The organism is Mobiluncus sp. (assembly GCF_985070215.1).
In genome coordinates this window covers 1-57,671 of record NZ_CFKZQR010000001.1, presented here as the reverse complement: position 1 = coordinate 57,671, position 57,671 = coordinate 1, and the positions used below count along the sequence as shown (strand labels likewise).

The following is a 57,671-nucleotide window of genomic DNA, read 5'->3' as shown; positions in this document are numbered from 1 at the left end:
GCGATGAAACCGCACGCCTGACTGCGCAGAAAGCCCTGGCATACATGGATTTGCAGCCGGGCACAAAAATGCGTGACATAAAAGTGGACACGGTGTTTATCGGCTCGTGCACGAACGGACGTTTGGAGGATTTGCGTGCCGCCGCGGAGGTTGTGAAGGGCCGTCACAAGAGCCCGGACGTGCGAGTTTTGGTGGTGCCGGGGTCTGCGCGGGTGCGTTTGGCAGCGGAACGGGAAGGCCTCGATCAGATTTTCCGCGATTTCGGCGCCGAGTGGCGCAACGCCGGGTGTTCCATGTGTCTGGCGATGAACCCGGACAAACTCGCGCCCGGCGAGCGTTCCGCCTCGACATCCAACCGCAACTTTGAGGGCCGCCAAGGCAAGGGCGGGCGTACCCACCTGGTCAGTCCGCTGGTCGCCGCCGCTACCGCGATTCGCGGCACTCTCAGCAGTCCCAATGACCTATAGATTCAGCTTAAGAAAAGGAAAACAAATGGAAAAGTTTACAAAACACACCGGCGTGGGAGTTCCGCTGCAGGTAACGAACGTGGATACCGACCAGATTATCCCCGCGGTTTATTTGAAACGCGTGACAAAGACCGGATTCGATGACGCGCTGTTTGCCGCCTGGCGCACGGACCCGAAGTTCGTACTAAATCAAGAGGCTTACCGGTCGGGTACCGTTTTGGTGGCGGGCAAGGACTTTGGCACCGGATCGAGTCGTGAACACGCGGTGTGGGCGTTGCGCGACTACGGTTTCAAAGTCATTCTCTCCCCGAAATTCGCTGATATTTTCCGGGGTAACGCCGGGAAACAGGGCTTGGTGACCGGGGTCATCAGCCAGGCCGACTGTGACCGACTCTGGGAGATTCTGCAGGCTCACCCGGGGGCGAAAGTTTGCGTGGATTTGGAGGCGCGTACCGCCAGCGTAGAGGATTTCACCTGCAGTTTTGCCATCGATGATTACACGCGCTGGCGTTTAATGGAAGGGTTGGACGATATTTCGTTGACCCTGCGCGATGAGGAGGCCATCGCCGCCTACGAAGCTCGCCGCCCATCTTTCAAACCGAAGACGCTGCCGGCCAAACACTTGCCGCCCCAGCCGGTTCAATCCGCTCGTCCCGTGAACTAGAGCCAGGAGTCTCTACCCTACGCGGTGGGCGAGCGCCGCGGGGTAAAATGGGAGGAACCTATTGAGTTGACGGAAGGAAGCCGATGTCGGTTTTGCAGGTGAATGGCGGGCGACCGCTGCAGGGCGAGATAACCGTGCGGGGAGCCAAGAACCTTGTCCCCAAAGCCATGGTGGCGTCGTTGCTTTCCCCGGAAACATCCCAGCTGGCATCCGTGCCGGACATACGCGATGTTGAAGTAGTCACGAAACTGTTGAACCTGCACGGGGTCGAGGTCGATTTCGACAAAACCGAGGGCGTGCTGACGATGAACCCCGTCAAGGTCGCGGCGGCTTCGGTGCAAGACGTCGACCGACACGCCGGCTCGTCGCGGATCCCCATCCTGCTGTGCGGGCCGCTGCTACACCGGTTGGGACAGGCGATCATTCCGAATCTGGGCGGCTGCAATATCGGCGGGCGGCCCATTGATTTTCACCTGAATACTTTGCGGGCTTTCGGCGCGGAAGTCGAGAAACTCCCCAATGGCATCCATATTTCCGCACCAAACGGGCTGGAAGGCACCAAAGTTGAACTGCCGTATCCGAGCGTGGGGGCCACGGAACAAACCCTGCTGACCGCGGTACGGGCGCGGGGCATCACCGAGTTGCGCGGGGCGGCAGTGGAACCCGAAATCATGGATTTGGTCGCTATCCTGCAAAAGATGGGCGCGATTATCTCCGTGGACACCGACCGGGTGATTCGGATTGAAGGTGTCGATGAACTGCGCGGATTTACCCATACCGCCCTGCCCGATCGGATTGAGGCGGCATCGTGGGCTTCGGCGGCGCTGGTCACCGGGGGGGATATCACGGTCAAGGGCGCTCGTCAGGCTGACATGATGACGTTCCTCAACACGTTCCGCAAGGTCGGCGGGGATTTCGACATCACCGAGGACTCGATTCGGTTCCGGCGCGGCACTCAGGGCGATTTGAAATCGATTGTGCTGGAAACCAATGTTCACCCCGGTTTTATGACCGACTGGCAGCAGCCCCTGGTGGTGGCGTTGACGCAGGCTCAAGGTTTATCGATTGTGCACGAGACCGTGTACGAAAATCGTTTCGGTTTCACTGAGGCCCTGCGCCGGATGGGGGCACATATTCAGGTTTATCGCGAGTGCTTGGGCGGACTGCGGTGTCGTTTCGGGGCACGGAACTTTTATCATTCCGCAGTCGTTTCCGGGCCGACCCCGCTGCACGGCACGGATATCGAGGTTCCGGATTTGCGCGGCGGTTTTTCGCACCTCATTGCGGCTTTGGCGGCGCAGGGCGTATCGAATGTTTCCGGAGTAGACATCATCAACCGCGGCTATGAAAACTTTATGAACAAGCTAAAGGCTTTGGATGCGCAGGTGGAGCTGCACTCATGACGAAATTTTCCGGTCCTGACCGCACCAGGCTGGTCGCGCAGTTTTCCCGTCCTTTTCGGCTGAACCGGGCGGGCCGTCCCGCGATGGGAGGGGTGTATTTTTGGGCTTCGCTACCGGTGCGCGCGGTGCTAATTGCGCTGGTGAAGCGACATTATGCTGGAGCGGAACACCTGCCTGAGAGCGGCGGATTCATCGCCGTGTCCAACCATGTTACGGAACTGGACTCGGTCACGTTTGCTCACTTCCTGGTAACTAACCACTATTCCCCGCGAATGCTCATGAAAGAAGAAATGATGCACTGGCCGGTGGTGGGCTTTTGTGCGCGGCGCTCGCGAATGATTCCGGTGTTTCGAGAAACCTCCCATGCCGCCGATTCCCTGATTGTCGCCAAATCCGCCCTGAAAGTTGGGGAGTGCGTGGGAATGTTTCCGGAAGGGACCCTCACTCGTGACCCCGACCTGTGGCCGATGAAAGCCCACACCGGCGCGGCACGATTGGCGTTGGAAACCCAGGTTCCGGTGGTGCCTGTCGCCCAGTGGGGAGCCCACAAAACCTTGCCACCCTACGGAAAACTGCACTGGCCGCCCCGTGGTCGAGTGTCGCTGGTGGCCGGTCCCCCCGTCGACTTGAGCGACCTCTATGGGAAACAGGACGATCACGAGGCCGTGACGGAGGCGACCCGGAGGATTATGGCTGACCTGACCGAACTTTTGCGGGGCCTGCGACCTGGTGAAGAACCCCCCGCGAAGGTGTGGGACATGAAAGTCGATGGCGACCGCTATGGACGTAAGAAAAACCGTCCCAAAGGCGGGAAAAAGTCGCGTTAGACCTGGTGAATACCCAGAACAGAAAGGGGGCGAGCGTTGCGAGACTTCGACGATGATGCCGAAGACACCGGCATCTGGGACAAGAGAACCAAAAAAACCATGATTGGCGCTTTCATTTTCTTTGCCGCCGGATTGTTCCTGGCGTGGGAATTTGGCAATATCAACGGTAATAATCCAGAGCAGCGTCCCGCCGACGCGGCCGCTCGTGAGGAAACCTATTGGAAACAGATTACTTTCCTGAACCCCGGTTTCCCTGCTGAACTACGCAAAGAAGTCACCAAAATGGGATGGCGGGCGTGCGGAAAGCTGGAATCCGGCTGGGATCCCACTCGGGTGCTGGCATTCATTGCCGAAAGCGACAATGGCTCGGGGTCGGACAAACTGCCGATGCCGGCCACCCAAGTGCAATTCTGGATTGGGGTGGAGCAATCCGCAGCGATGTCCCTGTGTCCCGAACAGGAATCGAAACTGGACGGGTGGCTGGAAAACTTTGCCCCCAAACCGGCTCCTACGCCTACGGTAACCGAGCCAGCCTAAAGGAATTCAAGAAAAACCCCCGAAAGGACTAAAGTTTTACCCATGAGTGAAGGAGAACAAAAGACCCGGGTAGCGGTTATTTTCGGCGGGCGCAGCGGGGAACACTCGATTTCTTGCGCCACGGCAGCGGGTGTGCTCGACCATATCGACCGCACGCGTTTTGAACCGATACCAATCGGAATCACCAAGGCCGGAGCGTGGGTGTTGATGCCTGACGAGTCCGATTCGCTGCGTCTCCAGGACGGCCAGGGTGCCGAGATTGAGGATAACGGGACTTTCGTCGCGTTGGTGCCGCAAAACCAGCATTTATTCTTTTGGGATTCCCGCACCCCCAGCGCTCCGATCAAGGACCTGGGCCGTGTGGACGTGGTGATGCCGCTGCTGCACGGACCTTACGGAGAGGATGGGACGATACAGGGTCTGTGTGAGATGGTTGGCGTGCCCTATACCGGTTGCGGGGTGGGTGCTTCCTCTAACGGTATGGACAAGGGGTGTGCGAAAGTCCTGTTGGAACACGGGGGGATTCCCGTGGGACGCTACCACGTCATCACGGACTTCGATTGGCGCCACCGCGCGGACGAAGTCCCGGCTCCGGTTCTGGCGTGGGGTTTGCCGGTCTTTGTGAAGCCGGCGCGTGCCGGGTCATCCCTCGGGGTCACCAGGGTGGATTCGTGGCAGGACTTTGAGGCTGCGGTCGTCGCCGCTCGCCGCCACGACCCGAAAGTTATCGTGGAGGCCGCGGTGCAGGGCGCTCGTGAAATCGAGTGTGCAGTTTTGGAGGGCCGCGCCGGGGGAGCCCCCCGAACCACCCCGCCGGGGGAAGTCGTGATGGTTTCCACCCCCGGAATGTACGATTTCCAATCCAAGTATTTTGCTAACGAGGCTGTGCGATTGCAGATTCCAGCCCAGATTCCCGCCGGTGTCGCGACGCAGATTCAGAGCTACGCCCGCCAGGCTTTCCAGCTGTTGGGCGGGGAGGGCCTGAGCCGAGTGGACTTTTTCTATGTGCCCGATACCGGGGAAATCATCCTCAACGAGGTCAACACCATGCCCGGAATGACGCCCTATTCCCTGTATCCGGGAATGTGGGAGAACGTGGGACTGTCCTACACCGACCTGGTTACCGAACTCATTGAGCTGGCTTTGGCTCACCCGCAAGGGTTACGGTGAGGCGGACGCAGCTATCGTCCCGCCCGGAGCGGACCCGTCAGCCGAAACTACAGATAGAATGAATGTGAATCGAAAGGACAACGATGTCAGATAATAAAGTCATTTTGGTGATGAGCTCCGAAACTCCGCAAGGATTGGCAGGTGACCAGGACTTATGTGATGCTTTGCGCGACCATGGAATCGAACCGGTCATGCGCAGCTGGGATGATCCCAGCGTGGATTGGTCAGAAGGTCGGTTCGCAGTGTTGCGTTCGACTCCGAACTATGCGCATCGCCGCGAGGAGTTCCTCAAGTGGGCTCGTTCCGTGCCAAAGTTGCTGAACACCCCCGAAATCCTGGAATGGAACACCGATAAGCACTACCTGCGCGAGCTACAAAAGTTGGGGATGCCCATCATTCCGACGACTTGGCTGGAACCCGAACGAAACCTCACTAAACATCAGGTTCACTCCCGTTTCCCTGCCTTCGGCGACTTCGTGGTGAAGCCGACCATCTCCAGCGGGGGGCGTGGCGTGGGACGCTACACTTCGACCTCCGCCAATTCGCGGCGCGAAGCTATAGAACACGCTATGGACCTGCTGTCTGCCGGTTCGGGCGTGATGATTCAGCGCTACTTGGAGGAAGTTGAGACACAAGGCGAGGTCTCGATTGTGTACTACAACGGGGTCATTTCCCATACCGTGCAAAAGGGCGCTATGCTGCACGCTGCCTGCGAGGGCCCGGAACCGGAACAGATCGTCACCGCCCGTTATTCCAGTCAGGAAGAATGGGGCTGGGGCGAGCAGGTTCGCCGCTACATCCACGACTACATTAAGTTAACCTCGGAACACGATACCCAGGTACTTTACGACCGGATTGACATGGTGGCTGACGGCAAAGGCTCGTACTACGTCATGGAAATATCATTGGTAGAAGGCAACCTGTACCTGGATTCCGCCCGGGAGGCGGTGGAACACTTCGCGGACGCCATTATCCAGCGTTATTACTGGTAAGCCGGCTTTTCGTCAGCGGTTGAGGTTCACCGGACGTCGTCGTCGACCCAGTCAAAAGTCCGGGTCACGGCTTTCTTCCACAAGCGCAGGGTGCGGTCCCGTTCGTCAGGTTCCATGGTGGGGTTCCATCGGTGGTTTTCCTGCCAGTTGTTAGTGACGTCCGCGGTGCCGCTCCAAAAACCGACCGCGATTCCGGCGGCGTAGGCTGCGCCCAGAGCGGTCGTTTCGGCCACCATCGGCAGCACGACCGGCACACCCAAAATATCGGACTGGAACTGCATCAGCAGGTTATTTGCTGTCATGCCGCCGTCAACGCGTAACTCACCGAGCTTCACGTGAGAATCGGACTCCATTGCGTCCAAGACTTCCCGGGTCTGGAAAGCGGTGGCTTCTAAAGCGGCGCGAGCCAAGTGTCCTTTCGTGTTGTAGCGGGTCATGCCGACAATTGTTCCGCGCGCGTCCCCTTTCCAGTAGGGTGCGAACAGTCCGGAAAACGCCGGCACGAAATATACCCCGCCGTTATCTTTCACCGAGGAAGCCAAGTCCTCCACGTCCTCGGAGGCCTCGATGATGTTCAGATTGTCCCGTAGCCATTGAATCAGCGAGCCGGTTACCGCGATGGATCCTTCCAACGCATAAACGGTAGGCTCGTTGCCAATCTTGTAACAAACCGTGGTAATCATGCCGTTTTCTGAAGGCATCGGGGTGGTACCGGTATTCATCAGCATGAAACATCCCGTGCCGTAAGTGTTCTTTGCCATGCCTGGCTCAAAACAGGCCTGGCCAAAGGTCGCGGCCTGCTGGTCACCCAAATCCCCAGCCAGCGGCACCCCAGCCAGCAAACCGTCTTGGCGGCACTGACCGTAAACTTCTGACGAGGAACGAATCTCGGGCAACATATTGAGGGGAATCCCCGCCTCCTGACAGATGTCCTCGCGCCACTGCAAAGTGTGAATATCCATCAGCATGGTGCGCGATGCATTCGTCACGTCAGTGACATGCAGACCGCCGTTGATGCCTCCGGTCATGTTCCAGATGACCCAAGTGTCCGGGTTACCGAACAGCAACTCGCCCCGTTCGGCACGTTCGCGCGCTCCCGGCACGTTTTCCAAAATCCACATAATCTTGGTGATGGAGGCATAGGTGGACAGGGTTTCGCCCACTAGCGGACGCCACCGGTCCGGCCCGCCGTTAGCCGCCAACCGGTCCACCAGGTCTTGGGAACGAGTATCCTGCCACACTATTGCGTTATAGATGGGCTGACCAGTGTTTTTATCCCACACGATTGTGGTTTCGCGCTGATTGGTGATGCCCAGGGCGGCGATGTCGTGGTGGTTGAGCCCCATCCCGGTCTGTTTTGTGGCGTTCGCCAGGGCGCGGCCCACGACTTCCCGCACGTTGTACCAGATTTCGGTCGCGTCGTGTTCGACCCATCCGGGAGAGGGAAAAATCTGTTCATGCTCCAACTGACCGACCGAAACTATGCGCCCGTAGTGGTCAAAAATAATGGCCCGAGACGAAGTCGTACCCTGGTCAATCGCCATCACATATTTTTTCTGAGACATCGTTGTCTTCCTTTCACATCGTTTCCTGTCGCCAGACTGAGCCTTTTTAGCGGACTGCGCCGGGAGAATCACCCGCGCCCTGACCCGGCAGCTCCAGTGCGCGAGCGAGAATCTCTATGGGGTGAACGACTTCGGCGCCGGTTCCTTTCCGAATTTGCCAGCGGCACGTTTCGGTGTCGCAAGCCGCCAAGTGGGGGTTCACGGCTTTAATTTTTGCAAACAGAGGCTTGCCGATGGCTTGGGCCACGGCGAATTTTTCTTTCTTTAGTCCGTAGGTCCCGGCGATACCACAGCAGGGTTGGCCCGATTCCACCACGTGCACGCCGGGGATGGTTTCCAGCATTCGAATCGCCGGTTTGCCGATACCCTGGGATTTCACCTGACAGGGCTGGTGATAGGTCAGGGTTAAGTCCAGCGAGCGCAGGTCGCTTTCCGGGAATTCGCCCTCGTCCATCAGACGCGCGATGAATTCGGAAGTCTCGAACAGGCGAGCGCCCACGTCTCGCAGAACAGCATCTTCCAACCCCATGATCTCGCGAGCCTCGTGGCGCAGCATTCCCGCGCAAGACCCGGAAGAGGAAATGATTGGCAGGTTCTTTCCGGCGCGCTGCAGTTGGCGTGCCAGCTGCAAGACATGGCGCGAAGCATCGTTGAACAGCCCGTTTGATTGTGACGCCAGCCCGCAGCAGCCCTGTTTCGGGACGATGACGCGATACCCCAGATGCTCCAGTACCTCGACCGTCGCGATGGACGTGGACACCTCAAAGTACGCTCCCGCGCAGCCGTGGAAGAACACAATCGGGCCGCGGTGCCACTTCGTTTCAGAAGGCAGGTACATGGTCGACTGGGGACGGCGCGGGACGTAGGGGCCGCCATAGACCTCCTTTTCGTGCCTCTTCCACCAGGTCAAGAAGCTGGTGGATTGAGCCACAGGGGTGGGGGCGTCGGCGTGGACTCCGATAACGGCCTGCACAAGTTTGCGAATCGGCCGGTTCCGTATCGCCGCGTTTGCGATGGGGGCCAGCGGGGTCAGCAGTTTACCTTCCAGCTCAGTTTGGGTAATCAGGCGGTCGCGCAAGGGCGTGTTGTCGGCCTTCATGACGGCCCGAGCTTGGGCGTTCAGTTCGGCAATCTTTACTCCGTGGGGGCATACGGTAGTACAGATGGAGCAGCCCGAACAGTAGTCTAGGGACTTATCGACTGACTGACCTTTGCGGAAACGCTCCGCTTGGGGACCTACGAATTTGGGCCCGGAAAAGTTTGGGGTGACCCGCATGACCGGGCATTGGGTCTCGCAGATGGTGCATTTCAGGCACTGATCCAGGGAAGTGCGCGCCAGGTTCGCTTTGGCATAATCGAGTGCGGTGATTTCCGTCATGACCGGCTCCTCTCAAGGGACGCCAACGATTGCACGGCCGCCCAGGCGCTGCCTAAGGCGAGGCCTTCCCCGGAAAGCTCTCGCCACGGCGCGCAGGCTCCCAGCATTTCGCCCAGGCAAAACACATTGTCGTAAAGCCGGTGTCCGGACGCGTCAACGGGACGCATCGTGTTATCGACCGCCACTCCTGACATCAGCACCCGTTCGAGTTCCTGGCGATTTTCCAGGTCTATCTGATGAATGGAATTGAGGTAACCGGTGGCGTTGGGTACGGGAGTGAACACGGGAAGATTAAAGACCTTTTCTTGGATATTTAAGTGTGAGTCACGCTCGAAGTTACCCGAGGTCATTCCGCCCGCCGCGTCTAATACCGCGTCAACTTTCACTTCGTCCACGCCCCCGGCGCGTGCGACCCGCAGCGCGGCTACGGTGCCGTCCAGGCTGGCGGCGGACAAAACCGCGCAGTTGGTGTGGATGTCCACGCGGGCTTCGCGGCAGCTGTTGACCAGGATGTCGTAGGCGCGTCGACCCAAGATAGAGGGGGGAACAGTGGGAACTTCAGCGATCGGGGCGTGAACCAGGGCTTGAAATTCACTAAAAGTTTGCGGGCTCAATCCCAGCAGCGCTGGAATGAGGATGGTTTCCCCGGTTTGCACGGTGTCGTTCAGCAGAGTGGCGAATTTTTGGCGCAGTTTAGCGGCTCGCTGCGGATCCAGGTCAGCGACGTCAAAGTTCCTGGCGTAGTCCGTGGCGGTGACGTCGGCTTCGTTTCCGCGTCCGCTCAAATCCAGGGTCACTGCCCGCGCCGAAAGCGAGAACCGCTCAGAGCGATTGAGGTTGTCGGCGATGAGGGTCGCGGGAAAATCTTTAAATTGTTTGAGGCCCACTACCAGCAATTTCATCTGGTCACGCAGGGCTCCCGCGGCACAGGTTTGGGGCACCAGATGGGTGGGGCGGACGGATCCCAAGGCGGAAGCCAGGAATGTGTTCGTGTTCGTGGCATTGGGTACCCAAAAATCGGGCAAGGCGCGCCGATACCATTCCATTCCGGCGCGTAAGCGTTCGGTCCCAATGAAGCGGTACGGGTGGTTATCTGGCAGGTCGTCGACAGCTTGGTAAGGGTCGCCAACTACCGGGTCAGGACGGTTGGGGAGGTAGCCCAACAAATCGCCGGTGCCGGCGGAAAGTACCAGGCCGCCGAGGCCTTTGGTGTATACCGTAACTTGGTATCCTTTTTCGTGAGCCATGAGGGCAGCGCTTAAACCAGCCAACCCCGCACCGATTACTGCGATTTTCATCGGGCACCTCCTGCTGGTTCGGCATGACCTGTGTCATGATTTAAAGCCAGGTCGCCAGTAGCGCGACTAGAAACCGGGCTGGGGCCGGGCAGATGTTCCAAGTCTAAGGTTCCCATAATCCACCTCTGCAGAGCCATTTCGCGCGCCAATGCTCCGTAGAGAATCGGAGTGATTCCTCCTAGGCGATTGGACAGGAACAGGTTCAGCATGGTGGTGCTGACGTCAGCACGCAGTGCCGCGGGGCAGTCGGTGGCGGTAGGAGTAACGGTATTGGAAGTGGGGGAATCTGGGGGGGCTCCCACCGCAGAAGCGGGCGGCGTCGGAAGATTTTTCAAGCGAAAATCGTGGATAATGCCCGCGGTGCGTGCCCCGCAAAAACTGCCTTGGCAAGGTCCCATGCCGATGCGCAGATGGCGGCGTAAATCGTCGATATTAGCCAAAGGATTTTCAGCCAGAGTCTTCAAAATCATCCGCTGGTTTACCAATTCGCATTCACAAATAATGAGGTCGTCATGGCGGTCTGTTTCGCGGGCCTGCAACCGGTCGGACAAATGACTGAAACGGCGAGCCTGGGCGGAGGGGACGGCCTCTTGTGCGGTGGTACAAACCCTATTGTCGCCCAGCTGGTGACACATAATGTTCACGACCTTTTCCGCCATCAGACGATAAGTCGTGAGTTTGCCGCCCACAATGGTCAGGAAACCGCGAATGTTGTCGCGTTCCAGGTGGTCGAGAATGGCCATGCCACGAGTCATGTGTCGGGTGTCTGTGGCGCTGACGCGCGTATCTCGCATCAACGGGCGAGCTCCAGCCCAGACGTGCAAGGGACGAGCTTGGCGCAAACCGGGAACCAGCTGCTCGCCCTTGTCGAGCATTTGTTGGACTTCTTCCGGCTTGATGGCCAGGAAATCCGGTTTGACGGCAGGTTGGTCGGTGGTGCCGATGATGCAGATGGGATGGGCCGGTACCAGGATGTCGCCGTCGCCGGAGAGGGCACAGCGGTTGATGACGTGGTGAACCAGACGTTGATTAAAACCAATCATAATACCACGACCGGATATAATTTCTATATCGCTGGCACCTGCCATTTCAGCAATCTGACCCGCCCACGGTCCGGCCGCGTTGATGACAAAGCGACAATCAACGTGAACGTCTGTGCCGGTCTTTTCATCCCGAGCTGACACAGCGCGGATTGCACCGTCCTTGACGGTAATCGATTCGACCCGGTGGTAGGGCAGGATTGTCGCGCCGTATTCCTGGGCAGATTCCAAGGCTCCCCAGATGAGTTTCCATCCGTCAACTGCGCCATCATTGACCCGGAAGGCGCGTTTAATCTGTGGATTCAGTCGCGGTTCGGCCTTGAAAGCGGTACTGAGTGGGATTTCTTCGCAGGTAACACCGGCTTTGAGGGCAGCTGGGAGGAAACGGTCCGCATATTCCTCGGGGTCGTCGGGGGTCAGCACGAACAGACCACCGACGTCTTCCAGCGCATCAGCATTGATACGGCGCAAAATAGCATTTTCATCGGCGCACTGAGTCGCAGATTCGGGGTCCGAGATGACGTAGCGCCCACCCGAGTGCAGTAGTCCGTGGTAGCGGGCGGAAGTCCCTTGCCCAATGTCGGCGCGTTCCAACAGAATGACATCGTAGCCGCGCATTGCCGCATCGCGAGCCACCCCGGCACCGGTAGCTCCGCCTCCGATAACGACGAGGTCAGCGTGCAGGCGGGTGAGAGAACTCATATTAAAAGCCTATCTGATGTCCGGTGCGATGGGGGCATTTCGCGCTGGCGGCAGCTGGGCGGGGGGCATTTGGTGGAGTTGGTTGCACGACTGACCGTTTTTAGAAGGTGCAGGCGGGATTGCTCCTGATTGCAAACTGTGTCTGTGCAGATAGGGACATTTTTCTGGTGGTAATTAGTGAAGTCTGGGAAGTGAAATCGGTCGTTCGTGCATTTGCTCAGAATCTTCCCGGCTAATATGCGTCGGGTACGTCGAGCTATGGACAGAATTCCGGGCTGAGGTTACAATGGAATACTTGCCATTGGCAGGGATAACTGAATAGCGGGGGTGATCGGTTTCGACGGTCGGTAGTGTCTTGAGAGAAGCGGGTCGAGGAGGTGTCCTCATCTCGTAAACGATGGATACGAAACAATAAGTGCTGAACGTAACAGTACTGAATCCTTCACCTTGGCTGCTTAACCCAAGGGAACTGATTCCGTCAGCCCGCAGTTGCTCTAGCTGCGGATCCTGGCGTCGTTTTTAGAGCCACTGGAATCGCCTGGGTTACTTAGGTTGATTCGAGATTTTAGGTAACTTTAGCCCGACGTGGCCCGGTCTGTGGGCGGCGTGGGGCCGAGAATCTAATACAGACTGCACCCGGAGAAGAAGCAAGTATTCCCGATCGGACGGGGGTTCAATTCCCCCCACCTCCACAACGTTCAAAACCTCAGCATTTGCTGAGGTTTTGAACGTTTTAGTATGGGGAATTGAACCCCCGTAGCGCGATGGCAGCGGCGGTAAGCCGCGTGAGCCATCGCGCAACAGTGCGGAGGCGATGAAGCGAAGGCAACGATTTGCCTTCGCCGCCGGAGCACCTCTAAGCGCGCTTGCGCGCTAAAAACAGCTAAATGTAAGAGTGAGGAAATTGAACCCCCCGTCGTTGACGCTTGGCGGAAGCGGCGGTAAGCCGCGTGTGCCGCCAAGTGGCAGCGTGGAGGCGTAAAAACGGCACTGGTGTGCCGTTTTAGCCGGAACTTGTGGCACGGTCTGGACACTCTGATGCAGGAGCGGTCATGTTTACCAGCACGCCTTACTGGAAAAAGACCGCGCCCTGAGGGTCAAACTTGGGGTATAATGCCAACCTCGATATTTGCTTAGTTTTTCAGGTGAGCGTCATTCGTGGTGTTGTTTTATCCAAAAAGGTCAGCGTGAGAACCGGTGCGGGTCAGGAACAGAATGAGACGATTTCCATCTATTCGATAGATCAGGAGCCAATCGAGCCTGATGTGACATTCTCTGAAACCGGCGTAGTTACCGTCGAGATTGTGATCCCGGTACTTTGCGTCAAGCGTATTTCTGCTCGCAAGCTGCGTAACGACTGAGTTGAGAAGTTCCAAATCCAGGCCGCGCCTTTTTGCCAGCTTCAAATCTTTTTTGAAGCGGTTGGACAGGACAACTCGTAGGCTCATGCGAGAACGTCCTCCATGGCTTCCTGGAAGTTTGCGTAGCTCGGGTATTGTTCCGGGTGTGCTTTCATTGCCTCATATTCCTGTAAAGCGGCCAAAGTTTCCGCATTGGGAATATCTCTCGTGATTCTAAAAGGTATCCCCTGGTCACGCACGGTTTGACGAAGGAAAATTGTCACGGCAGTGGTGAGATCCATACCCAAATCTTTCAGCAACTCTTGCGCTGACCGTTTGAGATCTGCATCCAAATTTATGTTCGTACTAACTTTGGTCATGATTAGCCCTCCTCCAGTACAATCGTAGAACTTACGGGTTAAAAGTCTATAGTTATGTGCGTAACGTGTGCCTAATACGCACTCTTTATGTCTAAATCTGCTAACTCGAACTGACAATGGAGCTAGCCAGGACTTTGTTCTCTGGGGCTGTTCAGGACTGCAGCCGTCTCCCGAGGAATTAGAAAAAACCGCTACTAACCTGAGGGATGTCCGGAGCTAAAGAAACATCGCTATGTTGAATCGCTGGCGATCATGGTCTACACATTGGCGGGTCTGCGGCATTTCCGCGCTGCGTTGCCCGAAATAACCCGTAGTGAACACGAAATGACACTTAGATTCAGTGCAGATTTGCACGAAATGACACTTAGCGCCTGAGGTTAACAGTTTCAGTTCCCAAGTTTGTTTAGGTTTCTTGGTTCTGTGGGGTGATGGACCCACGGAGCGGATTGTACGTCCTTAGCATAAGGCGGTTTTTAGGTGTTCTGTGCGGCTTCCGCTTCAGCGGGTGAAGAGTGTGGCGATGCCGGATAGGACGGCCGCCATAAGCGCCACTCCCACCGTGCTGAGCAGCCATTTTTTGCACTTGTCGCGGGCTCTGATGTAGGGCTTCAAGTCCTCCGTACCGGGGATGACCCACGCATCGGTACGCCCCACCCAGTATTCATCAATAAAGAAACGGTCGATGAGACTCATGATGAATAGGATTGCCGCTATCTGCCAAAATCCTGCCAGAAACCCACGAGCTCCATTTATCGCATAAACGCAGACCAGCAGGTAAATGATGTAGCCGGGAACACAGGTTGCTTTGAAAATCGCGCGGCCTCGCTTGATTCTCTCGGGCGTGGTCAGTCCCAGCTTCACGCACCGTTCCTGCACTTCGGAAGGGTAAAGATACACCATATCCACCGGGCTTTTGCGGATGCCGACGGCGCAGACAAAAACCAGCAGCACGCCCAACACGAGCCCTTCCAAGACGATTCGTAAGATCATCGATACGCCTCCGATATGCTAGCCGATTTGTATATTGTGCCTCATCGCGCCCGTCCTCGCTGTGGTTGAAGCGCCTTCCACCGCAAAGTCCCGCTCGTTCTTCCTCAACCCGTACTATAGCGTTCTAGGGCGGAATGTTCGCTTGTTATACAATGGAATTGGCATTGTCCATCGGGTTCAAAGGGGGATGTCGTGTTAGTGGTGTTCTGTGCGGTGTGCCTGGTTGCTGTCGCGGTGTTTTTTGTAGTCATCTATATCAAGGCGAGGGCGCGGACGCTGCCTTTGAACGAGGCTATCGGGTTTCGCACCAGAGCCATCATGCGCGATGAGTCGACTTGGGAACGAACCCACCAGCGCTTTGCGCCTGTCTTTTTGGCAGATGGGCTGCTGTTTGCCTTTGCCGGGGTATGGTTGGCGCTCTCGGCCTTCGTTGCGGCGTTGAAGGGCAGCGCTAATTACGTAGTTCTAGCGGCGATGTGCGCACTGTTGTTGATAACTGTTGTCGGAGGCGTGATGGCGAACCGCTTCGCGAGCAGGGAGCCCCGGCCTGGGAGCGACAGCGGGAAGCGCGACGGCGAGGGCGACTAGCGCCGGGGGACTATTGGAATTCTTGCCACTTTATCGTCAAAGAGATTACGCTCTTGCGAAAAAATGCTTATAGTTCTTTCCCTTGGAAAAGTTCCTTGTGGGACCCGATGCGAATGAACCTGATTATCCGGGTCTTTTGTCGCTGGTGATAGACCACAACTACATCAAATGCGCCTTCTTGTAGATGTAAACCCCAATAGCCAGTGTAGGTTCCGCGCGCGCGTGTAAGTAGATGCGGGTCGTAAGTCGGCGGCACTTCTCCGAGTTCCTCGATAGCGTAAATCAGCTCGCGCATCTCATCTTTAATGTGTGGATAGCGTCGTACAACCTGCTTAAAATCCGTTTGAAACTGGCTGTCAAAGATAATCTTCATGAGAGGCTGTCCAGGAATTGCGCCGCCTGGTGGGCATCGTTAAAGACTGCCCCGGTTTCGGGTTTCTCGCCGTCAATCACCTTCTGGGCATCGTCGATGGCACGAGCGGTTTGCGCATTGGGAACGTAGGCGAGGGCGGGGCGGATGGGAAGTGCCTGTTCACGCACCGCTTGCTTTAAGAACATATTGAGCGCCGTGGACATATCAAGTCCCAGGGCCTCGAAAAGTTTCTCGGCAGATTGCTTGGTCTGCGCGTCGGTGCGGAAGTTAATCCGGGCTGCTGTGGAGGTTGTCATACCCATCACCCCTTGTCCGTGAGTAGTACGTTGCATATCCATTGTACACCTAATTGACATATCGGTAAATAGGTAGTGCACAAGGGCGGGGGTAGGGGTGAGGGTCTAGCTAGCGTCGCGGGTAGGTCTTGTTCGGGTAAGGGGTCTCCTTTTGCGTGAAGGGTTTGGTTTAGACTCATAAGTGATGTGTTGAGTGCGGAAAACCCCACTAAAGAACGACCGAGAGAAGCGCGACGGCGATGGCGACTAGCGCCGGGGGGACTATCCGGAATTTTCGGATAGTTCGCCAGAGAGACTTGCGCCAGGTCGCGTGGCAAAAACGACGAAAAAGATAAAACATGTCCCAAAAAGACTTGCGTTCGTCCCAAGATGTCTCTATGCTTGTGTGTAGTGAAGGGAGATACCATGAAGAAGCGCAATGTTGTCAACCTTATCCGGTATCACGAAGATAAAAATGAATCAGCATTCCTGGTCGAGGCAGCCGAAATTGCGCGTAGCTTTGAGGCTGCCGGGGACGTGGAGTTAGCAGCGTATATTATGGCTCTTATTTCGGACGCTAACACTTTTGTTCCGCAAACGCTAGGGGAAGACGGGGGAGATTTTCTTCGGAGTTTTGAGTCTGCCTCAGCGTCATTGCCTCTTCCGGACGCTATAGCCATGGACGTGACCGGTGTATGTAATGCAATATCCCACAATATCGGGGTAAATAAGTTTTTGTTCCAAGGCCCCCCGGGCACCGGGAAGACCCAAACGTCTCGTCAAATCGCCAGGATAACTAATCGTGATATTTATCTGGTGGATTTTAACGCGGTTATTGACAGCAAACTTGGACAAACGGGCAAGAATATTGGTCGCCTTTTCGCAGAAATAAACGAGATGCGGCACCCTGATAAAGCAGTGGTCTTGTTCGATGAAATAGATGCACTGGCACTCGACCGGGTAAACCATCATGATGTCCGGGAAATGGGTAGAGCTACTTCGGCATTATTAAAGGAACTCGACTCTCTAAATGAACAGGTGGTATTGATTGCCACTACCAACCTTTATGCGGCACTAGATAAAGCTCTCGTCAGAAGATTTGATTCCATTCTTGATTTTGGTCGCTACAGCAGGGATGATCTGTTAGAAATTTCTGAAGTGATGCTGAGCGGATTGTTGGACAAGTTCAAAAATGTGGCACACAATATGCGTTTGTTCCGAAAAATCATGAATCAAATGCAAAAGATTCCTTATCCGGGAGAGCTTGAGAATATGCTGCGAACTTCACTTGCCTTCAGTAAACCTGGTGATCTATACGATTATCTACGCCGTCTTTACTCCCAGGCTTGTCCGGATACTTCTATCAGGGATTATGCAACACTGAGTCGGCAAGGTTTCACGTTGCGAGAAATTGAAGTGCTTTCCCAGGTGCCGAAGACAACTATTTCCCGGGAACTACGGGAGGTGCGTGGTGAATAACCTGCTTCAGCTTAAAGGTCAGTTCCAAACCAAAGGTGCTCGGCGACCAGGTTTGCCTCAACTACCCAAGAATGGGGAAGTCAGTGCCGATCACCTGTTAGATTTGCGTCAACAGCTGATGGAAATAAAGGACTATTGGCAGAAAAAGCAGATACCCTTTAATCCATTGATCAGCGTTTACTATAAAAAAATAACGGCTAAAAGTAACCGGATTCGCCGCCTACTTGGCGGAGGCAGCTCTAAAGCTAGTAATTTCATTGTAGGAGCCTGCTTCGAGGGGAACTACCAGAACACCCACCATGTAATTACCTATTGTGTCAGCGAAACCACTGTTGATGATTCTATCGAAATGTTGGATAACTGCGCAGCAATTGTTGGACAACACGGTGGCACTATCAATTATGAAATACTGGAGCAGCTAAAAAAGACTCCCAGCAATCAGTGGAGTTATGAACCGTCCAAAAACAGCTTTTTGCAGTTAATCAGGGATGCTTATTTCGCTGAGCGTTTCAGCATACGTGCTCAGCAGGAGGCGGTTGACGGCTGGGTAGTTGTAAATCTTTACGATACCGGCTACAGCGATGTTCGTGATTTTCTAAATGGTTTGGGTTTAAGAGTCACGCCTGACCAGGTTTTGGGAAGCGCTCTCCGGTTGAGCCCGGAGCAATACAGTGTATTGATAGGGAAATACCCCTTCCTGGTATCGATGGCGATTTCCGATATCTCCAAATTAACCCCCGAAGAGTTCAGCGGTGCAGGTATTAATCCTTTGGATATACCTAAACCAGGTCATGAACCCATCATCGGAGTGATTGATACCCCGTTTGATGAAAACGCGTATTTCTCCGATTGGGTTGAGTCGATAAATTTAATTCCATCTGAAATTGAAATACATCCAGAGGATCGTGCTCACGGGACAAAAGTTACATCGCTTATTGTCGACGGTCCAAGTCTAGTACCGGACTTGGATGACGGTTGTGGTCGTTTCCGGGTGCGGCACTTTGGGGTCGCTACGGGGTCGCGGTCGGATTCGTTTGCATTCATGAGGCGAGTGAATAGTATCGTGGAACAGAACCGTGACATTAAAGTATGGAACATTTCCCAGGGTTCTGTGCGAGAGGTTGCGCGTAACTTCGTGTCTCCTGAGGGAGCTATTCTGGATGAATTGCAATCTCGATTTGATGACATTGTTTTTGTGGTGGCAGGTACCAATCAAACGCAGGAACAACAACAGAAAATCGGTGCTCCCGCTGATTCGATTAATTCCTTGGTTGTAAATGCAACCTCATTTTCCGGTGAAACTGCCAGCTATTCCCGAAGTGGTCCGGTCTTGGAATTCTTCAAAAAACCCGACGTCTGCGCAGTTGGTGGGGATCGGGATATCCCCATGTTTACCTATGCGGGAAACGGGGGTTCTTGGGTACAGGGGACTTCTTTTGCGGCACCGTGGATAGCGCGTAAAATGGCTTATTTAATGCAGATAATAGGATTTAACCGCGAAGTTGCCAAAGCGCTGATAATTGACGCGGCTGCGGGATGGGACTTTCGTGAGGACTATAAGCGAGGCTATGGTCAGGTTCCCATTCGCATAGAGGATTTGGTTAAGTCTAAAGATGATGAAATTAAATTTGTATTGACTGGGATGTCTGATTCTTATGAAACTTATAACTTCGATATTCCAGTGCCGGTTGTGAATGGCAAGCACCCGTATATTGCCCGCGCCACCTTGTGCTATTTTCCCCCGTGTGACCGCCGTCAAGGCGTGGACTATACCAGTACTGAATTGGATTTACACTTTGGGCGTATTGATGACAAGGACAGTTTGAGAGCGGTTAACAATAACCGCCAAGGTGAAAATGATGATTTCACTACTGAGGGCACAGCGCGTAACAGCTACCGAAAGTGGGATAACGTCAAACATATCGGCGAGAATTTTAGTAATGGTCAGCGCGGTAGGAAGGCCTACAAGACGCAGATGTGGGGGTTAAAAATCCGCAAGACCACCAGGTGGGATAAGCCTGCGAGCGCACCATTTGGAAATTTGCGGTTTGGAATAGTAGTTACTTTACGGGAAATGGAGGGTGTGAATCGCATCGACGAGTTTATTCAAAAGTGTTCGCTGCGTGGTTGGATTGTACACAGCGTAGACGTGCAAAACAGGGTGGATATCTACAATGCCGCCGAGGTCGAGATAAATTTTAAAGAATAACTTTTATCTTTACAGGAAGAAATGTGCCTCCGGAACCCATCTTGCTATCGAAACAAATCGTTGGGTTTAGCGGGGGGATGGGAGAGCCGCGCGGCGCAAACAGTTGGTTTAGACTCGGAAGTGACACTTCGCGCGTTAGTGTCGCTTCGCGGGCGAGAAACTCCAATCGAAGGATAATTAGGAGAAACGGTATGGCGAAGAATACTAAAGCTAAAAAGAGCTTGGAACAGACCTTGTGGGAGGCCGCCGATAAGCTGCGGGGCAACCAGGAACCTTCGGAATACAAGCACGTGGTCTTGGGGTTGGTGTTCTTAAAGTACGTGTCTGATCGGTTTAACGAGCGGCGCGCCGAGCTTAACCAGGAACTTCGCGAGGACGGGATCGATGAATCTCAAATTGCGGACTTCTTGGAAGATCGCGACGAATACGCGGGGCATAACGTCTTTTGGATTCCCGAGGGTGCGCGTTGGGAAAATCTGCAAGCCAGTGCAAAACAGCCAGGGATTGGGCAGTTAATCGACGATTCGATGGTGTCGATTGAAAAAGAAAATCCCAGTTTGAGCGGGGTGTTGCCGCGCAACTATGGGCGGGAGGGACTCGACAAGAAACGCTTGGGTGAACTGGTTGACTTGATTGGAACCATCGGGTTCGGTACCGACACTGATCATGGTTCCGATGATGTGTTGGGTACTGTTTACGAGTATTTCCTGGGGCAGTTTGCCGGCAAAGAAACCGGTAAAGAGGGCGGAGCGTTTTATACTCCCCGCTCGGTAGTACAGACCCTGGTGGAGATGCTGCAACCATTTGCCGGGCGGGTGCTGGATCCTTGCTGCGGCAGCGGGGGAATGTTCGTACAATCAGCCAAGTTTGTGGACGCGCATGGAGGCAACCGTAATCAGTTGTCGGTTTATGGGCAGGAGTTTACTGACACCACCTGGAAGCTGGCCAAGATGAACTTGGCTTTGCGAGGGATTGACGCTGATTTGGGAAAAAAATCGGCGGATTCTTTTACCGAGGATTTACATCCTGACTTGCGGGCAGATTTCATTATCGCTAACCCTCCGTTTAATATCTCGGATTATTGGAGTGAGTCCCTAGCTGACGATCCTCGCTGGGCCTATGCCACCCCGCGTCCCGGAAACGCCAACTATGCCTGGATTCAACATTTCCTCTATCACCTGGCGCCATCCGGCACTGCAGGTTTCGTTATGGCGAACGGAGCGCTGTCTTCCGGTGATGGCACTGACCCGGAGATTCGCCGCGAGCTAGTCGAAAACGAGATGGTGGATTGCGTCGTAGCGATGCCGGACAAGTTGTTCTTAAACACCGGGATTCCCGCCAGCTTGTGGTTCCTATCCAAGAATCGCCACGGTAATGGACATCGTCCACGGACAGGGGAAGTCTTGTTTATTGACGCGCGCCGCATGGGGAGGATGGTTACCCGTGCCCGCCGAGAGATGACCAGCGAAGATATTAAGAAGATTGCGGGCACCTACAATGCTTGGCGCTCAAAGAGTGACCATGAAAAATATGCCGACGAACCCGGGTTCTGTAAAGTGGCCTCTCTAAATGAAATCGCGGATAACGATTTTGTACTTACCCCCGGACGTTACGTAGGGATTCCTGAAGTCGAACAGGATGACGAACCTATAGACAAGAAGATCGCGCGCCTAAAGCAAGAACTATTTGCCGAATTTGAGCGCGGACGCCAGCTTGAAGCTGAGATTAAGCAAAGGCTGGGTGGCCTGGAATGAGTCTATTGCCCATGAAAACTTATCGCTTAGGCGATCTTGGCAAAATCGTCACCGGTACCACCCCGCCGAAAGCACATCCCGAGTGGTTTGCTAGTTCGGGAGTACCTTTCGTAACACCATCTGATATTAAAGCGAAAGATACAACGCTGAAAACAGCAAGATTTATTTCGAGCACTGGCGTAGGGGCATTAAGAAATAGAGTGCTTCCACCTAAAGCTATTTCGGTTGTCTGCATTGGATCGACAATCGGGAAAATGTCATACCTGCGTACCCCAGTTTGTACTAATCAACAAATCAATTCGTTGATTGTAGACACTTCGAAAGCCTCAAGTAGATTTTTATATTACCGAATGTGGGAAATCGCGGATTCTCTGAAGCAGGTTGCCGGAGGCTCTGCCAGCCCTATTGTAAATAAAACAGCATTTTCGCAATTAAAGATTGATTTGCCGGATATGCAGATTCAACAGGGCATTGCCGCGACGCTGGGGGCGCTGGACGATAAAATCGAGTCTAATATTCTGTTTGCACATAAGCTAAATCAGATTGCGAATACCTTGGTAGAGCAGAAGCTAAAAAATGACTCTACTAAATCATGTAAGTTGCAGGATTTAGTTTCTTTCAACAGGCAGCAAGTTAAACCGAATTCGACTGACGGTGTGCATTACGTAGATATTTCTTCGGTTTCGGTAGGGCGAATTAATACGGTTCAGCAAATGTCATGGGATGAAGCGCCATCACGTGCTAGAAGAGGAGTGTCTGACGGAGATTTAATTTTCTCCACTGTTCGCCCAGGTAGGCAAGCTTTTGCTTTAGTGCTTATGCCGCATCCACTTACTGTAGTTTCTACCGGGTTCGCAGTTATTAGGCCGATCGCTCCTCTTGGGTCCTCGGTGTTAACCTACATTGCCAGTAGAAAATCGTTCGCAAGCTACTTACAGAGCAATTCCTATGGCAGTGCCTATCCTGCAGTGAGTGTTTCCGCGATAGGGGAATATGAAGTCAATATTCCAACAGACGAACGAGCACTCAGGGAAATCGAATCAATGACCATGCCGATGAGAATTATGAGTCATTATAGAATTCTGGAAAATCAAGTTCTTGCCTCCCTCCGAGACACACTTTTGCCGGAGCTGATGTCGGGGCGGATCCGCGTTCCCGAAGCGCGGGAAGTTGTCCAGGAGGCTACCGATACCGAGCTGCCGGAGGGGGAAAATGACTAAGAAACTCATACGGCATGACTCGGGTCAGTTCCTGGTCTTCACCGCTCAGTCCGGTGTAGGTGTCGAAGTGCGCTATGAGGACGGCACTATCTGGTTATCCCAAGCCCTGATGGCTGAGCTATTTGACGTTGATGTTAGGACAGTAAACGAGCATCTTAAGACCATTTTTTCTTCCGGTGAGTTAAGCCCTGAGGCAACTATCCGGAATTTCCGGATAGTTCGCCAAGAAGGCTCTCGCCAGGTAGCGCGGCAGATCCAGCACTACAACCTAGATGCCATTATTTCCGTTGGCTACCGCGTAAATTCTATTCGCGCTACCCAGTTCCGGCAGTGGGCAACCGCTGTTCTTCGCGACTTTACTTTGCGTGGCTATATTATTGACCGCGACCGTATGGAGTCGGGGAAGATTCTCGGGCATGACTATTTTGAGGAACTACTCCAAGAAGTCCGCGAGATTCGTCTCTCCGAGCGCCGCTTTTACCAAAAAATAACCGACATCTATGCCACCGCAGTCGACTACAACCCCGATGCCCCCACCACCAAAACATTCTTCGCTGCCGTTCAAAACAAACTACATTTCGCGGTGCATGGTCATACCGCTGCCGAGTTGATTGCCCAGCGAGCTGACGCCGCCAAACCGCATATGGGGTTAACGACTTGGAAAAACTCTCCGGATGGGAAAGTTCTAGCCAGCGATGTTACCGTCGCCAAGAACTACCTCACGAAAGATGAATTGGCTGATTTAGGACGAATTGTTGAAGCCTATCTAAACCTGGCAGAATCGCGTGCCAAGCGGCATATTCCCACCACCATGGAAGAATGGGAAGAATTCCTGAACCAAGTACTCACTCTTGATAGTCGCGAACTCTTGGATAACGCCGGGAAAATCTCTAAGAAAATAGCTGACCAGAGAGCCAAAGAAGAACTGGAAAAATATCGGGTAATCCAAGACGTGGAATATCAATCCGATTTCGACAAGTTTGCTGCCGAAGCTTTGGAGGCGAGGGATGGCCATGACGACACTGAATGAAAACACCGTAGAGATTGCCGCCCTTAAATGGCTACAAGAAATCGGATATCAAACCGGGAATGTCTCAAAAGATACTCCGACGGGGGCAGTGCGCGAAAAACTATCCGATGCCGTGTTGTGGGTGCGCGTGGAAGATGCGTTGCGGCGTTTAAATCCCGGCGCCTCCTCGCCCATGATTACCGAAGCTCTAAAACGCCTGCAGCGCGCCGATTCCCAAGACGAAGCCTTAGAAAACCAGCGAATGCACGACCTGATGGTGCAAGGAATCCCGGTAGAAACTAGGGCGGGTGACGGTCAGACAGTAACGAAACTACTGCAGGTAATCGATTTCGATAATCCTGCCAACAATGACTGGCTGGCTCTCAACCAGGTAACCATTATTCAGAACGGACACAATCGCCGCCCCGACGTTCTGATATTCCTAAACGGCCTACCGGTAGGGCTAATGGAGCTAAAGAACCCTGCCGATGAACACGCCACTATGCGTAACGCCTGGAACCAGATTCAAACCTATCGCCACGACATTCCGGTAGTTTTTACCTCCAATGCGGTCACCATAATTTCCGATGGCACCAGTGCGGCGATGAGTTCCTTCACCGGCGGATTCGAACATTACGCCCCCTGGAAAACTATGGACGGGCGAGAAGTTGTAACTAACCGTCCCGCCCTAGAAGTACTAATAAAAGGGGTCTTCACCCCGCAACGTTTCCTAGATATCCTGCGCAATTTCGTGGTTTATTCCGATGAAGCCATAACCGACCCGACAAGTGGGCAACGCCGGCGTGCCCTCATCAAACGGGTAGCTAAATACCATCAATACTGGGCAGTAAACGCTGCCGTGGAATCTACGGTTAAGGCATCTGGTCCGGACGGGAACCGCCGGGGTGGGGTAGTCTGGCACACCCAAGGCTCCGGGAAAAGCTTCGAAATGGTTTTTTACGCCGCGAAACTGCTGCGCGACCCGCGAATGAAAAACCCCACCCTGGTATTCATCACCGACCGCAACGACCTAGATGACCAACTCTTCGGCGAGGTGTTCGCCCCCGCGCAGATTCTCCCCGAAAATCCGGTGCAAGCCACTGGCAGAGATAATCTACGGGAACTGCTGACCCGAGAATCTGGGGGAATCGTCTTCACCACCCTGCACAAGTTTGCTCCCGGTGAGGACGGTGACCTAAACCCCGTCCTCACCGATCGGCGCAATGTAGTAGTAGTTGCCGATGAGGCGCACCGCTCCCAATACGGATTTTCTGAAACCCTGGACGCAAAAGGACGGCTAAAAACCGGTTTAGCGAAACATATGCGCGACGCCCTGCCAAACGCCACCTTCCTGGGATTTACCGGTACCCCGATTGAATCCAATGATCGCTCCACTCGGGCAGTATTCGGCGATTATATAGACGTCTATGACCTCACCCGGGCAGTAGAAGATGGCGCTACCGTCAAGATATTTTACGAATCCCGCCTCGCCAAAATTAACCTCAGCGAGGATGCTCTGACCGGGGCAGATGCCCTCATAGATGAGGCTGCCAAAGACGATGTCAGCGAGTCCAGTGAGAAAGCCAAAAGCAAATGGTCGCAGCTGGAAGCCCTGGTGGGGGCAGGTTCACGTCTAGATGTGGTGGCGGCAGATATTGTTAACCATTGGGAACAACGCCGAGAAGCCATGGCCGGCAAAGCCATGATCGTGACTATGAGCCGGCGAATCGCCGTGGAACTGTACAACAAAATCACCCAGCTGCGCCCCCAGTGGCATTCCGATGACCTGGATAAGGGCAAAATCAAAGTGGTGATGACCGGCTCGGCTGCCGATCCCGCCAGTTTCCAACCCCATATCCACTCCAAAGAGGCACGCCGCGACCTGAAACTACGCGCCAAAAACCCCGAAGATGAACTGGAAATCGTAATTGTGCGCGATATGTGGCTGACCGGCTTCGATTCGCCTTCCATGCACACTATGTATGTAGATAAGCCCATGCAAGGCGCCGGGTTGATGCAAGCAATCGCCAGAGTAAATCGAAAATTCAAAGACAAGCCCGGCGGACTAATCGTGGACTATATTGGGCTGTTTTCCTGCCTACAGAAAGCTTTGAGTGTCTATTCCTCCTCTGACCGCGAACAAGCCGGGGTACCCATAGAACAACTAATCCAAGTCATGGAAGAAAAATACGATGTAATCAAAGGAATTTTGCATCCGGTTACTTATGATTCTTCCCCCGAGCTCCCCGCCGATGAGCGCCTCGCCCAATATGCGGCAGTGCTGGATTATGTGCTCTCCGATGAGGAAGTAACCAAACGTTACCTAGACCAAGTGTTAGCACTGGCGAAAGCCTATGCACTGGTATCCTCACGTCCCGAAGCGTTGGAAATTCGGGATGATGTGCGTCTGTTTACCGATGCGCGCACGGCGGCACTAAAGATTCTCGCCCCAGATGCAGGAGAATCCCGGCAAGGCAGCAGCAATATCGATTCCGTATTATCCCAACTGGTTAACGAGTCGGTTACCGCAGACCAGGTGGTAGACGTTTACCAGGTAGCCGGGATGGAACGCCCAGAGCTGTCTTTACTATCGGATGAGTTCTTGGATTCCATCGGTAAAAGCGGAAAACCAAACTTGCAGCTAGGATTGCTGCGCAGATTGCTGACGGATCAGATTCACACTCTGGCACGCACGAATCTGGTGCAGTCACGTAAGTTTTCCCAAATGCTTGCTGACGCGGTGAAGCGCTACACTAACCGCTCCCTAACAACCGCCGAGATTATCGCGGAATTGGTGGCTTTGGCTAAAGAAATGCGCGAAAATCAGAAACGGGCAGAGGAATTGGGACTCAGTGACGCCGAGGTCGCCCTCTATGATGCGGTGATTCAAAATGATTCCGCCATTTTGCAGATGGGGGATGAGGTTCTTAAAACCATTGCCAGGGAATTGGTGGAAACTATTAGACGCTCCGCCACTATTGACTGGATGCAAAAAGAATCAGTGCGGGCTCGGATGCGTTCGCGGATAAAACGACTGCTCGCTAAATACAAGTATCCACCCGATAAGCAAGAGGCTGCAGTCAAACTGATTATTGAACAAGCTGAGCACCTAGTGGATGAAGAATCCCTAGACAGCTGACGGCACTTTGTCTTCCTAGGCTAATTGAAACAAGTCGTAAAGAAAGATTTAACCTTGTCCTCTGAACTCCAGCTTTGCAGAGGTATGTGATCGCAGTTGCCAGCTTAAGCTCATTCTCAGCGTTGTTCGCAATAGATTTTTGCAACCTGCATTGTAAGGTTTGACTATTGCAGGGTACGTTTCCAGGGATGCAGTTTGTGGAGAGCGTCAGCTACCGGATCTGTTCAATCCCTTCGCCTTCGCCCCAGGCTTTGTCGGCGGTCAGAACGGTGGCGCCCAGCCGTTTGCCGAGGGCGAGGCAGAGGCGGTCGCCCAAGGAAAGGCTCGTGCCGGGCTGCCACAGCTGCGCCGCCGCGACCGCGTCAGATTCGCTGACTTCGCTCACTTTCAGGCCGTATGAGAACAGCAAGTTCGTGGCCAGGGAAACGTCCGCTCCGCCCGGTATAGTGACCCGTAACCTTGCCAACCCGGCGCGCCCACCGGCCTCGCGACCGACCTTGTGACCCCCGAAACGACCTTGTGAACGCCGCGCGAACGCCCTAATGAACGCCGCGAACAAACTCAGTTCGCAACCCGATGGTGCGCAGGATAGCTGCCGGGAGCGAGCGGCAGGAAGGTGTAGCCGTTTTGCTTGCCCCAGTCGATGACCTGGGGCATCGCGTCGACGGTGGTTGGGTGGATGTCGTGGCAAAGGACTACTGACACCGATTTCCCCCTTACCCCGGCGGTAATTTTTTGAAAGACGGAAGCGCTGTTGGTGTGTCCCGAAGCGTCCCCGCTTTCCACGTTCCAGTCGAAATAGGTGTAGCCTTTCACGGTCATGAGTTTGGTCAGGCGGCTCATGATTCCGGGCGAGTAGTTGCGGCTCACGGTGTTGGAGCTGCCCCCGGGGAACCGCATAATCTTGGTGTCCTGGCCGGTCTGCGACCGGATAACCTGCGCCATGCGGTCGAAGTCCGCCCAGTAGGCGTCGTCGCTGGCGTAAATCTGAGAATACTTGTGGGTATAGGTGTGAATCCCGATTGAGTGCCCTTCGCGGTAGGCGCGCCCAATCATGTCCGTGTGCCCCATGGTGTTGGTCACAAAGAATGTCGCTTTCACCCCTTTGGTGGCCAAAATATCGAGCAAGCGCGCCGTCGCCGGTCCTGGCCCATCGTCAAAAGTCAGATAGATAACTTTGTCCAAGCCTGCCGCCGGGTCGGCGTTGGGGGCAACGGGCTGCATGACGGTGACCTGGCGGGTCGCTGTGCCCTGGTTTCCGCTGGAGTCCGAGACTTGGTAGCGCAACGTGTATGACCCCGCCGCATTCACGTTGACCTGGCCGTCGACTTGGACTTTTGCGGTTAAATCGCCGTCCGCATTATCTGTAGCGGAATAGGAGTCCTGCCAGGGCAGGCCGTAGGGGAGGGTAATCTGTTCCCCGCCGTCGACCGTGATGGCGGGCGGCTGAGAATCCCGCACCGTCACTTTGCGGGTCTTTTTCCCTTCAACGCCACGGTATTTCGCCGCATAAGTGATTTCATAAGTGCCGACTTTGGAAGTATCGACTTTTCCGGTGGTGTGCAGCTTGAGGTCGTCGTGAGTAAAGGTGAACAGGGTACTGGTTCCATAAGCGGTGGCGCCGGGGTCTTTCCATTGTTCACCGTATTCAACAGTACTGGTGGAGTCGCCTTTCACAGTGATGACGACTTCCCACTTGTTGACCAGGTACATGGTGATTGCGCCGATTGCGGCGGCAACGAAAATCACAGCCAGGATACTGGCAATCCAAATCTTTGATTTCTTACTCACTAAAGCACCTCCCAACAGCAAAACTTTACCAAAGAACAATGCTCGGATAAACCCTTAATTCGGCTAAATCCTTGGTAAATTCGACACCTGGGCAACCGTCACGGCCTTGACTTTATTCCCGCCAAAGACCGCGAAACCATCCTCATGAACGGCATTATTATGGGCTTATGAGTGAATCTAAAAGGCTGGACGCGTGGGAGCGCTTGACGGATTGGCCGCTATTGATTCTGGCGGTCCTATTTTTGGGGGCCTATGCCTGGGAAGTCATCGGTAATTTACAAGGCCGGGCGGCCAATGTTACTGAGTTAATTATGAATGTGGTGTGGGCTGCCTTTGCCGTTGATTACGTGGTGCGGCTTTCCTTGGCAAAGCCGCGTTTCAAGTGGTTCATCACGCACCTTTTCGATCTGCTCATCGTGGCGCTGCCCATCTTGCGGCCGCTACGATTGCTCCGGCTCGTGACGTTCGTGAAAGTGCTCGGTCGCAAGGCCGGTTCAACCTTCCGCGGCAAGATAGCCCTGTATTCGGTGGCAAGCACGGCGCTGCTGATTTTCGTGTCGGCGCTGGCTGTGCTGGATGCGGAGCGCAGTGTTTCGGATGCGCTGATTACGTCTTTTCCGCAGGCGATTTGGTGGGCTTTCGAGACGATTACCACAGTGGGCTATGGAGATCTATATCCGATTTCTGTAACCGGCCGCGCAGTCGCGTTATGCCTGATGACGTGCGGGGTAGCGCTGATTGGTGTCGTGACAGCTACCATGGCTTCGTGGGTTGTCGACATGGTGAATGAAAAAAATGAGCAGGACCGGGCGGCCACTAGCGCTGAGATTACCGAACTGAAACAACAGATTAGTGAACTCACGCTGCTGGTGGAGTCAAAACGGTGACGATCCGTCTAGACTCAGAAGGTCGGTTGAAACGAAATTCGCGGGCGATCAGCCGCGCAGGGTGGAACTGTTGAGAGAGATTTCTCACGCCGATTGGTACTTTTTTCGAGGCGTGAATCCTAGAATTCGTTTTATGTTTAAGAAAACTCTCGCCGGCGTTGCTGCCGCTGCTCTCGCTCTAACCCTGCAAATTCCCGCCTCAGCCGCGGGTGCTCGTATTGCTGGCCCGGACCGTTACGCGACGTCCCTGGCTATTGCTCAGACGTACTTCCCCACCGCGAAAAACGTGTTTGTCGCTACGGGAACGAATTTTCCGGACGCTTTGGCCGCCGGGCCGTGGGCCGCCGCGCAGCAGGCACCCATATTGTTGGTTGGCTCACAAATTACTTCCGAGCAGCAGGCTTACCTGCAGCAACTCGGTTCGCCCAGCATCACGATTCTGGGCGGTGCCGGGGCGGTCTCGGAGCAAGTTGAGGCTCAGCTGACGCAGTTCGGTGCGGTGCAGCGAATTTCCGGAGCCAACCGTTACGAGACTGCCGCAAAAATTGCTCTGCAGTTCGGAAAAGTCGGGAAGTTGTATCTAGCGACTGGCACCGGTTTTGCGGATGCGCTGGCTGGGGGCGCGTTGGCCGCACAAGAGGGGGTGCCGATTATGCTTACCGGTCCGGGTGCGCAACAGTATGCGGTTTCGGTGGCTCAGCAGCTGGGCGCTACAGACACTATGGTGCTGGGCGGTCCGGGTGCCCTTCCCGATGAATTCTTGGCGGGAATGCCAAATCCGAATCGGATTTACGGAGCTAACCGGTTTGAAACCGCGTCCCAGATTTTTGCCGCGAAGCCCGCCGCCAATGCCTTCCTGGCATCGGGAGTGAATTTCCCGGATGCTCTCTCGATTGTGCCCGCCGCCGGTCTGCAAAAGATGCCCTTGCTGTTAGCACAGCAGAATTGTTCACCTGTTCAACCTGCAGTGCCGGTTTCTTTCGTGGGAGGACCCGGTGCGTTGAGTGATAACTCCAATTTGCAATGTCAGGTTGCCCCGCAGCCCCAGCCTGAGCCTCAACCCCAGCCCCAACCGCAGCCACAACCCCAGCCGCAGCCTTCCGGCAATGGTGGCTTACAACCAATCGGTAAGGACTGCCCGGCAAACGCCCCAATCAAGGGGAACGCCAGTTCCATGATTTACCACATGCCCGGTCAGAGGTTCTACAATCGCACCAACCCGGAGGCTTGCTTCGCTTCTCAAGCTGAGGCGAGAGCCGCGGGCTACCGCAAAGCAAAAGTTTGAGACTGGGTCGCGCCCGGCGGTGCACCCGCTCAGCTGTGATCGAATGCCGCGCCTAAAATGAAACCCCCGGTTACTACGATAAGCAATACATAAATCCCTATCACTATCAGCGCCCACAGCAGGGTGGCTTTGGCCCAGTTGGACTTGGCGGGCGAGGTTCCCGACCCGAAAGACCAGATGAGCAGCATGACTACGCCCACAATCGGCAGGGAAGCGAGGAAAATCGTCAGCATCCAAGCCCCCAGGCTGGTGTCATCATTCGATTGCACCAGGGGTTGCGAAGCGAAATTGTTCGGCGCGCCCGCGAACTGCTGAGGGGCGAGTCCGGGGGTCTGGTTTGAGAATTGGTTTGGATTCTGTGGGGGTTGCTGGGGCGGCGGGAACTGGGCGGGATTGTAAGGGTTAGACATGGCTTCTCCTGTAATATTCATAGCGAATTCGTGAAATGGATTCACTTCGCGGCATCATTTTACATGGCAGAAAAGCCCTGTGACAAGGTTTTTCACCGCGCTTGCCCCGGGGTGTGTGGGATTTCTCGCGGAGTCCCCGGTTTCTCCAAGCTGAGATTCGCCCGGTCTAATATTGGGAAACTATTGAAATGCCTGAACGATGAAAACCAATTTAAACTTTTCACTAATGAGGGTTTTCTCAGGGCCGATTGGTCGAGTGTCCAGGCGTCGCCGTCAGGAAAACCAACAATCGACGCCTTCCTTTAGCGTGGCGCCAAAGCGCCGGATGACTGTCCACAAAGCCAGACTCACCCGGGCTTTGGCACCAGCCTTTTAACATGAAACACCGAAAAGCAAACCCTGTGACTTAGGCTAGACTAAGCAAGGGCGTAGCCGTAGCTCACGCAGAAAACACAGGAAGGAAGCTTATGCAGCGTCATCAGGAAGGTCAGGAGTCCAGCGATCCCCACGAGCCGCACGGTTCGGGCGGCCATTCGCACACTCATACTCACTCTCACAAGGCCGGTCGTGGGCAGCTCCGGGCAGCGCTTGCGGTGACCTTCACGGTGTTGCTGGCAGAGGTCGTGGGGGCGGCTCTGACCGGTAGCTTGACCCTGCTGGTGGACTTGGGGCATATGCTCACCGATTGCGCGGGTCTGACTTTTGCGCTGGTGGCAGCCAGCTTGCAGCAGCGTCCGGCGACGGATCGGCTCACGTGGGGGTGGCGGCGTGCCGAGGTCATCTCGGCAGCTTTGCAGTCCCTGCTGCTGATTTGCATCGGTGTGTTTGCGTCCATCGAAGCCATCAAACGCCTGATAAATCCCGAAAATATTGAGGACCAAGCGCTGCTGGTGGTGGGCATTATCGGCTTGGTCGGCAACCTCATTAGCCTGACCATCCTGTTGAGTTCCCGGCAGAACAACCTGAACCTGCGCGCCGCGTTTCTGGAGGTTCTGAACGATTCCCTTGGTTCCGTAGCGGTTATCATTAGCGCGGTGGTGATGCTCCTGACCGGGTGGACCCAGATTGATTCCGTGGCGGCGCTGGTCATCGCCGCGCTCATCGTGCCTCGGGCCATCATGATTTTGCGCCCGGCGGGGGCAATTTTGCTGGAATCTACCCCTCGGGATTTGGATTTGGACCAGGTCCGGGCGCACCTGTTGGAGCTGCCTCACGTTTTAGCCGTGCATGACCTGCACGCCTCCGCGGTTTCCTCGGACCTGCCGGTGCTGAGCGCCCACGTGGTGCTGGCTGACGAATGCTTCCATGACGGGCACAGCCTCGAGATTTTGAGCGAAATTGAGAACTGCCTGCAGAATCATCACGGTATCTCGATTTTTCACACCACAGTCCAGTTGGAACCGGCCTCACGCGCCCAGCTGCACCGCGAAACCTGGCACTAAATCCTGCCCCACCAGGCTTAATAGGGAAATTGTGAACGCTATAGTACCAAATTCGTGGCGGCTTTAATCCTAAATTTGTGGCATCTATAATCAGTAAACTGTGGCGCTGGGAGCAGTGACGGGATGCCCGTTGCGTTCACCATGAACGGAGATATTCCGGAGCTAAAATCCCTAGAATGCGACCTTGCCGATGAGAGCGATGGCGCACAAAATGATGGCCAGCGGCACATAGACGAAACGTCCCACCGATAGCCAGAAAGTCCCGCGAGGCCGCGCGGCTCCCCGATTAATCGCCGCTAACAATTCGTCCTTCTTCATGACCCAGAACCAGGTGATAGCGCCCACGCTCGCTCCGAGCGGAATGATGTAGATGGAAACCAAATCCATCCACGGGCCCCAGGAGCTAATCGCTTCCATGCCCAAGCCCGCTCCGAGCGCCAGTACGCACAAGCCGACCAACACGACTGTGCGGTTTAGGCGCGGGAACCGGTGCAGCAGCGATTCGCCCACGGCTTCAAACATATTTTGCAGTGAACTGACCCCGGCGAAAATCATGGCGACATACAGAATCACCGCGAACAGCTGACCCAGTGGAATATCTTGCATGATGGCGGGCAGGGTCACAAACAGCAGGCCTGGCCCGGCTCCGACGTCAGTGTTATAAGCGAAACACGCGGGAATAATGACCAGAGCTGCCACCACTGCCGCGAGAGTGTCAAAGAAACCGGTGCGCTGCGAAACTTTCACCACGTCCTCGTCATCGGGCAGGTAAGCGCCGTAGACAATCATGCCACTGCCGGTAATCGAGAGGGAAAAGAACGCTTGACCCATCGCCCACACCCAGACAATAGGGTTGATGAGGGCCTCCCAACGCGGGGTCAACATAAACACATAGCCCTCGATAACGCCCGGCATCAGAGCCACGCGAATTGCCAAAATCACAAAGATGATAAAGAAAACCGGCATCATGATGCGGTTAGTTTTTTCGATACTTTTCGCCCCGAGGAACAGGGTAATCAACGTCCCCACTACGACGATGATGTGGAACGGCACGACCGAGAAACCGGTTCCAGAAAAAGAATCAAACCATTTTTCGGTATCAGTTTTCATCAGTGTCCCGGTCAGGGAATCGAACAGCGCTTTGCAAACGTAGGCCACAATGACGGCGTATCCAATCGCGATACACAGCGAGCCTGCCAAGGGCAACCAGCCCAATGCACTTCCGACCTTGGCTGCCCGGTTCCCACGGGTGGCCCAGGCGGACCGGTAAGTTCCCAAGGTACCGGTGCGGGCACGCCTGCCGTTGGCGAACTCGGCGGGCAGGCCCACGTAGGTGAACAGTACGACAAAGAAAATATAGATGAGCAGGAAAGCGCCCCCGCCATTATTCCCGAGCTTATAGGGGAAGCCCCACACATTAGCCATGCCCACGGCGGAACCTACGGAGGCCAGCACGAAACCCCAGTGGGTAGCGAAACGGTGCGCGGTCTGTGCTCCGTGGTGGCTGGGCCCAGTAGCGGTGTTGTCTGTCACTACGGGCGGTTCGGAGGGGGAGGAAGGGGTCGTCACAAGGTTTCCTTAATCTAGCTCAGAATCCGGTGAGGCGGGTTCATGCCACAGTTTTCCCTTATCGTAGTCGAAAGGGTGGCGAAACTGAGAATTCTCTAGCTTATGGGAAAGGCTGGGGACGAGCGGGGGCGCTATAAAAGCCGCCGCAGTCGCACGCGAACAAACTCCCTGTTCAGCGCCTCACGGGAGGTTTTGATAGCCTGAAAAGGCCGATTCCGAATCTGGAACGGCCATAAAGAAAGGATAAATTTATGGGACAGCTCATTGGAATTATTGTGACCGGCGCGGTGATTGGCGCTTTGGCGAGACTATTTAAACGCGGTGAGCAGCCTATCGGCATCCTGTGGACCATCATCCTCGGGGCGCTCGGCGCCGGTATCGGCGGCTGGCTGGTTAAGTTGTTCGGCTACACCAATGCCAACGGCGGCGTGCAGTGGATTCAGTGGATTGTGTCGATTATCGTCGCCATGATCCTCATCGGTATCTATATGGGTGCTACCGGGAAAAAGAAATAACACCACCCCGTGCTGCCTAAAGGCCGGCAAAAGTCGCGGCGGGGAAAAGCTAGGATAGATTCATGAGCGATTTCCCACTGACTTTTCCGGTAAAAATCTTGCTGCTCGGCGCGGGCGAGCTGGGCAAAGAACTGACGATTTCCCTGCAGCGACTGGGCTGCCAGGTCGTCGCTTGCGATTCATACGCGGGGGCGCCCGCCATGCAGGTCGCCACCGAATATCGCTTGTTGGACATGACTGATGCCGAGGCCCTCGAGGCCGTGATTGCGGCTGTGCGTCCTGACCTCATTGTTCCTGAAGTCGAGAAACTCGCCTCCACCGCGTTGGTTGCGGCCGCGGGGGAGGGGACGCGAGTCGTACCTTCCTCACGAGTGGTGGAACTGACTTTTGACCGCCAAGGCATCCGCACCCTGGCCGCCACGACAGCAAACGTTTTGACCTCGCCTTTTGCTTTCGCCGACTCGTTGGCGGCACTGCAGGAGGGAGCCGCAAAGGTCGGGTTTCCCTGTTTCGTGAAGCCCACCATGTCCTCATCGGGGCATGGCCAGTCTCGCGTGGAGCGTGCCGAGGACCTGCCCGCCGCCTGGGAGGAGGCCTGCTCCGGGGCGCGTGCCGATACCGGGCGGGTCATCGTGGAGGGCGAAATCGCTTTTGACTACGAAATCACCCTGTTGAGCGTGCGCCACCTGGATCCTGACAATCCGACTCAGGTTCGCACCAGCTTTTGCGCGCCAATCGGACACCGGCAGTCCTCCGGGGATTATGTGGAATCCTGGCAACCCCAAGCGATGAAACCTGAAATCCTTAAGAAAGCCCAGGTCACTGCCCAGAAAGTTCTCGATGCGCTGGCAGCCGACACCGCGCGGGCGGCCGCGGCGAGCGGTGAGTCCGCAAATGCGGACGCCGACAATCCGATGCTGGGCATTTTTGGGGTCGAGATGTTCGTCAAAGGTGAGGACGTGTACTTCTCGGAACTCTCCCCACGCCCCCACGACACCGGCATGGTCACCATGATTACCCAGCCGCAAAACGAGTTTGACCTGCACGCGAGGGCAATTTTGGGGCTGCCTGTGGACACGGCCATGTTCCCCGATGTCAGGGCCGGAGCTTCGGTTCCCCTGAAGTCTCCCGTCGAGTCCGACCAGCCGCGCTACACAGGTGTGGACGCGGCCCTGCAGGTCAGTCCGGACGCGCAGCTGAGAATCTTTGGCAAGCCGGTGGCTCACGTGGGCAGACGCATGGCCGTGGCCCTAGCGACCGGGGTCGACACCGACCAGGCGCGCGCGAAAGCCCACGAGGTCATCGGCAAGGTCACCATTCACTAGGGGTGAGCGCGGCTTTTCCTCTGGGCTTCGCAGGAGCGCTAGCGCGTTTCGGGGTCCGTGGTCAGATGCCTCGCGTGCTTTCTCTCGCTCTTAATCACCGCCTTGAGCTTCTGCGTGAATCCTTGAGATGACGCGACTTTCGGGTAGCTAAGCTGTGAATTGCAGGGCCGTTAGGCCGTGAATTGTGGGGGCATGATGGAGGTGTGTTGGTCAGAGTCACGGTTTCCATGACGCCTGGGCAGCTGAGTTGACCGGTCAATACAAATTTTATTTCGTGCGCGGAAATAAACCCGCGCGGCGTCACAATTTGTTGAAAACCTGCGGAAATCAGTTTCTAAAGGAATGCACCGGGGCGGGAATCCGCCCGCCGCGAGCCGCGAAATCGGCGGAGGAAAATTGGGAAACTTCCATCACCGGCGCCCACCCCAGCAGGCCTCCAAAGTTGGCGCTGTCCCCCACGCCCTTGCCTGGAACCGGTATGACCCGTACCGCGGTAGTCTTGCCCGAAGCGGTGCCTATAGCGGCCTCATCAGCGATTAAACCGGTAATCGTAGCGGGGCTGGTGTCGCCGGGAATCGCAATCATGTCCAGGCCCACCGAACAAATCGCGGTCATGGCTTCGAGTTTTGCCATCGTGATGGAACCGTGCTGCACGCCGTGAATCATATTGATGTCCTCCGAAACGGGGATGAAAGATCCCGACAAGCCGCCCACCATCGAGCACGCCATCAGTCCGCCCTTTTTCACCGCGTCATTGAGCAAAAACAGTGCGGCGGTAGTGCCCGGCGCGCCGACTGCGCAGACGCCCATTTCTTCCAGAATCGCCGCCACGGAATCGCCGACTTCCGCCGTAGGAGCCAGCGACAAATCCACGATTCCAAAAGGTACGGACAGGCGTTGCGCCACGGTCTGCCCCACCAGCTGGCCCATTCGGGTTATCTTAAATGCCGATTTTTTGATGGCTTCGGCGCATTCCTCAAAAGGGCGCCCCCGCACCGTCTGCAAGGCGCGCTGCACCACTCCTGGCCCAGAAATCCCTACTGAAATGACCGTATCGGGCTGGCTGACCCCGTGAAACGCTCCGGCCATGAATGGATTGTCGCCCACCGCATTGGCGAACACGACCAGCTTTGCCGCCCCAATCCCGTCAGCCGCGGCGGTCGCTTGTGCTGTATCCACGACCACCTGACCCATGCGTCGCGCCGCCGACATATTGATACCCGTGCGGGTAGAACCGATATTGACCGACGAACACACGATATCCGTGCTGGCCAGAGCCTCGGGAATGGAATCAATCAGGGCCAGGTCGCTGTGTGTGGCCCCCGCCTCGACCAACGCGGAATACCCGCCCACGAAGTCGACCCCGACAGCTTTACCGGCGCGATCCAACGCTTGCGCAAAGGGCAGCGGGTTTGAAGTGCGGCAAGCGGCCGCCACCAGGGAAATCGGCGTGACCGAAATCCGCTTGTTGATAATCGGCACCCCGAACTCCCGCGACACCTCGCCGGCGGTCGCCACCAGGCGCGATGCGGCCTTGACGATACGATCCTCGATACGAGCGCAGGCGCGCGCCACGTCAGAATCGGCACAATCCAGCAGCGACAGCCCCATCGTGACGGTGCGCACGTCCAGTTTGTCCTCGGAAATCATCTGGATGGTTTCCATGATTTGTCGCTCGGTGTCTAAACTCATTGTCTTGCTCCAATAGGGGATTCAGAAGGGTTCCCGGTCATCTTCCGGGGCGGATACGGGGTTCGTGATGGGGATAGTGGGCGATTACAGGGTGTGCATGACGTTGAAAATAGCTTCAGATTGCACCCGGATTTCCAGGTTCTGGGAATGTTCCACCTCAGTCATGGTCTCCTGCAAGTTCGTCAGGGAGGTGGGGGCGTCGTCCAGCTCCAGTTGCATAATCATCGTGAAGTACGAACCCATCAGGGTCTGGGAAACGTTGGTGATATTGGCGTTCTGGGCGGCGCAGGCATTGGCTACCGCCGCAATAATCCCGGTGTGGTCGATTCCGGTTACAGTCATGATTGCTTTCATGGCTCAATTATGCCCTCCCTGCGCCGCTCAGTTCGGTAAAAGTAGGCGGAGACAGTGGTGTTGTGCCGGATTCTCGCGAAATGCATTGAGGGTTTTAGGTCAGGTGCAGAGTCTGTTCAACTGGTGCATAGTGTTGCATGACGGCCTGACGGTAGGCGTGAACGTCACCGTTGATGGCAGCATTGAGCATAGCCCGGTGAGATGTCGCGGTGGTGATGAGGCTTTCCGTAGAAGGAGTACCCAATTGGGGAAGTGAGGCAACATTGACTTTCCAAAATGACCCCACTAGCTGGCGCATCACCTCATTGTCGAGCAGCGCTAAGATTCCGTCGTGAAATGCGTAATCTTCATCTGAAAACAGTTTGCCTGCTTTGGCTCGCCGTTCCATCAACTCCACCAGAGTTTCCAGACCCGGTTGAGGGATGCCTTTGAGGGTGTCACAAACCTTTTGAGCCATGCCTAAATCAAGGTAACGGCGAACCTTCACGATTTCGCGCAATCCTTCCAGGTTATTTCGGCTCATCATAACGGTGCGGAAAGCCAAGGTTTCCACCAGCGGCGACATGGACAGCGAACCGACGAAAGCGCCGATTCCGCGGCGAACTTCCACAATTTGTAATGCTTCTAAACGCCGTAAAGCCTCTCTGACCGAGGAGCGCGAGACGTTGAGGATTGTGCATAGATCAGATTCGGAGGGCAGACAATCCCCAGGTGAGAGATTGTTTTGGGTGATGTAGTTCTTAATTTTTTCTGAGCTGTCCTCAACGGCAGTGCTTCGAGTTTTTCGGAGCTTCTTTGCTGGTGAACCTGTTTCTGAAAGCATGATGGAACTATAGCAGGTTATCAGACAGGCTATAGGGTATATCAGTATAACATCACTATTTAGAGAATTGTGAACGACTGTTCTGGTGCGAAAAAACGTTGTGATTTCAATAGAATTCAGTGAATTTTCAGAAAATCATTCAAAATGCTTGTCAGACAAGTTGTATCCTGTTACTCTTGTAGGTAATCCAGTTCGCAAGGATTAACTACTACTCAATGAGGAGAGCAACGAAAATGACATCCCCCTTTAAGAAACGTCATCTGTCTGGCCTGGCGGCATTTGCAGCTGCTTGCGCCCTGACTCTGAGCGCTTGTGGCGGAGGCGACGCGCCGAAGGACAACGCTGGAGACAAACCGGAAGCTGGCCCCACCGGCACCCTCAACGTGTTCGCGGCTTATGACACGACTAACTGGCACCCTCTAAACACCTCCTCAGCTTTGGCTGTCGGGGCGAACCTGCAGGTAGTAGAGGGTCTTTACGAGTTTGATTACTCTGATTTCACAGCTCATAAGGCTTTGGCAAAAGACGATGAGCCGACCAAGATCGACGATACAACTTACGAAGTCGCGTTGCGTGACGGAGCCAAGTTCAGTGATGGAACTCCCGTTACCTCTGAGGATGTCGTGACTTCCTACAAGCGCATCGTGGACGGCGAAAAGGACTCTAGTGGAACCGATGTGACCAGCCCCTACGCGGCTTTCATCACTTTCATTGATTCCATCGAAGCCAAAGATGACACCACGGTGACGATTAAACTCAATCAGCCGATGGAATTCCTCAAGACACGTTTGGCTGACATCAAAGTCGTTCCCAAGGACTCCACCTTTGATGACATGACTTCCAAACCGGTTGGTTCAGGCCCCTACAAGTACGATTCCATCACCGATACCACGGTGGACATGTCGGTCAACGAGAACTACAACGGACCGAACCCGGCCACGGTGGAAAAGATTCACTACGACTGCAACCGTGACTCTAACGCTCGGCAAACCGCGGCTTTGGATGGCACCACAGATGTCGTCGAAGCTGTCGATCCCTCTGGCATTTCTGATTTGGAAGCTGCTGGATGGAAGGTCGAAGGCGCGACTGGCTATGGTATCGGCATGATTGTGTTCAACACCACAAAGGCGCCGTTCAACTCCAACAAGACTCGTCAGGGCGTGCTGACCGCTATCGACAAGAAGACCCTGATTGATACCGCTTTGGTCGGAGCCGGTACGGAACCGGATTCTTTCTTGCCGGAATACAACCCGATGCACAAGAAAGCCGCAACTCAGTTTACTTTCGACGCGGATAAAGCCAAGTCCCTACTTAAGGAAGGCGGCGCGGAAGGCGCGACTGTTAACGTGCTGACCACCACCGATACCTGGATTGCCGCTATGGGCCCCCAGATTAAACAGAACCTGGAGGCAGTGGGCTTGAAGGTACACCTAGACAGCAAGGCTTCCGGCGACGTGTGGAATAACAACGTCGCTCAAGGAGACTTTGACATCGTTATCGCTCCTGGCGATGCCTCGGTGTTCGGTGCCGACCCCGGCATTCTGACTGCGGGATGGTTCTACAGCCCGTTGTGGATGGACGAACGTTTCCGCTTGAGCGAGTCCGACCCGGCTGCTGCTAAGGCCCTGGTTGACGCGATGGATGCTGCCGGTAAAGCCACTGGCGATGATGCCAAGACCGAGTGGGGCAAGGTGCAGGACGCCATCGCTGAACAGGCGGCAATGTACCCGCTGGTGTTCCACACTCTGTACACCGGTTACAAGGAGGACAAGGTCAGCAACCTGACACCCATTGGGGTAACTGGCCTGCAGCTTATCGGCGTAACGGTTAAGTAACCCGCGCCGCCCCAGAGTTTGTCGGGAGGGATGCTTTCCCTCTCGCGGGAACGCCCTCCCGACAAACCTGTGCCACTCATCTTTAGTTACGGGACAGACCCACGGCGAGGCGCTTGGTCCACCCAGAAAAAACCTTTCCGATAACTCCTAAAAGGAGTGAAAACTTGTGAATAACCTGCTTCGACTCATCGGGCGGCGATTGATTGCCTTGCCAATTATGGCAATTGGGGTCACGCTGCTTGTATTCTTCCTGATGGAGCTGTCGCCTCTGGATCCTGCTTGGATGGCTTTGGGTGACAACGCTTCAGACCCCGGCCAAGTAAAGGCTTTCAATGTTTCCCACGGATACGTCATCGATGACGGAAGCCCTACTGGCAAACCTATTCCCGTGCTGGTGCGCTACTTTAACTACCTGGTCGCTCTGTGTCACGGTGACTTTGGCATTTACGGCGTGGGCACGTCCCACCAGGTCACTGACCTGATTGCCCCGGCGCTGCCGGTGACTTTGCAGCTGACTTTCCTGGGCCTTTTTATCGCGGTGCTGATTTCTTTCCCGCTGGGCGTTTTGGCTGCTATCTATCGTGACCGTTGGCCTGACCAGGTCATTCGTGTTCTGTCGGTTATCTTTATCGGCACTCCTAGCTTCTGGCTGGCGACCATGCTGGTGCTGTGGATTCTCGGTTCTTTCAAAGGAATCCTGCCAGTTTCAGGGCCGGTCCCGGGATTCTTTGATGACTTTGGCGGGTGGTTGACCCGTATGTTACCCCCTGCAATAGCGCTGGCCACCCCCGTTATCGGTCAGATGACCAGAGTGGTGCGAACCTCGGTGGTCGAAGAACTCGATCGTGACTATGTGCGTACCGCGCTCGGCGCTGGAATCCCGAAACCCGTCGTCATCGGACGCAACGTTTTGCGTAACGCTTTGATTACCCCGGTGACGGTCTTGGGCCTGCGGGTCGGCTATCTGATGGGCGGCGCGGTCGTTATCGAAATCATCTTTAACATGAGGGGCATGGGTCGCGTCCTCGTGGACGGCATCACCAAGAGTGAGGTTTCCATAGTCCAGGCTGCGGCCCTGGTGGTAGCTTTGGCGTTCATTGTGGTCAACATCATCGTGGACATGCTCTACCTGTTGATTAACCCCCGGATTAGGTCGGTGTAGTGCTATGACGAGTCAAACAAAGAAACTTGTTACCGCGGTCGAATCAGGGAAAAAGATTCGTTTCCGGCGTTGGAACAACATGTCGGTCAGTGCCCGGATTGCTGTCATTGTGCTGCTGGTACTGGCGCTTATCTCGGCCTTGGCTCCGTTGTTGGCTCCCTACTCCGCCAGTTTCGTCGATACCGATGCGATGGCGGCGGCGGTGAAGGCGACGCGCAGCAAGGAATCAGCTCCCAGTATGATTCACCTGTTCGGCACCGATTCTGCGGGACGCGATGTATTGTCCCGGCTGCTGTTAGGTGGGAAATACTCCATGATTATCGGCTTGTCCGCGACCTTTATCGCCCTGGTCATCGGATCCATTATCGGTTCGGTTGCGGCCGTGGTTCGCAAATGGATTTCGGAAGTCATCATGCGCATCATGGACATCATCATGGCTGTTCCTGGCATCGCTATGGCGGCGGTTATGGTTCTGGTCTTTAGCGGGATATTTCCTCCCGGCAATAGAGTCGGCTTGGTTACAGTCATCATTATCGCAATTGCTTTCGTTTATATTCCGCAGCTAGCTCGAATTGTGCGCGCTAACGTCATGTCCGCTTACGGTGAAGACTACGTGCGGGCAGTGATTGTTTCCGGCGCCAGAGCTCCCTGGATTTTGACAAAGCACGTGGTGCGCAACACCGCGGCTCCGGTCCTGGTTTTTGCCACGGTGCTGGTGGCAGACGCTATCATCCTAGAAGCCTCCCTGACCTTCATCGGCACCGGCCTGAAGTCTAGCTTGGTTCCCACCTGGGGTAACGTCTTGTCTGATGCCTCCACGAACGGCTCCATCAACCATGGCGCCTGGTGGACAGCGCTGTTCCCCGGCTTGCTCATCATGATTACCGTGCTGTGCTTGAACATTCTCTCAGAAGGCATCACGGACGCAATGGTGGCAGCCCCGGCTTCAGCTCCGGTAAAGGTCGAACAAAACACCGCCGACCGCGAAGCCGACGCCCTCCTGCTCGACCCGCGCCGCGCTTACCAAGAACAGGCCGAATCATTGCGTGCCCGCCTCGACGCGCTGCGCGAAGTTGAGCAAAAGCGCCAAGACCGCATGCAGGACAACTTCACCGGTGAACCGCTGCTGGAAGTGAAAGATTTGTGCATCAAGTTCCCGCGCCATGGCGATGTGAACGTGGTCGACCACGTATCTTTCGCCGTACGGCCGGGAGAAACGATGGGCCTGGTCGGAGAATCCGGCTGCGGCAAATCGATTACCGCCCTGACGATTATGGGCCTCATTGACCCGCGGGCAGAAATCTCCGGCGAAGCGTTCTACCAGGGCAAAGACCTGTTCAAGATGACGCGGAAGGAACGCCACGCCCTGCTGGGTCACGAAATGGCCATGATTTACCAAGATGCCCTGTCCTCATTGAACCCGGCGATGCTCATCCGGTCACAAATGAAGCAGCTGACCAAGCGCGGCGGCACCCGCAGCGCCGAGGAACTGTTGGAATTGGTGGGATTGGATCCGAAACGAACGTTGGATTCTTACCCTCACGAACTTTCCGGTGGGCAACGCCAGCGCGTTCTGATTGCGATGGCTCTGACTCGTGACCCCCAGCTGGTTATCGCCGACGAGCCCACCACGGCACTGGACGTGACCGTGCAAAAGCAGGTCATCGACCTGTTGAACGAACTGCGTAACAAGCTCGGTTTCGCCATGATTTTCGTGTCTCACGATTTGGCTTTGGTGGCCGAAGTCGCCCACAAGATTACCGTCATGTACGCCGGTCAGGTGGTGGAACAGGCTCCGACCGCCGAGCTGCTGGAGAATCCGACTCACGAGTACACTCGCGGCCTGTTGGGTGCGGTGCTTTCTATCGAATCCGGTTCGGGGCGTCTGCACCAGGTTCCGGGGACTGTTCCTTCCCCACAGGACTTTACGGTGGGCGACCGGTTCGCGCCGCGTTCCTCGCACCCCGAATACGGCGCGGACATCCCGCTGGAGTTCGAGTTGGTCGGTCCCGAGCACGTCTATGCCGCCCTTCCCAATAAGGAAGGGGTCTATCAGCGTGCACCCCGATATGTTCCGAATGGAAAGGAGGAACAATCATGAGTGAGGCTATACCTGCTGAAACAGATGCTCAGAGCCTGATTTCTGACCCGGACACTCCCATCATCGAACTGAAAAACGTTGAAGTGACGTTCAAAGCCCGGACCGGTTCACTCTTCCGTCCCAACCACGTCCACGCGGTGCAGGGAGTGGACATGAAGATTATGCCCGGCAAGGTGTTGGGTATTGTTGGCGAATCCGGTTGTGGTAAATCCACTACCGCCAACGTCATGTGCGGGCTGCAGGTGGCGACGAAGGGCCAGGTTTTCTTTATGGGCAAGGACGTTACCAAGCGCAGCGCCGCTCACCGGCGCCACATTGGTTCTGTCGTGTCCGTGGTGTTCCAAGACCCTGCAACCGCCTTGAATCCGCGAATGACAGTGCAGGATCAACTAGCTGATCCGCTGCGTGTCCATAAGATTGGCACCGAAGAAACTCGGGATAAACGGGTGCGGGAATTGCTGGGGTTGGTAGGTTTGCCGCTGTCAGCTCTCAATGCCCTGCCCGGTCAGCTTTCCGGGGGGCAGCGGCAGCGTGTGGCTATCGCCCGTGCCCTGTCCCTGCACCCGAAAGCCATCATCGCTGACGAGCCCACGTCCGCCCTTGATGTTTCCGTGCGTGCCCAGATTCTGAACTTGCTGTCTGACCTTAAGAAAGAACTGGGGTTAGCGATGGTGTTTATTTCGCACGACATTCAAACGGTGCGCTACATTTCGGATCGCATCGCCGTGATGAACGCGGGCAAGGTGGTCGAGGAAGGCGACGCAGACACCCTTCTGAACCACCCATCGGACCCCTATACTCGCAAGCTCTTGGGGGCCGCGCCATCCCTGCTGCATCCGCAGTTGGATTAAGCACTGGCAGCCGGACCAAAACAGAGGAGAATGAGGTATGTCTAAAAAAATTAGCGGCATTGTCCCGCCCCTAACCATCCCGTTAAAGGGCGGCGAACTCGATGTGCCTTCGTTGGAACGGCACATTAACCGCCTGATTGCAGCCGGTATCGATGGCTTGTTTGTCCTGGGATCGTCGGGAGAAGTGGCGTTTTCCACTGATGAACGCCGTGGGCAAATCCTCTCTGAATCCAAGCGTATCGTGGCTGGTAGAGTCCCCATTATGGCGGGGGTTATCAGCACGGAGACGGAACGGGTCGTGGAGCACATTCGCCAAGCCGAAGACATCGGGGTCGATGCAGTGGTCGCTACCGCCCCGTTCTATGCCCTGCAAGGGGTGCGGGAGATTCGGCGGCACTTCGAAATCTTGCGAGAAAGCACGGACCTGCCCATTTGGGCATACGACATTCCCGCATGTGTCCACTGGAAGTTGCCCAATGACCTGGTGATGGACCTGGGCAAAGCCGGGGTTCTCAGCGGGGTTAAGGATTCTTCTGGCGATGATGTCGGCTTCCGTTTCCTCTCTCGATTGAACGTCGAGGCGGGACACCCGCTGCAACTGCTTACCGGTCACGAGGTCGTGGTGGACGGGGCGTATCTGTCCGGTGCGGACGGCTGTGTGCCTGGCTTGGGCAACGTCGATCCGGACGGCTACGTGCGCCAGTGGAAAGCCGCCCTCGCTAAGGACTGGGAGACTGTCCGCAAGGAACAGGACCGGCTGGCAGATTTGATGACGATTGTCCAGGTCAAAGACGTGCAGGGCTTCGGTGCCGGAATCGGTGCGTTTAAGACTGCCTTGCAGCTGCTGGGGGTATTTGAGTCTAACGAAATGCCTCGTCCCGTGGCGGCTTTGAGCGGAGAAAACGTAGAGCACGTGCGCCGCGTCTTGCAAAAAGTCGGATTGTTGTAGGAACCCGGATATGACCACGGATTACGTCATCGCTATAGACCTCGGCGGCACGAAAATTGCTGCCGCCCTGGCGGATCGGGATGGCAATCTGAGCCTACCTTGCCGGGTGGACACGCCCGCTCACAAGGGCGGCGCGGCCGTGGTCGGAGCGATTAACGCCTTGGTGGGTGAGATCCGCTCGCAGGCTCACAAGGACGGCATCGACCGGATTGTGGGTGTCGGGATTGGATCAGCCGGGGTCGTCGACCTGGCGGGGCAGCGGATTATTGCCTCCACTGATGCGATTCGGGGCTGGGCCGGTACCGAGGTCGTATCGCTGGTGGAATCAGCGGTGAATCTGCCCGTCACTTTGGAAAACGATGTTAATGCTCATCTGCGTGGAGAAGCCTGGAAAGGTGCGGGAGCCGGGAAAAACTACGTCGCCATGATGGCCCTGGGGACCGGTATCGGCGGAGCCCTCATGATTAACGGGGAAATCCTGGTCGGTCCGCACGGAACCGCCGGTGATTTCGGACACCTACCAACTTTGCTGCCTACCAAACGGGCCTGCACGTGTGGACGCGGCGTGCCACATCTGGAAACCGTGGCATCGGGACCGGGGTTGTACGCCTGGTACTTGGAAAACGGTGGAGACCCGGCCGTCGGCGGCGCTCGTGAACTGGAAAAACGCGCTCTGTCAGGGGATGCGCTGGCTGCGCGCATTTATACGGAAGTAGCCGCGGAAACCGGGCGCGCTCTGGGATCTATCGTCAATACGGTTGACCCGGAAGTCATGATTGTCGGGGGAGGCCTGGCTAACAGTACGGACATCTGGTGGAAACCTCTACGGGCGGCTTACCAGGAACAGTTGGTGAACATTCTTCGCGAGGTGCCGCTGGTGAAAGCGACTTTGGGCAATGCGGCTGCCCTGGTGGGGGCCGCGAAAAAGATTTGGAACCGGGTGGATGGCTGAACGAACCCGGCGCGAGACTGCGCGCCAACTACGGAAGGGGAAGTAAATGAATGCACAACGTCAAGCGGTGATTGATGCCATTAAGGGGCGGCTAATTGTCAGCTGTCAGGCATATCCGGGAGAGCCGATGCGGCGGTCTGATATCACCGCCGCGGTGGCACAGTCAGTTGTGGCGGGAGGAGCTGCCGCGGTGCGCGTCCAGGGGATAGCGGACATCGTGGCGTGCCGTCAGGCGGTGGAAGTGCCACTAATTGGACTCATTAAGTTTGGTCACGAGGGGGTTTACATTACGCCCTCGATTGCTCACGCACGTGCCTGTGCCTTGAACGGCGCGGATGTCATCGCTATCGATGCCACTTTGCGTGAACGGGGGGAAGGTGAGACTTTCGCAGATGCGGTGAGCGCGATTCACGAGGAATTTCCCGGGGTGGCAATCATGGCTGACTGCGCGTCCGTTGAGGACGCGAAGGCAGCTGAACAGGCCGGAGCGGACTTCATCGGCACCACCCTGTCCGGTTATACTCCCGGATACCAATATGCCCGCGCCGCGACTGCGGGACCCGACTTCGATTTCATTGCGGCAGTCTGCCAGTCAGTCCACGCCCCAATCGTGGTGGAAGGCCGGATTCACAGCCCCCAAGACCTCGCCAAGGTTTACCAATACCCGATTCACGCGGCGTGCGTAGGCACTGCCATCACTCACCCGTGGCGTCTCACTGAATGGTATGTAGACAAACTACCGAAAGCCTAGCTGCGTGGGACGCTACCTGTCTCCATTCACGGGGAAGGCTACTGGTGCAGGAGCATACGTCTCACAATTCTTGCGGACAAACTGAGAGGAAACCGGAACAACATGACAATCTATCGCGCAGACACGTTATTCGATGGTAACCAGGTCCTAGGACCCGGGGCAGTGCGGGTGGAAAACGACCGTATCGCTGAGGTTTTCAGCGGGCCGGCAGCCGCACAAGTCCGGGCCGATGTGGATTTTGGGACGGCTATCCTCGCCCCCGGATTTGTTGACATTCACTCTCACGGCGGCGGGGGAGAGGCTTTCACTAACGGGGTTGAAGCGGCCCGTACCGTCATCGCCACCCACCGTAACGAGGGTACGACTTCCATTATGGCCAGCCTGGTCACGGACACTTTGGACCACTTGGAATCCCAGATTCAGGATTTGGCGCCGCTCTATGATGCCGGCGAAATTTTGGGCGTCCACTTGGAGGGTCCGTGGATGGCAGAGGAATACAAGGGAGCCCATGACCCCAAGCTGCTGCGCGACCCGGCTCTGGACGAGGTCCAACGCTTGTGCCAGGCTGGTCCGGTTAAAATGGTGACCCTCGCTATTGAACGTCGCGGCGGGTTGGAGGCCGTGCGCTGGCTGGTGTCACAAGGAATCATTGCCGCTCCAGGACATATGAACGCCGACTACGACACGATGAAAGCTGCTCTGGCCAACGGGGCGCAGAACGTTACTCACCTGTTCAACGCGATGAAACCGATCCATCATCGCCAGCCTGGGCCGATTGTGGCCGCCTTGGAAACGCCGGGATTGCCGGTAGAAATCATCGCTGACGGCGTACATTCCCACCCTGCCACCGTGAAGTTCGTGTTTGATGCTAAAGGGCGGGACACAGTCTTGGTTACTGATGCGATGGCGGCTGCGGGCTCGCCGGACGGAGATTACCTGTTGGGGCCCCTCGAGGTCGAGGTTCGTGACGCGGTGGCACGTTTGAAATCTAACGGATCCATTGCCGGCTCCACCCTAACCCTGTCCCGAGCGATACGATTTGCAACTTATACCGCAGGTGTGGATATTTGGTTGGCGCTTCATGCCGCTACGGCTCGCCCCGCGGCCGTGTTGGGCGCAACAGACATTGGGGTGTTGTCGCCGGGGACGTACGCGGACTTGGTAGTTGAGTCGAGCGCCCTACAGGTGCAACACGTGTTTCGCCGCGGTCAGCAGGTGCGGTGAGGTACGACTCGGAGCTTAGCCGGAAAATCGAAGACAACGGAAGGTATTCATCATGGAAATCATTATTAAACCAACGGCACAAGAATTGGCGCTGGTCGCCGCTGAGGCCATCTGCGAGGTTTACGCGGACAGTCCCGCTGCCGTGCTGGGGGTGGCGACGGGCTCCAGCCCGCTGCCGATTTATCAAGAACTTTCGCGCCGGGTTAAGTCAGGGAGTCTGTCTCTAAGCCGTGCCCAGGCTTTCCAGCTCGATGAGTATGTGGGACTGCCTCAGGATCATCCCGAGGCTTATCACAACTTTATTCGTCGTGAGTTTGCCGATATCACGGATATAGATCCGAATGCGGTATATGGGGAAGACGGCCTGGCTGCCGACCTGTTAACGGAGTGTCAGCGCTATGAACAGGCCATTGTTGATGCCGGCGGAATTGATATACAGATTTTAGGTATCGGAGCGGATGGGCATATTGCGTTCAACGAACCCGGCACGTCCTTAAAGTCCTTGACGCACCCCGCGGTGTTGACTGCCCAAACCCGCCGCGACAACGCCCGATTCTTTGACGGAGACATTGATAAGGTGCCTCGGCACGCGCTTACGCAAGGGGTGGGCACCATCTTGCGGGCGCGAAAAATCCTGCTCATTGCTACTGGCTCTAACAAGGCTGACGCGGTTCGAGACATGGTGGAGGGTCCGGTCTCTATCTCCTGCACCGGTTCGGCTTTGCAGCTGCACAACAATGTTAAGGTCCTGCTGGACGAGGCAGCCGCCGCGAAGCTCGAGCGCCTGGATTTCTATCGTGAGATTTATGCCAATCGTCCCCAAGGGGCATGGCTGGGGCTGTAGCCCAAGCAACATGCCAATGACCCCTTGTCGTGGATAGGAGTATCGGGCCGAACACCCGCCGCTTACCCTCGCCGAGCCGTGCGACGTATGATGAAGTCAAGCTGCCACACGATTCCACTATCAGTTGGCGCCATCGATTCGTTTGCCCTTTTTCAATTTTTTATGGCATCGTCCAGCGGCAGAAACATTTGCTTCCGCATCTCTGCGGATAAAAGAGGTGCTGGTAGTGGTTTGCGCTGGGGACACAAAGCTGGCCGGATAAACGTGCGCCGCCTAGAGCCATCCGGCGAGGATGAGCACCCCGAGCAGGATAAGCACACTCGGAAAGAGCACCGCCTCGAATCGTTCCAGGACCTCCGCGAGCCCTAAACGTCCGGTAATGAACCACGCCAGAGCCAACAGCGCACCCGCCAGCACCAGAAACACCGCGCAGAACATAGCGACTTGCCACCAGGCCGACAAGGCAAAAACCGGCAGATAAACACCGACTTCGTCGCCTCCGTTCGCGATGGTGACCAGGGCGACCGCGCCAACACTGACGTTTTTCCCTTTTAGTTGTGATTCTGCTTCGTCCTCGTCCTCAGATTCTTGAGCCTGCAAGCGCTCCCGGATTTCGCAGACTGCGGCTTTCAATCCTAGTGCCAGCGGTATCAGACCCAGCAGATGCAGCTGCGCCTCGGGTATGACGAAACCGGAAATCAGGTTCAGGATCACGGTGGCTGCCAAAATAGCGCTGAAACCGAGGTATTGACCTGCGCAGATACGCAACGTTGTGCCGGGGCGCTGGTGACCGTGGACAAACCATAAGGTCAGCAGCATCAAGTGGTCGATGTTAGTGACCACGAAGAGCACGAATGCTTGGGCGAGAGTGGAAAGAATCAGGGAAGCGTTCACGTGTCAATTATCACCGAAAGGTGTTCAACCGATAAAGTCAACATCACCCCGCAGTAACCTACCGGCGACCGGCCGCACCGAACTTGTGCATAGGCCGAGGATGCCGAACCGCTCAATCGAGCCTGAGAGAGACGCTAACGGTAGCGGAACTTCGATTTTTACTAACTTTTTTGCACCTTTCGCCCCAGAGCCCTAGACTGGAAAGCAATAAAAGCATGACGGAGGCGCAGCCGACATCATTAGCTTCCATCAGGGCAGGGAAATCCCTTCGGGAGGCCCGGAAGTGAAAGGGGAGGCTGCCGAGGACGTGAACCATTCCCAAGGGGAAACGTCCGGGCGGGCGGACAATATCCGTTCGACTGTCGCTACTGCGGAGAGCTGTCATGACGCATACGCGCAAGGTATGGGGTCATGGAGCATGGCCCCTTTTTTGGTGCTATGTTCGAGCTTTCGAAAGTTGTTTGCAACGATTGAAAGGACTAATGATGAACAAGATACTGAGTGGTGCGGCCCTACTAGCTGCGGCTTTTTCCCTCGCCGCGTGCGGGGCAGGTTCCGCGGCTGATAACGCAGCTGGTGAAGGCGGGGCGATTCCTGGCCTGGAGGACGGTGTTTTCACCGTTGGTATGGAAGCTGCCTACGCTCCCTACAACTGGGCGCAGCCCGATAAATCTAATGATGCGGTACCCATCAAAGATTCTGCCTTGTACGCTAATGGCTACGATGTGATGACCGCCAAACAGATTGCGGATGCCAACGGCTGGAAGCTCGAAATTAAGCAGCTGGAGTGGGATTCCCTGATTCCGGCGGTGCAATCCGGCGAAATTGATGCCGCGATTGCGGGCCAGTCCATGACTAAGGAACGCGAGGAAACCGTGGACTTTGCCGGGCCGTACCTGTACGCCCGCATCATTGTGCTGACCAAGGCTGATTCTAAGTATGCCAACGCGAAAGGCTTGGCTGACCTGGCGGGAGGTCGGACCACCAGCCAAACCGGCACTGTTTGGTACGACACGTTGATTCCACAAATTAAGGGCGCCAAACGGCAGTCGCCCGCCGAATCCGCTCCGGCGATGCTGGTGGCTTTGGAAACCGGCAAGGTCGATTATGTGGTCACCGATATGCCTACCGGTCAAGGGGCTATGGCTGCTTATCCGGATATGAAGATTTTGGACTTCCCCGACGATGGCGACGACTTCCAAGTTTCGGATGAGGACATTAACATCGGCGTGTCCGTTAAGAAAGGCAACACCGCTCTGAAGGATGCCATCAACAAGGCCCTGTCCGGCAAGACCGCCGATGACTTCGATGCCATGATGGCCGATGCGGTAAAGATTCAGCCCCAAGAGGATTAATCCGCCAATCGCACTGGAACACGTCAGGAGAGAAAAATGTTGTGGACACTGTGGCAGGACATCATAACGCTGCTGAATAAGTATGGCGGCGTGTACTTGACAGGTATCGTCAACACGGTGCTCCTCGCCACTATCGCCACCTTGCTGGGCTGCGTAATCGGTTTTGCCTGCGGGATTTTGAACACAATTCCGCATCCTCCAACCGATCCCCTGCCCAAGCGGGTGATTTTGGCGATTATCCGGGTCATCATCAGGATCTATGTGGAAGTGTTCCGTGGCACTCCGATGATTTTGCAGGCGGTGTTCATCTACTACGGTCTGCCTTACTTCACGAATAATGCGTTGCAGTTCCAGTCCATGTGGGGAGTATCGATTTTCGTTGTCTCCATTAACACCGGCGCCTACATCGCGGAATCTGTGCGCGGGGGCATCATCAGCGTCGATCCGGGTCAAACCGAGGGCGCCAGGGCAATCGGCATGACCCACTTCCAGACCATGCTCTATGTCATCTTGCCCCAGGCTCTGCGCAACCTGCTGCCGCAAATCGGTAACAACTTCATCATCAATATCAAAGACACTTCGGTCATGTTCATCATCGGGTTCTCGGAGTTTTTCTCAGTTCACAAGATGGTGTCGGGTGCCGTTTTCAAGTACTTTCCTTCCGCGACCATCGAGATGGTGGGGTATTTGACGTTGACTCTGCTGTCCTCTTTCCTGTTGCGGAAACTGGAAAAGAAGATTGATGGTGACGATGCTTACGAACTGCTACCCGGTGCGGCGGGCGAGGAACAGAGCGATTACGAGCTGATGAATGAAGATCAACTTGTGATGGCTGCCGGAAACTACACCTTCCCTGACCCCGCCAAGCGTCCGGCGCGAAAGGGAAAGCCCGCCGGGAAACCAGCGTCAGACAAACCGGCACGCCCCGAGGGAGGACAGAACTCATGAGCGAATCGAACACCGCGGTGAACACCAACGACGAAATCATCACAGTCCGTCACCTCTCAAAGTCTTTCGGCACTCACGAGGTCTTGAAAGACATCGACTTTGCGGTGCGGCCGGGGGACGTGGCATCCATCATCGGGGCGTCCGGCTCCGGGAAATCGACCTTGCTGCGCTGCATCAATTTGTTGGAAACTCCCACCTCGGGCGAAATTCTCTATCACGGGACGAACATCCTGGACCATTCCATGAAAAAGGCGAAATATCGGTCAAAAGTAGGGATGGTGTTTCAATCATTCAACCTGTTCAACAATATGACCGTGCTAAAGAACTGCATGATTGGTCAGATGAAAGTCCTGGGTCGATCCCGCGAGGAATCTCGGGAAAAGGCCTTGGAGTATCTGGATAAAGTCGGGATGAGCCCCTTCCTGAACGCGAAACCGCGGCAGTTGTCCGGCGGACAAAAGCAGCGGGTTGCCATTTCTCGTGCCCTGGCGATGGATCCGGAAGTCCTGTTGTTTGACGAACCGACCTCGGCGTTGGATCCGGAAATGGTCGGCGAAGTCATTGACGTCATTAAGAAGCTGGCCCAGGAAGGGATGACGATGCTGGTGGTGACCCACGAGATGGCTTTCGCCCGCACGGTCAGCAAGAACGTGGTATTTATGGCAGACGGGGTTATCGCTGAGCAAGGTCCCCCCGAGCAGCTGTTCCAACACCCGCAGCGGGAACGGACTCGCGATTTCTTGGCGCGTTATCTCTGACTGCCGCACCACGTCACGGGTAATTGTCCAGCAAAACTATTCCCTCATATACACTTCTGGAGTATAATTTTGTCATGGAACAGAAATTTATGGCGTTACGCGATTTGCGGCCCGGTGCGTTTTTGCGTCTGCGCCGCAACGTGTTGGGGCTGACTCAAGCAGAACTGGCAGGGATATCCGGAGTTCCCCAGTCCCACATCAGTGCCTTTGAGAACCACAAGCGGCGCATCTCTGTTGCTGAGGAAACTGCCTTGGCAAAAGCGGTCAGCGTACCGGCGCACACCTTGATGAGTATGAAGCGCCACGTGGTGCGCGGAATCTTTTCGCGATACGGGTACGACGATATTTTTATGTTCGGGCCTGTCTCGACCGGTCAAGACGATGCGTTTACACCGATAGATTTCCTGGTCAGCACCACAAAATCCCTGGGGATGCTGGATTTGGTTGGCTTGCAAAATGAACTTGAAAATGCGCTGAGCACCACGGTCTACGTGTCCGTCGACACCGGCTGGGGCAACGCGAAAGTTGATCGATTCCCCCGTGAAGTCACGAAGCTCGATGAAAAATTGCAGTTCCAGCCACTGCTGGTGGATTTATACCGAGCCGGGAATGTTTTTTCACCGCGAGAGATTGAAGAATATCCGTATTTTCAGAAGTGGGGATTCCCCAAGTCCTTCTTCCCCTACGATGTGTCCGCCGCCCGGTGGCGAGTGGATGACATGTCTCGGACGCTTGACGTGGGCATGGGCATCGCCTCCGGGGACCCAAAAGCCTTTATAGCAAAGACTCCGGCGGGGGTGCAGTCGCGTTTCGCGGCTTATCACTCTATTGCGGTGCTGGTTGAATCAGCGGCCAAAATTCATTCCGATGTCAAGGAAGCCAACCCCGGCATTCCGTGGGCAATCCTCAGCGGACTGCGCTACCGACTTCTGCAAACCGCCGACGAAATCGACGCAAGTATTGCTTGGACCACTTTGCGTGAGGATTTCCCCAAAATTCTCGATGCTCTGGGCGCTGTGACATACCCTGGTAGCGGCACCGAGGCGACTGCATAAGTGGAAGATAACGCCCGTGCGCGCCATTTTTTACAACATCGCGCTGCCGAAGAACACGTCACGCTGCCGCCCCTGCTGAAAACCCCACGCACCTGGCACTGGCCGCTGTGCAGCCCCCAGAGTGAACCTGACGTTTACCCCGCTGACCCCCACCACTATGCCAGAAAACTCGTTCTTTCTATGGGCGGTGTACTGGCACTTGGCTCACTGGTGACGGGGTTAAACTACGTAGTTTCCGTCAGCGTACCCTGGGCGCTGGGAATGGTGCTGGACGCGGGGCTAGAACAGGGTTTTACCAGGGAACTCTGGATTCGGTTGGCGGTTCTGACCCTGGTTATCCTGGGTGTGGCGCTGACTCAAATGGCAGGACAGCTCACTGAGATTGCAGTCCAGATGAACGCGGTGGCAACTCCTGCCCGGGTGGCCGGTCGAAAGTTAGCTCTCGATGGGCGCGCTGTGAACCGGGAATTGGAATCCGGTGACGTGGTTACCTCGATGCTCACAGACGTGGACCGGATTGGCCAGGCGGCGCTGTGGATTCCCGAAATGGTGGGGGCTTTGCTCTCTGCCATCATGATTCTGGTCATCATGTTTCTCACCTCGCCGCCTCTGGCCTGGACGGTGCTCATCGGGTTGCCCATCGTCACCCTGCTGATAGGGCTGTTAGGCAAACCGCTGCAGCGGCGGCAAACCGAGAACCGCGATGAACAGGGCAAGCTCACGGAAATCTCGGCTGATGCGGTGGCGGGGCTGCGAGTCTTGCGTGGCATCGGCGGCGAGGACGTGTTCGGATTTCACTATCAGCAGCAATCGGCTCGCGTGCGTGACGCGGGGATTCGAGTCGCCCTGCCCGCGGCGCTGCTGGGCGTGCTGCGTTCGGTCATACCCATGCTGTTCACCGCCCTGGTGGTGGGCATCGGGGCGATGCTGTATTTTCATGATGAACTGTCAGTAGGCAGTTTGGTCGCGTTCTTTGGGTTTTCACAATTCTTGCGCAACCCCATCGTGGTTGCCACCCGGTCATTGGAAGAATTCACCAGAGCTTGGGTCGGAGTTCGCAAACTCGCGCGGATTCAAGGCGTGACCTCCCTGGTGAGCGAGGATATGGCGGAAGTCTCCGGGGAAGCGCCGCACCAAAATGCCTCATCGCAATCACAGTGGCGGGAAACGGATTTTGCTCTGGCCCACCTCACCGACACGGTCAGCGAGGTAACGGTGGAGCCGGGCCTGATTACCGGCCTGGTCTGCGCCAATCCTGACGCCAGCGCAGCGATAGCCCGGCGCCTGGCACGCCAAGAGGACAGCACGCAACCGACCCTTCTGATTGATGGAACTGACGCGAGGACGCTACCCCTCGACCTGGTGCGCCGCTCCATCATCCTTTCAGATACCGACCCGCAGCTTTTTGCCGGAACCTTGCGAGACCAGGTGCGCGGGGCAAATTCGCCGGAGCCTCGCGAACGGGGGGTGCGCGAACTCGTGTGGCGCGATGTCATCGAGAACGCGACCCGGCAGGAGGACTCGCTCATCGTTCCCGAAGTTGATGAGCGCGATTCGCAATGGTTGGCCGCGCTGCACGTGGCGGATGCCGATGATGTGGTGGAATCCGTCAATGGCGGCCTGGACGGAGCGGTGGCGGAAAAAGGGCGCACTCTCTCGGGCGGTCAGCGCCAACGCGTCGCCCTAGCTCGCGCGGTAGCCGCCAATCCGGCGGTGCTGGTCACTATTGAGCCGACTTCCGCGGTCGATTCGCACACAGAATCGCGGGTGGCCCAGCGTTTGGCGCAAGCGCGGCACGGGAAAACCACCGTCATCGTCTCGGCGTCAGTGCTGGTGTTGGAACATTGTGATGAAGTCATTGTGCTCGACGATGCAGGTCGGGAAATCGTCCGCGGCTCGCACCGGGAGCTTCGGGAAAAAGCTCGGTCGGGGGACCCCGCGGCCATGCCGTACCTGGCTATTATCAACCGCTCGGTGCAAGGCGGGGGTGAGCCGTCATGAAACTGCCTCTGGCCAGCGGAAAATTGGTGGTGCGAGGGGTCAAAGACCTGATTCACGACTATCGTGGCGCGATTGGGTCAGTGGTGGGGCTGCAGCTGGTGTCGTCCCTAGCGGGAGTGACCCTCCCGTGGCTGCTGGGACGCATCATTGACCGTATTCAAGCCGGGGTGGCCAGCCGCGACTGGGTTGGCCAGCAGATGGTGATTGCCCTGGTAGTGGTGGCAGTGGCGGCGATATTTTCGTTCCTGGCGGAATATCGTGCCCGGGTGATGGGCGAGCGGATTTTTGCCCACCTGCGTGACGGCTTGGTCGACTCTGTCATTCACCTGCCTCTGTCGACTGTGGAAAGTGCGGGCACCGGCGACTTGGTGGGACGCACTACGCGAGACATTGAACGCCTGCAATTCATGATTCGCCAGGGTATCGCGGCGATTCTGATGATTACCACAACGTTGGTGGTGACGTTCGTGGCGGCGTTTCTGACTTCCCCGCTGTTGGCATTCGTGCTGCTCATCGGGCCACTGGGGGTGTGGCCGCTGATGGCGTGGTATTTGCCGCGGACGGTTCCCGCCTACCGGTCTTCAGCCCGGTCTTGGGCGGATTTGTCCGGTTCGGTTGCGGAAACTCTGGATCAGGCGGACACGGTTGACGCTCTGGGGCTGTCAGGGAAACGGATTGCCCAGCTCGATGTCATCATTCGCGAAATCTGGCGTCAGGAACGCTACAGTGCCTGGATGCGTTCCTGGTTGTTCATGGGTATTGTGTGCGCCACGCTGTCTCCCTTGATAGTTATTGTGTTGCTGGGAGCCTGGCTGGTGCCCAACGGAGCCTTGACTATTGGAGCCGTTTCTACGATTGCGCTCTATGCCTATCAAGTGCGCGGGCCGGTGTGGGAAGCGACTTTCTGGGTAGACGTTTCCATGGAGGCCTACACTTCACTGGCCCGGATTTTTGGTGTCGCACAAGTCGAGCCGGACCGGGAAGCCCGCGCCCACGCGCCCGCCGGTACGCCCGCGATTGTGGCTCCGGGCGGTTGCTACGCCCATCATTCGGGGCGAAAAGGGCTGCCCGAAGTGTCTCTGGGAATTCGCGGGGGGGG

The 57,671-nt window shown here is 55.9% G+C and carries 51 protein-coding genes, 1 other RNA gene and 1 riboswitch (1 of these 53 running past the window's edge); of the genes, 35 read left to right on the top strand and 17 right to left on the bottom strand.

Annotation, left to right across the window (positions count from 1 at the left end; translation table 11 throughout):
* From leuC to AC5LBQ_RS00230, 7 genes are all read left to right on the top strand, one after another.
* A protein-coding gene (gene leuC / locus AC5LBQ_RS00260) for a 3-isopropylmalate dehydratase large subunit (protein ID WP_493264266.1) crosses the window boundary here: on the top strand, positions 1–467 show its end. Its footprint begins 934 nt before the window's first position; the window shows 467 of its 1,401 coding nt (coding positions 935–1,401); its start codon lies off the left edge, out of view; the stop codon is at positions 465–467.
* Positions 468–492: 25 nt separating this feature from the next.
* Entirely contained in the window at positions 493–1,131 is a 639-nt protein-coding gene (leuD, locus tag AC5LBQ_RS00255) for a 3-isopropylmalate dehydratase small subunit (protein WP_491680761.1), read from the top strand.
* An 83-nt stretch (positions 1,132–1,214) separates the two neighbouring features.
* The gene (gene murA / locus AC5LBQ_RS00250; protein ID WP_295028444.1) at positions 1,215–2,534 is read left to right on the top strand and encodes a UDP-N-acetylglucosamine 1-carboxyvinyltransferase; all 1,320 of its coding nucleotides are present in this window, start codon (positions 1,215–1,217) and stop codon (positions 2,532–2,534) included.
* On the top strand, positions 2,531–3,361 hold the full coding sequence (locus AC5LBQ_RS00245; RefSeq protein ID WP_493264265.1) for a lysophospholipid acyltransferase family protein: 831 nt from the start codon (positions 2,531–2,533) through the stop codon (positions 3,359–3,361). Before murA ends, AC5LBQ_RS00245 begins: the two co-directional genes overlap by 4 nt.
* 36 nt (positions 3,362–3,397) lie before the next feature.
* Positions 3,398–3,898, top strand: a complete 501-nt coding sequence (locus AC5LBQ_RS00240; protein ID WP_295028448.1) for a DUF732 domain-containing protein — start codon at positions 3,398–3,400, stop codon at positions 3,896–3,898.
* Between the two features lie 42 nt (positions 3,899–3,940).
* On the top strand, positions 3,941–5,068 hold the full coding sequence (locus AC5LBQ_RS00235; protein ID WP_295028450.1) for a D-alanine--D-alanine ligase family protein: 1,128 nt from the start codon (positions 3,941–3,943) through the stop codon (positions 5,066–5,068).
* Between the two features lie 83 nt (positions 5,069–5,151).
* Entirely contained in the window at positions 5,152–6,060 is a 909-nt protein-coding gene (locus tag AC5LBQ_RS00230) for an ATP-grasp domain-containing protein (protein WP_295028452.1), read from the top strand.
* 26 nt (positions 6,061–6,086) lie between these two features.
* Here the strand turns inward: AC5LBQ_RS00230 and glpK are convergent, their stop codons facing one another.
* Genes glpK through glpA form a run of 4 tightly spaced genes read right to left on the bottom strand, consistent with a single transcriptional unit; the run spans position 6,087 to position 12,043 of the window.
* Positions 6,087–7,625, bottom strand: a complete 1,539-nt coding sequence (glpK, locus tag AC5LBQ_RS00225; RefSeq protein WP_493264264.1) for a glycerol kinase GlpK — start codon at positions 7,623–7,625, stop codon at positions 6,087–6,089.
* A 46-nt stretch (positions 7,626–7,671) separates the two neighbouring features.
* Complete coding sequence (locus AC5LBQ_RS00220; RefSeq protein WP_493264263.1) at positions 7,672–9,003, bottom strand: anaerobic glycerol-3-phosphate dehydrogenase subunit C; 1,332 nt, start codon at positions 9,001–9,003, stop codon at positions 7,672–7,674.
* Positions 9,000–10,301: a glycerol-3-phosphate dehydrogenase subunit GlpB gene (glpB, locus tag AC5LBQ_RS00215; protein WP_493264262.1), complete on the bottom strand. Its 1,302-nt coding sequence runs from the start codon at positions 10,299–10,301 to the stop codon at positions 9,000–9,002. Before glpB ends, AC5LBQ_RS00220 begins: the two co-directional genes overlap by 4 nt.
* Positions 10,298–12,043: an anaerobic glycerol-3-phosphate dehydrogenase subunit GlpA gene (gene glpA, locus AC5LBQ_RS00210; protein ID WP_493264261.1), complete on the bottom strand. Its 1,746-nt coding sequence runs from the start codon at positions 12,041–12,043 to the stop codon at positions 10,298–10,300. The genes glpB and glpA overlap by 4 nt, the downstream gene beginning before the upstream one ends.
* 323 nt (positions 12,044–12,366) lie before the next feature.
* Between glpA and ssrA the strand changes: the two genes are divergently transcribed.
* Positions 12,367–12,738, top strand: a transfer-messenger RNA (tmRNA) gene (ssrA, locus tag AC5LBQ_RS00205).
* Positions 12,739–13,212: 474 nt separating this feature from the next.
* Here ssrA and AC5LBQ_RS00200 read toward each other — a convergent pair.
* The 3 genes from AC5LBQ_RS00200 to AC5LBQ_RS00190 form a co-directional block, all read right to left on the bottom strand.
* The gene (locus AC5LBQ_RS00200) at positions 13,213–13,491 is read right to left on the bottom strand and encodes a type II toxin-antitoxin system YafQ family toxin (RefSeq protein ID WP_296181647.1); all 279 of its coding nucleotides are present in this window, start codon (positions 13,489–13,491) and stop codon (positions 13,213–13,215) included.
* Positions 13,488–13,763: a type II toxin-antitoxin system RelB/DinJ family antitoxin gene (locus tag AC5LBQ_RS00195; protein WP_296181648.1), complete on the bottom strand. Its 276-nt coding sequence runs from the start codon at positions 13,761–13,763 to the stop codon at positions 13,488–13,490. Before AC5LBQ_RS00195 ends, AC5LBQ_RS00200 begins: the two co-directional genes overlap by 4 nt.
* A gap of 498 nt (positions 13,764–14,261) precedes the next feature.
* Positions 14,262–14,753 (bottom strand): hypothetical protein, encoded by a 492-nt coding sequence (locus tag AC5LBQ_RS00190; protein WP_493264260.1) that lies wholly within the window; start codon positions 14,751–14,753, stop codon positions 14,262–14,264.
* A gap of 192 nt (positions 14,754–14,945) precedes the next feature.
* On the opposite strand from AC5LBQ_RS00190, the gene AC5LBQ_RS00185 reads away from it, so the two are divergent.
* On the top strand, positions 14,946–15,341 hold the full coding sequence (locus tag AC5LBQ_RS00185) for an SdpI family protein (RefSeq protein WP_493264259.1): 396 nt from the start codon (positions 14,946–14,948) through the stop codon (positions 15,339–15,341).
* A 67-nt stretch (positions 15,342–15,408) separates the two neighbouring features.
* Here AC5LBQ_RS00185 and AC5LBQ_RS00180 read toward each other — a convergent pair whose 3' ends face one another.
* Together AC5LBQ_RS00180 and AC5LBQ_RS00175 are read right to left on the bottom strand one after the other, a co-directional pair.
* The gene (locus tag AC5LBQ_RS00180) at positions 15,409–15,714 is read right to left on the bottom strand and encodes a type II toxin-antitoxin system RelE/ParE family toxin (RefSeq protein WP_493264258.1); all 306 of its coding nucleotides are present in this window, start codon (positions 15,712–15,714) and stop codon (positions 15,409–15,411) included.
* On the bottom strand, positions 15,711–16,010 hold the full coding sequence (locus tag AC5LBQ_RS00175; RefSeq protein ID WP_493264303.1) for a type II toxin-antitoxin system RelB/DinJ family antitoxin: 300 nt from the start codon (positions 16,008–16,010) through the stop codon (positions 15,711–15,713). Before AC5LBQ_RS00175 ends, AC5LBQ_RS00180 begins: the two co-directional genes overlap by 4 nt.
* Positions 16,011–16,415: 405 nt before the next feature.
* Here AC5LBQ_RS00175 and AC5LBQ_RS00170 point away from each other — a divergent pair, with 405 nt between their 5' ends.
* The 6 genes from AC5LBQ_RS00170 (at position 16,416) to AC5LBQ_RS00145 (ending at position 26,799) form a co-directional block, all read left to right on the top strand.
* Positions 16,416–17,468 carry an AAA family ATPase gene (locus tag AC5LBQ_RS00170; protein WP_493264257.1) on the top strand — a complete coding sequence of 351 codons (1,053 nt, stop codon included), beginning with the start codon at positions 16,416–16,418 and terminating at the stop codon, positions 17,466–17,468.
* Positions 17,461–19,677 carry a S8 family peptidase gene (locus tag AC5LBQ_RS00165; RefSeq protein WP_493264256.1) on the top strand — a complete coding sequence of 739 codons (2,217 nt, stop codon included), beginning with the start codon at positions 17,461–17,463 and terminating at the stop codon, positions 19,675–19,677. The genes AC5LBQ_RS00170 and AC5LBQ_RS00165 overlap by 8 nt, the downstream gene beginning before the upstream one ends.
* A gap of 191 nt (positions 19,678–19,868) precedes the next feature.
* A complete protein-coding gene (locus AC5LBQ_RS00160) occupies positions 19,869–21,431 on the top strand; it encodes a class I SAM-dependent DNA methyltransferase (protein ID WP_311497645.1) in 1,563 nt (520 codons plus the stop codon).
* Positions 21,432–21,442: 11 nt separating this feature from the next.
* Positions 21,443–22,651 carry a restriction endonuclease subunit S gene (locus tag AC5LBQ_RS00155; protein WP_311497644.1) on the top strand — a complete coding sequence of 403 codons (1,209 nt, stop codon included), beginning with the start codon at positions 21,443–21,445 and terminating at the stop codon, positions 22,649–22,651.
* Entirely contained in the window at positions 22,644–23,681 is a 1,038-nt protein-coding gene (locus tag AC5LBQ_RS00150) for a virulence RhuM family protein (RefSeq protein ID WP_493264255.1), read from the top strand. The genes AC5LBQ_RS00155 and AC5LBQ_RS00150 overlap by 8 nt, the downstream gene beginning before the upstream one ends.
* A complete protein-coding gene (locus AC5LBQ_RS00145; protein ID WP_493264254.1) occupies positions 23,665–26,799 on the top strand; it encodes a type I restriction endonuclease subunit R in 3,135 nt (1,044 codons plus the stop codon). The genes AC5LBQ_RS00150 and AC5LBQ_RS00145 overlap by 17 nt, the downstream gene beginning before the upstream one ends.
* Positions 26,800–27,010: 211 nt before the next feature.
* Here AC5LBQ_RS00145 and AC5LBQ_RS00140 read toward each other — a convergent pair whose 3' ends face one another.
* Both AC5LBQ_RS00140 and AC5LBQ_RS00135 read right to left on the bottom strand, forming a co-directional pair.
* Positions 27,011–27,358 (bottom strand): PIN domain-containing protein, encoded by a 348-nt coding sequence (locus AC5LBQ_RS00140; protein ID WP_493264253.1) that lies wholly within the window; start codon positions 27,356–27,358, stop codon positions 27,011–27,013.
* A 2-nt stretch (positions 27,359–27,360) separates the two neighbouring features.
* Positions 27,361–28,590, bottom strand: coding sequence for a polysaccharide deacetylase family protein (locus AC5LBQ_RS00135; RefSeq protein WP_493264252.1), 1,230 nt, complete (start codon positions 28,588–28,590; stop codon positions 27,361–27,363).
* A gap of 167 nt (positions 28,591–28,757) precedes the next feature.
* On the opposite strand from AC5LBQ_RS00135, the gene AC5LBQ_RS00130 reads away from it, so the two are divergent.
* Complete coding sequence (locus tag AC5LBQ_RS00130; RefSeq protein WP_493264251.1) at positions 28,758–29,477, top strand: potassium channel family protein; 720 nt, start codon at positions 28,758–28,760, stop codon at positions 29,475–29,477.
* Between the two features lie 133 nt (positions 29,478–29,610).
* On the top strand, positions 29,611–30,762 hold the full coding sequence (locus AC5LBQ_RS00125) for a cell wall-binding repeat-containing protein (protein ID WP_493264250.1): 1,152 nt from the start codon (positions 29,611–29,613) through the stop codon (positions 30,760–30,762).
* A 29-nt stretch (positions 30,763–30,791) separates the two neighbouring features.
* Here AC5LBQ_RS00125 and AC5LBQ_RS00120 read toward each other — a convergent pair whose 3' ends face one another.
* Positions 30,792–31,172 (bottom strand): hypothetical protein, encoded by a 381-nt coding sequence (locus AC5LBQ_RS00120; protein ID WP_295028734.1) that lies wholly within the window; start codon positions 31,170–31,172, stop codon positions 30,792–30,794.
* A gap of 467 nt (positions 31,173–31,639) precedes the next feature.
* Between AC5LBQ_RS00120 and AC5LBQ_RS00115 the strand changes: the two genes are divergently transcribed.
* Positions 31,640–32,614: a cation diffusion facilitator family transporter gene (locus AC5LBQ_RS00115; protein ID WP_493264249.1), complete on the top strand. Its 975-nt coding sequence runs from the start codon at positions 31,640–31,642 to the stop codon at positions 32,612–32,614.
* 171 nt (positions 32,615–32,785) lie between these two features.
* Here the strand turns inward: AC5LBQ_RS00115 and AC5LBQ_RS00110 are convergent, their stop codons facing one another.
* Positions 32,786–34,183 (bottom strand): sodium-dependent transporter, encoded by a 1,398-nt coding sequence (locus AC5LBQ_RS00110; RefSeq protein WP_493264248.1) that lies wholly within the window; start codon positions 34,181–34,183, stop codon positions 32,786–32,788.
* A 251-nt stretch (positions 34,184–34,434) separates the two neighbouring features.
* On the opposite strand from AC5LBQ_RS00110, the gene AC5LBQ_RS00105 reads away from it, so the two are divergent.
* Both AC5LBQ_RS00105 and purT read left to right on the top strand, forming a co-directional pair.
* Positions 34,435–34,698, top strand: a complete 264-nt coding sequence (locus tag AC5LBQ_RS00105) for a GlsB/YeaQ/YmgE family stress response membrane protein (RefSeq protein WP_297590833.1) — start codon at positions 34,435–34,437, stop codon at positions 34,696–34,698.
* Positions 34,699–34,760: 62 nt separating this feature from the next.
* A complete protein-coding gene (gene purT, locus AC5LBQ_RS00100) occupies positions 34,761–36,023 on the top strand; it encodes a formate-dependent phosphoribosylglycinamide formyltransferase (RefSeq protein WP_493264247.1) in 1,263 nt (420 codons plus the stop codon).
* A 327-nt stretch (positions 36,024–36,350) separates the two neighbouring features.
* On the opposite strand, the gene AC5LBQ_RS00095 is transcribed toward purT, so the two are convergent.
* From AC5LBQ_RS00095 to AC5LBQ_RS00085, 3 genes are all read right to left on the bottom strand, one after another.
* Positions 36,351–37,715: a PFL family protein gene (locus AC5LBQ_RS00095; RefSeq protein ID WP_493264246.1), complete on the bottom strand. Its 1,365-nt coding sequence runs from the start codon at positions 37,713–37,715 to the stop codon at positions 36,351–36,353.
* A gap of 84 nt (positions 37,716–37,799) precedes the next feature.
* A complete protein-coding gene (locus AC5LBQ_RS00090) occupies positions 37,800–38,069 on the bottom strand; it encodes an ACT domain-containing protein (RefSeq protein ID WP_307741258.1) in 270 nt (89 codons plus the stop codon).
* A gap of 94 nt (positions 38,070–38,163) precedes the next feature.
* Positions 38,164–38,892 (bottom strand): FadR/GntR family transcriptional regulator, encoded by a 729-nt coding sequence (locus AC5LBQ_RS00085; protein ID WP_295028766.1) that lies wholly within the window; start codon positions 38,890–38,892, stop codon positions 38,164–38,166.
* A gap of 233 nt (positions 38,893–39,125) precedes the next feature.
* Here AC5LBQ_RS00085 and AC5LBQ_RS00080 point away from each other — a divergent pair, with 233 nt between their 5' ends.
* From AC5LBQ_RS00080 to nagB, 9 genes are all read left to right on the top strand, one after another.
* Positions 39,126–40,727 carry an ABC transporter substrate-binding protein gene (locus AC5LBQ_RS00080; protein WP_307741257.1) on the top strand — a complete coding sequence of 534 codons (1,602 nt, stop codon included), beginning with the start codon at positions 39,126–39,128 and terminating at the stop codon, positions 40,725–40,727.
* Positions 40,728–40,893: 166 nt separating this feature from the next.
* Positions 40,894–41,889 carry an ABC transporter permease gene (locus tag AC5LBQ_RS00075; protein ID WP_282921254.1) on the top strand — a complete coding sequence of 332 codons (996 nt, stop codon included), beginning with the start codon at positions 40,894–40,896 and terminating at the stop codon, positions 41,887–41,889.
* A 4-nt stretch (positions 41,890–41,893) separates the two neighbouring features.
* Entirely contained in the window at positions 41,894–43,990 is a 2,097-nt protein-coding gene (locus AC5LBQ_RS00070) for a dipeptide/oligopeptide/nickel ABC transporter permease/ATP-binding protein (RefSeq protein ID WP_295028761.1), read from the top strand.
* Positions 43,987–44,841 (top strand): ABC transporter ATP-binding protein, encoded by an 855-nt coding sequence (locus tag AC5LBQ_RS00065; RefSeq protein WP_295028759.1) that lies wholly within the window; start codon positions 43,987–43,989, stop codon positions 44,839–44,841. The genes AC5LBQ_RS00070 and AC5LBQ_RS00065 overlap by 4 nt, the downstream gene beginning before the upstream one ends.
* A gap of 37 nt (positions 44,842–44,878) precedes the next feature.
* A complete protein-coding gene (locus AC5LBQ_RS00060; protein WP_493264245.1) occupies positions 44,879–45,790 on the top strand; it encodes a dihydrodipicolinate synthase family protein in 912 nt (303 codons plus the stop codon).
* Positions 45,791–45,800: 10 nt separating this feature from the next.
* Positions 45,801–46,742, top strand: a complete 942-nt coding sequence (locus AC5LBQ_RS00055) for an ROK family protein (RefSeq protein WP_493264244.1) — start codon at positions 45,801–45,803, stop codon at positions 46,740–46,742.
* A 46-nt stretch (positions 46,743–46,788) separates the two neighbouring features.
* The gene (locus AC5LBQ_RS00050) at positions 46,789–47,493 is read left to right on the top strand and encodes an N-acetylmannosamine-6-phosphate 2-epimerase (protein ID WP_307741254.1); all 705 of its coding nucleotides are present in this window, start codon (positions 46,789–46,791) and stop codon (positions 47,491–47,493) included.
* 102 nt (positions 47,494–47,595) lie between these two features.
* Positions 47,596–48,717, top strand: coding sequence for an N-acetylglucosamine-6-phosphate deacetylase (nagA, locus tag AC5LBQ_RS00045; RefSeq protein WP_493264243.1), 1,122 nt, complete (start codon positions 47,596–47,598; stop codon positions 48,715–48,717).
* Positions 48,718–48,769: 52 nt separating this feature from the next.
* Positions 48,770–49,561 (top strand): glucosamine-6-phosphate deaminase, encoded by a 792-nt coding sequence (gene nagB, locus AC5LBQ_RS00040; RefSeq protein WP_493264242.1) that lies wholly within the window; start codon positions 48,770–48,772, stop codon positions 49,559–49,561.
* Between the two features lie 273 nt (positions 49,562–49,834).
* Here nagB and AC5LBQ_RS00035 read toward each other — a convergent pair whose 3' ends face one another.
* The gene (locus AC5LBQ_RS00035; RefSeq protein WP_493264241.1) at positions 49,835–50,455 is read right to left on the bottom strand and encodes a cadmium resistance transporter; all 621 of its coding nucleotides are present in this window, start codon (positions 50,453–50,455) and stop codon (positions 49,835–49,837) included.
* Positions 50,456–50,666: 211 nt separating this feature from the next.
* Positions 50,667–50,844, top strand: a riboswitch (Lysine riboswitch).
* Positions 50,845–50,940: 96 nt separating this feature from the next.
* Here AC5LBQ_RS00035 and AC5LBQ_RS00030 point away from each other — a divergent pair.
* The 6 genes from AC5LBQ_RS00030 to AC5LBQ_RS00005 all read left to right on the top strand — a co-directional run.
* The gene (locus AC5LBQ_RS00030; protein WP_295027715.1) at positions 50,941–51,810 is read left to right on the top strand and encodes a transporter substrate-binding domain-containing protein; all 870 of its coding nucleotides are present in this window, start codon (positions 50,941–50,943) and stop codon (positions 51,808–51,810) included.
* 36 nt (positions 51,811–51,846) lie between these two features.
* Positions 51,847–52,758, top strand: a complete 912-nt coding sequence (locus AC5LBQ_RS00025; RefSeq protein ID WP_295027714.1) for an amino acid ABC transporter permease — start codon at positions 51,847–51,849, stop codon at positions 52,756–52,758.
* Complete coding sequence (locus tag AC5LBQ_RS00020) at positions 52,755–53,516, top strand: amino acid ABC transporter ATP-binding protein (protein ID WP_298634424.1); 762 nt, start codon at positions 52,755–52,757, stop codon at positions 53,514–53,516. The genes AC5LBQ_RS00025 and AC5LBQ_RS00020 overlap by 4 nt, the downstream gene beginning before the upstream one ends.
* A 74-nt stretch (positions 53,517–53,590) precedes the next feature.
* Positions 53,591–54,571, top strand: coding sequence for a helix-turn-helix domain-containing protein (locus AC5LBQ_RS00015; RefSeq protein WP_295027712.1), 981 nt, complete (start codon positions 53,591–53,593; stop codon positions 54,569–54,571).
* Complete coding sequence (locus AC5LBQ_RS00010; RefSeq protein ID WP_493264240.1) at positions 54,572–56,572, top strand: ABC transporter transmembrane domain-containing protein; 2,001 nt, start codon at positions 54,572–54,574, stop codon at positions 56,570–56,572.
* A partial coding sequence (locus AC5LBQ_RS00005) for an ABC transporter transmembrane domain-containing protein (protein ID WP_493264239.1) occupies positions 56,569–57,671 on the top strand: 1,103 nt, incomplete at its 3' end. The genes AC5LBQ_RS00010 and AC5LBQ_RS00005, both read left to right, overlap by 4 nt.

Bases quoted from the DNA above. Each gene is read 5' to 3' on its own strand.
- leuD (WP_491680761.1), top strand. From the start codon at position 493: ATGGAAAAGTTTACAAAACACACCGGCGTGGGAGTTCCGCTGCAGGTA.
- murA (WP_295028444.1), top strand. From the start codon at position 1,215: ATGTCGGTTTTGCAGGTGAATGGCGGGCGACCGCTGCAGGGCGAGATA.
- AC5LBQ_RS00245 (WP_493264265.1), top strand. From the start codon at position 2,531: ATGACGAAATTTTCCGGTCCTGACCGCACCAGGCTGGTCGCGCAGTTT.
- AC5LBQ_RS00235 (WP_295028450.1), top strand. From the start codon at position 3,941: ATGAGTGAAGGAGAACAAAAGACCCGGGTAGCGGTTATTTTCGGCGGG.
- AC5LBQ_RS00230 (WP_295028452.1), top strand. From the start codon at position 5,152: ATGTCAGATAATAAAGTCATTTTGGTGATGAGCTCCGAAACTCCGCAA.
- glpK (WP_493264264.1), bottom strand. From the start codon at position 7,625: ATGTCTCAGAAAAAATATGTGATGGCGATTGACCAGGGTACGACTTCG.
- AC5LBQ_RS00220 (WP_493264263.1), bottom strand. From the start codon at position 9,003: ATGACGGAAATCACCGCACTCGATTATGCCAAAGCGAACCTGGCGCGC.
- glpB (WP_493264262.1), bottom strand. From the start codon at position 10,301: ATGAAAATCGCAGTAATCGGTGCGGGGTTGGCTGGTTTAAGCGCTGCC.
- glpA (WP_493264261.1), bottom strand. From the start codon at position 12,043: ATGAGTTCTCTCACCCGCCTGCACGCTGACCTCGTCGTTATCGGAGGC.
- AC5LBQ_RS00200 (WP_296181647.1), bottom strand. From the start codon at position 13,491: ATGAGCCTACGAGTTGTCCTGTCCAACCGCTTCAAAAAAGATTTGAAG.
- AC5LBQ_RS00195 (WP_296181648.1), bottom strand. From the start codon at position 13,763: ATGACCAAAGTTAGTACGAACATAAATTTGGATGCAGATCTCAAACGG.
- AC5LBQ_RS00190 (WP_493264260.1), bottom strand. From the start codon at position 14,753: ATGATCTTACGAATCGTCTTGGAAGGGCTCGTGTTGGGCGTGCTGCTG.
- AC5LBQ_RS00180 (WP_493264258.1), bottom strand. From the start codon at position 15,714: ATGAAGATTATCTTTGACAGCCAGTTTCAAACGGATTTTAAGCAGGTT.
- AC5LBQ_RS00175 (WP_493264303.1), bottom strand. From the start codon at position 16,010: ATGACAACCTCCACAGCAGCCCGGATTAACTTCCGCACCGACGCGCAG.
- AC5LBQ_RS00170 (WP_493264257.1), top strand. From the start codon at position 16,416: ATGAAGAAGCGCAATGTTGTCAACCTTATCCGGTATCACGAAGATAAA.
- AC5LBQ_RS00160 (WP_311497645.1), top strand. From the start codon at position 19,869: ATGGCGAAGAATACTAAAGCTAAAAAGAGCTTGGAACAGACCTTGTGG.
- AC5LBQ_RS00155 (WP_311497644.1), top strand. From the start codon at position 21,443: ATGAAAACTTATCGCTTAGGCGATCTTGGCAAAATCGTCACCGGTACC.
- AC5LBQ_RS00150 (WP_493264255.1), top strand. From the start codon at position 22,644: ATGACTAAGAAACTCATACGGCATGACTCGGGTCAGTTCCTGGTCTTC.
- AC5LBQ_RS00145 (WP_493264254.1), top strand. From the start codon at position 23,665: ATGACGACACTGAATGAAAACACCGTAGAGATTGCCGCCCTTAAATGG.
- AC5LBQ_RS00130 (WP_493264251.1), top strand. From the start codon at position 28,758: ATGAGTGAATCTAAAAGGCTGGACGCGTGGGAGCGCTTGACGGATTGG.
- AC5LBQ_RS00125 (WP_493264250.1), top strand. From the start codon at position 29,611: ATGTTTAAGAAAACTCTCGCCGGCGTTGCTGCCGCTGCTCTCGCTCTA.
- AC5LBQ_RS00120 (WP_295028734.1), bottom strand. From the start codon at position 31,172: ATGTCTAACCCTTACAATCCCGCCCAGTTCCCGCCGCCCCAGCAACCC.
- AC5LBQ_RS00115 (WP_493264249.1), top strand. From the start codon at position 31,640: ATGCAGCGTCATCAGGAAGGTCAGGAGTCCAGCGATCCCCACGAGCCG.
- AC5LBQ_RS00105 (WP_297590833.1), top strand. From the start codon at position 34,435: ATGGGACAGCTCATTGGAATTATTGTGACCGGCGCGGTGATTGGCGCT.
- purT (WP_493264247.1), top strand. From the start codon at position 34,761: ATGAGCGATTTCCCACTGACTTTTCCGGTAAAAATCTTGCTGCTCGGC.
- AC5LBQ_RS00095 (WP_493264246.1), bottom strand. From the start codon at position 37,715: ATGAGTTTAGACACCGAGCGACAAATCATGGAAACCATCCAGATGATT.
- AC5LBQ_RS00090 (WP_307741258.1), bottom strand. From the start codon at position 38,069: ATGAAAGCAATCATGACTGTAACCGGAATCGACCACACCGGGATTATT.
- AC5LBQ_RS00085 (WP_295028766.1), bottom strand. From the start codon at position 38,892: ATGCTTTCAGAAACAGGTTCACCAGCAAAGAAGCTCCGAAAAACTCGA.
- AC5LBQ_RS00080 (WP_307741257.1), top strand. From the start codon at position 39,126: ATGACATCCCCCTTTAAGAAACGTCATCTGTCTGGCCTGGCGGCATTT.
- AC5LBQ_RS00070 (WP_295028761.1), top strand. From the start codon at position 41,894: ATGACGAGTCAAACAAAGAAACTTGTTACCGCGGTCGAATCAGGGAAA.
- AC5LBQ_RS00065 (WP_295028759.1), top strand. From the start codon at position 43,987: ATGAGTGAGGCTATACCTGCTGAAACAGATGCTCAGAGCCTGATTTCT.
- AC5LBQ_RS00060 (WP_493264245.1), top strand. From the start codon at position 44,879: ATGTCTAAAAAAATTAGCGGCATTGTCCCGCCCCTAACCATCCCGTTA.
- AC5LBQ_RS00055 (WP_493264244.1), top strand. From the start codon at position 45,801: ATGACCACGGATTACGTCATCGCTATAGACCTCGGCGGCACGAAAATT.
- AC5LBQ_RS00050 (WP_307741254.1), top strand. From the start codon at position 46,789: ATGAATGCACAACGTCAAGCGGTGATTGATGCCATTAAGGGGCGGCTA.
- nagA (WP_493264243.1), top strand. From the start codon at position 47,596: ATGACAATCTATCGCGCAGACACGTTATTCGATGGTAACCAGGTCCTA.
- nagB (WP_493264242.1), top strand. From the start codon at position 48,770: ATGGAAATCATTATTAAACCAACGGCACAAGAATTGGCGCTGGTCGCC.
- AC5LBQ_RS00030 (WP_295027715.1), top strand. From the start codon at position 50,941: ATGAACAAGATACTGAGTGGTGCGGCCCTACTAGCTGCGGCTTTTTCC.
- AC5LBQ_RS00025 (WP_295027714.1), top strand. From the start codon at position 51,847: ATGTTGTGGACACTGTGGCAGGACATCATAACGCTGCTGAATAAGTAT.
- AC5LBQ_RS00020 (WP_298634424.1), top strand. From the start codon at position 52,755: ATGAGCGAATCGAACACCGCGGTGAACACCAACGACGAAATCATCACA.
- AC5LBQ_RS00015 (WP_295027712.1), top strand. From the start codon at position 53,591: ATGGAACAGAAATTTATGGCGTTACGCGATTTGCGGCCCGGTGCGTTT.